General features: G+C 56.9%; 40 protein-coding genes and 1 other annotated feature. Of the genes, 24 read left to right on the top strand and 16 right to left on the bottom strand.

The features are described 5' to 3' along the window. Both ettA and deoR read right to left on the bottom strand, forming a co-directional pair. Positions 1 to 1,582, bottom strand: a 1,582-nt coding sequence (gene ettA, locus AC2LB6_RS08235) for an energy-dependent translational throttle protein EttA (RefSeq protein ID WP_490093128.1), incomplete at its 3' end; no start/stop codon positions are given. Positions 1,583 to 1,762: 180 nt separating this feature from the next. Further along, entirely contained in the window at positions 1,763 to 2,527 is a 765-nt protein-coding gene (gene deoR / locus AC2LB6_RS08230; protein ID WP_490093135.1) for a DNA-binding transcriptional repressor DeoR, read from the bottom strand. 379 nt (positions 2,528 to 2,906) lie between these two features. Between deoR and rbsK the strand changes: the two genes are divergently transcribed. From rbsK to AC2LB6_RS08215, 3 genes are read left to right on the top strand one after another with little or no spacing between them, the layout of a single operon-like run. Further along, on the top strand, positions 2,907 to 3,824 hold the full coding sequence (rbsK, locus tag AC2LB6_RS08225) for a ribokinase (protein ID WP_490093127.1): 918 nt from the start codon (positions 2,907 to 2,909) through the stop codon (positions 3,822 to 3,824). A 9-nt stretch (positions 3,825 to 3,833) separates the two neighbouring features. Next, the gene (gene fucP, locus AC2LB6_RS08220; protein WP_490093126.1) at positions 3,834 to 5,159 is read left to right on the top strand and encodes an L-fucose:H+ symporter permease; all 1,326 of its coding nucleotides are present in this window, start codon (positions 3,834 to 3,836) and stop codon (positions 5,157 to 5,159) included. Beyond that, on the top strand, positions 5,156 to 6,169 hold the full coding sequence (locus AC2LB6_RS08215) for an aldose 1-epimerase family protein (protein ID WP_490093125.1): 1,014 nt from the start codon (positions 5,156 to 5,158) through the stop codon (positions 6,167 to 6,169). The genes fucP and AC2LB6_RS08215 overlap by 4 nt, the downstream gene beginning before the upstream one ends. Positions 6,170 to 6,176: 7 nt before the next feature. Here AC2LB6_RS08215 and urtE read toward each other — a convergent pair whose 3' ends face one another. The 8 genes from urtE to atzF form a co-directional block, all read right to left on the bottom strand. Continuing rightward, positions 6,177 to 6,875, bottom strand: coding sequence for an urea ABC transporter ATP-binding subunit UrtE (gene urtE / locus AC2LB6_RS08210; RefSeq protein WP_003854882.1), 699 nt, complete (start codon positions 6,873 to 6,875; stop codon positions 6,177 to 6,179). Between the two features lies 1 nt (position 6,876). Then, positions 6,877 to 7,668: an urea ABC transporter ATP-binding protein UrtD gene (gene urtD, locus AC2LB6_RS08205; protein ID WP_490093124.1), complete on the bottom strand. Its 792-nt coding sequence runs from the start codon at positions 7,666 to 7,668 to the stop codon at positions 6,877 to 6,879. Beyond that, on the bottom strand, positions 7,665 to 8,738 hold the full coding sequence (urtC, locus tag AC2LB6_RS08200) for an urea ABC transporter permease subunit UrtC (protein ID WP_490093123.1): 1,074 nt from the start codon (positions 8,736 to 8,738) through the stop codon (positions 7,665 to 7,667). Before urtC ends, urtD begins: the two co-directional genes overlap by 4 nt. Next, complete coding sequence (gene urtB, locus AC2LB6_RS08195; protein ID WP_490093122.1) at positions 8,738 to 10,303, bottom strand: urea ABC transporter permease subunit UrtB; 1,566 nt, start codon at positions 10,301 to 10,303, stop codon at positions 8,738 to 8,740. The genes urtC and urtB overlap by 1 nt, the downstream gene beginning before the upstream one ends. Positions 10,304 to 10,402: 99 nt before the next feature. Beyond that, the gene (urtA, locus tag AC2LB6_RS08190) at positions 10,403 to 11,671 is read right to left on the bottom strand and encodes an urea ABC transporter substrate-binding protein (RefSeq protein WP_490093134.1); all 1,269 of its coding nucleotides are present in this window, start codon (positions 11,669 to 11,671) and stop codon (positions 10,403 to 10,405) included. Positions 11,672 to 11,698: 27 nt separating this feature from the next. Beyond that, a complete protein-coding gene (locus tag AC2LB6_RS08185) occupies positions 11,699 to 12,400 on the bottom strand; it encodes a GntR family transcriptional regulator (protein ID WP_490093121.1) in 702 nt (233 codons plus the stop codon). A gap of 9 nt (positions 12,401 to 12,409) precedes the next feature. Next, on the bottom strand, positions 12,410 to 16,027 hold the full coding sequence (gene uca / locus AC2LB6_RS08180) for an urea carboxylase (protein ID WP_490093120.1): 3,618 nt from the start codon (positions 16,025 to 16,027) through the stop codon (positions 12,410 to 12,412). Positions 16,028 to 16,029: 2 nt separating this feature from the next. After that, positions 16,030 to 17,826, bottom strand: a complete 1,797-nt coding sequence (atzF, locus tag AC2LB6_RS08175; protein ID WP_490093119.1) for an allophanate hydrolase — start codon at positions 17,824 to 17,826, stop codon at positions 16,030 to 16,032. 269 nt (positions 17,827 to 18,095) lie between these two features. Here atzF and sltY point away from each other — a divergent pair, with 269 nt between their 5' ends. Together sltY and trpR are read left to right on the top strand one after the other, a co-directional pair. After that, positions 18,096 to 20,015, top strand: a complete 1,920-nt coding sequence (gene sltY / locus AC2LB6_RS08170) for a murein transglycosylase (protein ID WP_490093118.1) — start codon at positions 18,096 to 18,098, stop codon at positions 20,013 to 20,015. Between the two features lie 45 nt (positions 20,016 to 20,060). Further along, complete coding sequence (gene trpR / locus AC2LB6_RS08165; RefSeq protein WP_090964153.1) at positions 20,061 to 20,381, top strand: trp operon repressor; 321 nt, start codon at positions 20,061 to 20,063, stop codon at positions 20,379 to 20,381. Here trpR and yjjX read toward each other — a convergent pair whose 3' ends face one another. Continuing rightward, a complete protein-coding gene (yjjX, locus tag AC2LB6_RS08160) occupies positions 20,382 to 20,900 on the bottom strand; it encodes an inosine/xanthosine triphosphatase (RefSeq protein WP_490093117.1) in 519 nt (172 codons plus the stop codon). Positions 20,901 to 21,029: 129 nt separating this feature from the next. Between yjjX and gpmB the strand changes: the two genes are divergently transcribed. Continuing rightward, the gene (gene gpmB, locus AC2LB6_RS08155) at positions 21,030 to 21,677 is read left to right on the top strand and encodes a 2,3-diphosphoglycerate-dependent phosphoglycerate mutase GpmB (RefSeq protein ID WP_490093116.1); all 648 of its coding nucleotides are present in this window, start codon (positions 21,030 to 21,032) and stop codon (positions 21,675 to 21,677) included. A gap of 40 nt (positions 21,678 to 21,717) precedes the next feature. On the opposite strand, the gene robA is transcribed toward gpmB, so the two are convergent. After that, complete coding sequence (gene robA, locus AC2LB6_RS08150; RefSeq protein WP_490093115.1) at positions 21,718 to 22,602, bottom strand: MDR efflux pump AcrAB transcriptional activator RobA; 885 nt, start codon at positions 22,600 to 22,602, stop codon at positions 21,718 to 21,720. A 194-nt stretch (positions 22,603 to 22,796) separates the two neighbouring features. Here robA and creA point away from each other — a divergent pair, with 194 nt between their 5' ends. Next, complete coding sequence (creA, locus tag AC2LB6_RS08145; protein WP_090964162.1) at positions 22,797 to 23,270, top strand: protein CreA; 474 nt, start codon at positions 22,797 to 22,799, stop codon at positions 23,268 to 23,270. A 72-nt stretch (positions 23,271 to 23,342) separates the two neighbouring features. Here creA and arcA read toward each other — a convergent pair whose 3' ends face one another. Next, positions 23,343 to 24,059, bottom strand: a complete 717-nt coding sequence (gene arcA, locus AC2LB6_RS08140) for a two-component system response regulator ArcA (protein WP_490093114.1) — start codon at positions 24,057 to 24,059, stop codon at positions 23,343 to 23,345. A gap of 608 nt (positions 24,060 to 24,667) precedes the next feature. On the opposite strand from arcA, the gene AC2LB6_RS08135 reads away from it, so the two are divergent. The 5 genes from AC2LB6_RS08135 to thrC all read left to right on the top strand — a co-directional run bounded on the left by AC2LB6_RS08135 (position 24,668) and on the right by thrC (position 30,393). Continuing rightward, positions 24,668 to 25,372, top strand: a complete 705-nt coding sequence (locus AC2LB6_RS08135; RefSeq protein ID WP_490093113.1) for a tRNA/rRNA methyltransferase — start codon at positions 24,668 to 24,670, stop codon at positions 25,370 to 25,372. Positions 25,373 to 25,560: 188 nt separating this feature from the next. Then, on the top strand, positions 25,561 to 25,629 hold the full coding sequence (thrL, locus tag AC2LB6_RS08130) for a thr operon leader peptide (protein WP_071591720.1): 69 nt from the start codon (positions 25,561 to 25,563) through the stop codon (positions 25,627 to 25,629). Beyond that, positions 25,568 to 25,685 (top strand) — a sequence feature (Thr leader region). It overlaps the preceding gene by 62 nt. 26 nt (positions 25,686 to 25,711) lie before the next feature. Beyond that, on the top strand, positions 25,712 to 28,174 hold the full coding sequence (gene thrA, locus AC2LB6_RS08125; protein ID WP_490093112.1) for a bifunctional aspartate kinase/homoserine dehydrogenase I: 2,463 nt from the start codon (positions 25,712 to 25,714) through the stop codon (positions 28,172 to 28,174). 2 nt (positions 28,175 to 28,176) lie between these two features. Then, a complete protein-coding gene (thrB, locus tag AC2LB6_RS08120; protein ID WP_490093111.1) occupies positions 28,177 to 29,106 on the top strand; it encodes a homoserine kinase in 930 nt (309 codons plus the stop codon). 3 nt (positions 29,107 to 29,109) lie between these two features. Further along, the gene (gene thrC / locus AC2LB6_RS08115; protein WP_490093110.1) at positions 29,110 to 30,393 is read left to right on the top strand and encodes a threonine synthase; all 1,284 of its coding nucleotides are present in this window, start codon (positions 29,110 to 29,112) and stop codon (positions 30,391 to 30,393) included. 69 nt (positions 30,394 to 30,462) lie between these two features. Here thrC and yaaA read toward each other — a convergent pair whose 3' ends face one another. Beyond that, positions 30,463 to 31,236 (bottom strand): peroxide stress protein YaaA, encoded by a 774-nt coding sequence (gene yaaA / locus AC2LB6_RS08110; RefSeq protein WP_490093109.1) that lies wholly within the window; start codon positions 31,234 to 31,236, stop codon positions 30,463 to 30,465. A 209-nt stretch (positions 31,237 to 31,445) separates the two neighbouring features. Here yaaA and tal point away from each other — a divergent pair, with 209 nt between their 5' ends. The 3 genes from tal to AC2LB6_RS08095 all read left to right on the top strand — a co-directional run bounded on the left by tal (position 31,446) and on the right by AC2LB6_RS08095 (position 34,526). After that, a complete protein-coding gene (gene tal, locus AC2LB6_RS08105; RefSeq protein WP_003854842.1) occupies positions 31,446 to 32,399 on the top strand; it encodes a transaldolase in 954 nt (317 codons plus the stop codon). A 125-nt stretch (positions 32,400 to 32,524) separates the two neighbouring features. Further along, positions 32,525 to 33,112, top strand: a complete 588-nt coding sequence (gene mog, locus AC2LB6_RS08100) for a molybdopterin adenylyltransferase (RefSeq protein WP_090964176.1) — start codon at positions 32,525 to 32,527, stop codon at positions 33,110 to 33,112. A gap of 106 nt (positions 33,113 to 33,218) precedes the next feature. Beyond that, a complete protein-coding gene (locus AC2LB6_RS08095) occupies positions 33,219 to 34,526 on the top strand; it encodes an MFS transporter (protein WP_490093108.1) in 1,308 nt (435 codons plus the stop codon). A 59-nt stretch (positions 34,527 to 34,585) separates the two neighbouring features. Here the strand turns inward: AC2LB6_RS08095 and satP are convergent, their stop codons facing one another. Further along, positions 34,586 to 35,155, bottom strand: coding sequence for an acetate uptake transporter (gene satP / locus AC2LB6_RS08090; RefSeq protein WP_490093107.1), 570 nt, complete (start codon positions 35,153 to 35,155; stop codon positions 34,586 to 34,588). 302 nt (positions 35,156 to 35,457) lie between these two features. Here satP and dnaK point away from each other — a divergent pair, with 302 nt between their 5' ends. The 4 genes from dnaK (at position 35,458) to nhaR (ending at position 40,871) form a co-directional block, all read left to right on the top strand. Then, positions 35,458 to 37,368 (top strand): molecular chaperone DnaK, encoded by a 1,911-nt coding sequence (dnaK, locus tag AC2LB6_RS08085; RefSeq protein ID WP_031593939.1) that lies wholly within the window; start codon positions 35,458 to 35,460, stop codon positions 37,366 to 37,368. Positions 37,369 to 37,472: 104 nt separating this feature from the next. Beyond that, complete coding sequence (gene dnaJ / locus AC2LB6_RS08080; protein WP_135910149.1) at positions 37,473 to 38,618, top strand: molecular chaperone DnaJ; 1,146 nt, start codon at positions 37,473 to 37,475, stop codon at positions 38,616 to 38,618. Between the two features lie 163 nt (positions 38,619 to 38,781). Next, positions 38,782 to 39,954 (top strand): Na+/H+ antiporter NhaA, encoded by a 1,173-nt coding sequence (gene nhaA, locus AC2LB6_RS08075; RefSeq protein ID WP_490093106.1) that lies wholly within the window; start codon positions 38,782 to 38,784, stop codon positions 39,952 to 39,954. A gap of 8 nt (positions 39,955 to 39,962) precedes the next feature. After that, complete coding sequence (nhaR, locus tag AC2LB6_RS08070; RefSeq protein WP_490093105.1) at positions 39,963 to 40,871, top strand: transcriptional activator NhaR; 909 nt, start codon at positions 39,963 to 39,965, stop codon at positions 40,869 to 40,871. A 36-nt stretch (positions 40,872 to 40,907) separates the two neighbouring features. Here nhaR and rpsT read toward each other — a convergent pair whose 3' ends face one another. Further along, the gene (gene rpsT, locus AC2LB6_RS08065; RefSeq protein WP_008925553.1) at positions 40,908 to 41,171 is read right to left on the bottom strand and encodes a 30S ribosomal protein S20; all 264 of its coding nucleotides are present in this window, start codon (positions 41,169 to 41,171) and stop codon (positions 40,908 to 40,910) included. Between the two features lie 306 nt (positions 41,172 to 41,477). On the opposite strand from rpsT, the gene ribF reads away from it, so the two are divergent. The 5 genes from ribF to ispH are packed head-to-tail and all read left to right on the top strand — an operon-like array spanning position 41,478 to position 47,167. Further along, positions 41,478 to 42,407 carry a bifunctional riboflavin kinase/FAD synthetase gene (gene ribF, locus AC2LB6_RS08060; RefSeq protein WP_490093104.1) on the top strand — a complete coding sequence of 310 codons (930 nt, stop codon included), beginning with the start codon at positions 41,478 to 41,480 and terminating at the stop codon, positions 42,405 to 42,407. Positions 42,408 to 42,436: 29 nt separating this feature from the next. Continuing rightward, positions 42,437 to 45,253, top strand: coding sequence for an isoleucine--tRNA ligase (ileS, locus tag AC2LB6_RS08055; protein WP_490093103.1), 2,817 nt, complete (start codon positions 42,437 to 42,439; stop codon positions 45,251 to 45,253). Further along, entirely contained in the window at positions 45,253 to 45,759 is a 507-nt protein-coding gene (lspA, locus tag AC2LB6_RS08050) for a signal peptidase II (RefSeq protein ID WP_490093102.1), read from the top strand. The genes ileS and lspA overlap by 1 nt, the downstream gene beginning before the upstream one ends. Before the next feature lie 3 nt (positions 45,760 to 45,762). Next, entirely contained in the window at positions 45,763 to 46,233 is a 471-nt protein-coding gene (gene fkpB, locus AC2LB6_RS08045) for an FKBP-type peptidyl-prolyl cis-trans isomerase (RefSeq protein WP_490093101.1), read from the top strand. After that, on the top strand, positions 46,214 to 47,167 hold the full coding sequence (ispH, locus tag AC2LB6_RS08040) for a 4-hydroxy-3-methylbut-2-enyl diphosphate reductase (protein ID WP_490093100.1): 954 nt from the start codon (positions 46,214 to 46,216) through the stop codon (positions 47,165 to 47,167). Before fkpB ends, ispH begins: the two co-directional genes overlap by 20 nt. The last annotated feature ends 27 nt before the right edge of the window (positions 47,168 to 47,194 follow it).

Raw genomic sequence — 47,194 nt, 5'->3', positions numbered from 1 at the left:
TAAAGTTACCTTCGAAGAATTCGATGTTGCCCTCATCCTGATAATCCAGAATGTGCGTGGCGATACGGTCCAGGAACCAGCGGTCATGCGAGATCACCATGGCACAACCCGGGAACTCCAGCAGGGCGTTTTCCAGCGCGCGCAGGGTTTCAATGTCCAGGTCGTTGGTTGGCTCATCGAGCAGCAGCATGTTGCCGCCAACCTGCAGCAGCTTCGCGAGGTGCAGACGACCACGCTCACCACCCGACAGTTCGCCTACGCGTTTGCCCTGATCGACGCCTTTAAAGTTAAAGCGGCCGACATAGGCGCGGCTTGGCATCTCGGTGTTACCGATGCGCATGATGTCCTGACCGCCGGAAACCTCTTCCCACACGGTTTTGGAATTGTCCATGCTGTCACGGAACTGATCCACGGACGCCAGCTTCACGGTTTCACCCAGTACAATTTCGCCGGAATCAGGTTGTTCCTGACCAGACATCATGCGGAACAGCGTCGATTTACCTGCGCCGTTCGGACCGATAATGCCGACAATCGCGCCTTTCGGTACTGAGAACGAGAGATCGTCAATCAGCACACGGTCGCCATAGGACTTACGCAGATTGCTGACTTCCAGCACTTTGTCACCCAGACGGGCGCCTGGCGGAATGAACAGTTCGTTGGTTTCGTTACGCTTCTGGTAGTCGGTGTTGTTCAGCTCTTCAAAGCGTGCCAGACGGGCTTTGCCTTTAGACTGCTGGCCTTTTGGCCCTTTGCGCACCCACTCCAGCTCTTTCTCAATCGACTTACGACGCGCGGCTTCAGAAGAGGCTTCCTGCGCCAGACGCGCATCTTTCTGCTCCAGCCAGGAGGAGTAGTTGCCTTCCCACGGAATACCTTCACCGCGGTCAAGTTCCAGAATCCAGCCTGCGACGTTATCCAGGAAGTAACGGTCGTGCGTAATCGCGACGACGGTGCCTTCGAAGTCATGCAGGAAGCGCTCCAGCCAGGCGACAGATTCGGCGTCCAGGTGGTTCGTGGGTTCGTCCAGCAGCAGCATGTCTGGTTTTTCCAGCAGCAGGCGGCACAGGGCGACGCGGCGACGTTCACCACCGGAAAGGGTCGCGATTTTCGCGTCCCAGTCTGGCAGGCGCAGCGCATCCGCAGCACGTTCCAGCTGGGTATTCAGGTTGTGACCATCGTGCGCCTGGATGATTTCTTCCAGACGGCCCTGCTCAGCGGCCAGCTTATCGAAGTCTGCATCCTCTTCGGCATAAAGCGCATAGACTTCGTCGAGACGTTTCAGTGCGCCAACCACTTCTGACAGCGCTTCTTCAACCGACTCGCGCACGGTGTGTTCAAGGTTAAGCTGCGGCTCCTGCGGCAGGTAGCCAATCTTGAGGCCTGGCTGCGGACGCGCTTCCCCTTCGATATCTTTATCGATGCCGGCCATGATGCGCAGCAGGGTAGATTTACCCGCGCCATTCAGACCGAGTACGCCGATTTTTGCGCCGGGGAAGAAGCTGAGGGAGATGTTTTTCAGGATATGTCGCTTCGGCGGAACCACTTTGCCGACGCGATGCATGCTATAGACGAATTGAGCCACGTTGGTTTGAGCCTCTGGGTCTGTTGGTCGTTGGAATGATGTCGAAGTTTAGCCTTTTTCACCGTTTAATCCCAGCCGGGGGGCGGCGAATAATGCCCTGGAGGAGGTGATGCCGGACAACGTGTGGGATAACTGGCTGATTTCCGCACTCAATCGCAGACAATACGTCAGAGGCAGGCCTCAGGGCAGGCGAAGCGGTATCGCCTGCTGCGCCAGCCAGTTCTGCAACGCCTGATCGGGCGCACTGTCACTCACCAGCAGATCAAAGCGCTGCAGCCCGGCGATGCGGGCCGGCAGCACTTTGCCATATTTACTGCTGTCAGCCACCAGCACGCACGATCGGGCGCGCAGCATAGCGTGATGTTTCATCATCAGCTCATTGGTGTTGTAGCAGGTCGCACCCTGATCTTTGTCGATGCCTGCGGCAGAGATAAAGGCCAGCGTCGGACAGAGATCGTCAAGGAGGGTATGCACGCCAATCGGCGTAAACAGCGCATTGTCGGCATGAAACTCACCGCCGCTGAGGATGACGTTACAGGCCGGTTTCTCTTTCAGGGCCAGAAAGGTATTCATGGCACAGCAGATGGCGGTAAACGACAGGGTGTCGGGAATCGCATCAACGATGTAGGGCAGGGTGGTGCCGCAATCAAAGAAAATCGTATCGTTCTCGTTGATCAGGCTGGCCGCCGTCTGCGCCAGGCGCTGCTTTCTGGCGGCATTCTGCCCATGCTGATCGCTGACAAAATAGTGGCCGGCATGGCTTTTCGGGTCGCTGACGATGTAGCCACCCAGCAGGACCACACTGGAACCCGGCTCGGTTAAATCGCGGCGAACCGTCATCTCTGAGACACCCAGCAGCTGGGCCGCATCTTTCAGATGCAGTTTGTCGGTGCGTTTTAGCGCCTGCGTCAGCTTGTGAATGCGTTCGTCGCGCCGGGTTTCCATGGTCATCTCTGTTTACCTATCCTGCAGTGCGGAGGAAAGACGCCAGAACCGGCGTCAATACGCTACAAACCTTACAGATTTTAATGAGTTGCGTCTCATCCGCCAGGCTGGCAGTCAATCTTACCCGCAATCTGTCAGGGCCGCAAACCTCCGCCGTGCGGTGATAACGGCCCATCCTCACAGGCGAGCACGTCTCTCAGCCGCCACGGTCCATGATGTTATCTTGTTATAATAGTAACACTTTCGATCTCCATCCATGCCAGTTTCCGCCTATTCGCACCGCTTCAGGATGTGGTTTTTGTCACATATTTAACCTTTAAGAAAGGTTATTGTTACTTTAATAACATTTGAACTGTGAAAAACATCCGGGAGTTCTGTCATGACAATTGCGGTCATCGGCTCAAACATGGTCGATCTGATTACCTATACCAACAGCCTGCCTAAAGCGGGTGAAACCCTGGAGGCGCCCGACTTTGCCATTGGCTGCGGTGGTAAAGGCGCTAACCAGGCGGTTGCGGCCGCGAAAATGGGTGGCAGCGTGATGATGGTGAGCAAGGTCGGCGACGATCTCTTTGCTCCCAATACCGTGGCTAACCTGCAGCAGCAGGGCGTGGACACGCGCTTTGTTACCACCGCACCGGGCACCTCCAGCGGCGTGGCACCGATTTTTGTCGATGACCAGTCGCAGAACCGCATTCTGATTATCAAAGGCGCCAACCAGCAGCTGAAACCGGCAGATATTGACGATGCGGCAGAGGCGCTGAAAGCCTGTGAGCTGATCATCCTGCAACTGGAGATTCCGCTGGAGACGGTCTATTACGCTATCGATTTTGCCTGCCAGCATCAGATCAAAGTGATCCTGAATCCGGCCCCGGCCGTTGCCTCGCTTGATATTGATTACGCCTGTAAATGCGACTTCTTTATGCCGAACGAAACCGAGCTGGAGATTCTCACCGGCCTGCCGATCAGCACCGATGAAGAGGTGAGCCTCGCCGGGCAGTCGCTGCTGAAGCGCGGTCTTAAAAATCTCATCATTACTCTGGGCAGCCGGGGATCGGTCTGGATGAGCGGCGACCAGGTGCATCGCGTGGCCGCGACACCGGTTCAGGCGGTCGATACCAGCGGCGCAGGTGATGCCTTTATCGGCTGTTTTGCGTATCTGCTGGTGAAAACCGGCGATGTGGCCGCAGCCATGACTCAGGCTTCTGCTTATGCCGCCTGTAGCGTCACCGGGCGCGGTACGCAGCGCGCTTATCCCGACGCAGAGGCGTTTCAGCGTTTTCTCAACCGTAACTGAGGTTCTGCTATGCAACAGAAAATTGTTCAGCAATCTGATGGCTATCTGAATAAAACGCCGCTGTTCCAGTTCATTCTGCTGTCGTGCCTCTTCCCACTGTGGGGCTGTGCGGCGAGTCTCAACGATATTCTGATCACCCAGTTTAAAAGCGTGTTCGCCCTGAGCGACTTTGCCAGTGCGCTGGTGCAGAGCGCCTTTTATGGCGGCTATTTTCTGATTGCGATCCCCGCCTCGCTGGTGATCCGCAAAACCAGTTACAAGATGGCGATTATGATCGGCCTGGCGCTCTACATTGCTGGCTGTATCGCCTTTTATCCCGCTTCGCACATGGCGACCTACACCATGTTCCTCGCGGCGATCTTTGCCATCGCCATCGGCCTGAGTTTCCTGGAAACTGCGGCCAACACCTACAGTTCGATGATTGGTCATCGTGACCATGCCACGCTGCGCCTCAACGTCAGCCAGACCTTCTACCCGATTGGTGCGCTGATGGGGATCGTGCTGGGTAAATATCTGGTGTTCCAGGATGGCGATAGCCTGGAGAGTCAGATGTCGACCATGACGGCAGAGCAGGCGCATGCCTTCCGCCTGACGATGCTGGAGCACACGCTGGAGCCTTACAAATATCTGGTGATGGTGCTGGTGGTCGTGATGCTGCTGTTTATGTTCACCCGCTATCCGCGCTGCAAACCTGAGAGTAATGAGAAATCCCGGCCGTCACTGGGCGAGACCTTCCGCTATCTGGCTGGCAACCGACACTTTAAACGCGGAATTGTAACCCAGTTCCTCTATGTCGGCATGCAGGTGGCGGTCTGGTCGTTTACCATTCGTCTGGCGCTGACGCTGGGAGCGACGAATGAACGTCACGCCTCGAACTTTATGATCTACAGCTTCGTCTGCTTCTTTATCGGCAAGTTCGTGGCGAACTTCCTGATGACCCGTTTCCGTGCCGAAAAGGTACTGATCGCCTATTCGGTGCTGGGTGTGATGACGCTGGCCTATGTGATGCTGGTGCCGAATTTTACCGCCGTCTACGCCGCCGTCTTTGTCAGCGTGCTATTTGGTCCCTGCTGGGCAACGATCTACGCCGGCACGCTGGCGACGGTCGATAATAAATACACTGAAGTGGCTGGCGCTTTTATCGTGATGGCGATTGTCGGCGCGGCCTTTGTCCCGGCGTTGCAAGGCCTGGTGTCTGACTCGCTGGGTTCAATGCAGCTGGCGTTTGGCGTCTCACTGCTCTGTTTCGCCTGGGTCGGATTCTACTTCTATGGCGAACTGCGTCATAAAAAACAGCCGGTTGTCGCTGGTCGTCTGGTGGAGGAATTACCATGAAAACCCGTTTACCCTTAGCGCGTGACCAGTTTCACGCCACGCCGTGGGTGCTGTTAGAGAGCGATGACTTCCGGGTTGAGCTGTTTCGCTATCCGGCGGGCATCGAGGCGGTGCGGATTCACAACCGGCGCGGCAGTGTGACCGTGCTGCCATTTCTCGGACAGATGATCTGGGACGTGCAGTTCGACGATCACAACCTGACCATGGGCCACAGTTTTAAACAGCCGCTGCCCGCAAATTCCATCATCGACACCTATGGCTGTTTTGCGTTTCATTCGGGACTGCTGGCGAACGGCTGCCCCGCGCCAGAGGATGTTCATCCGCTACACGGTGAGATGGCCTGCGCCCGTATGGATAGTGCCTGGCTGGTGCTGGACGATCAGACGCTGTCGCTGGAAGGGGAGTGTGAATATGTTAAAGGCTTCGGCCATCACTACCTTGCGGTACCCGCCGTTCGCATTCAGGCCGATCGGCCCCGGCTGACGATAGAGATGACGGTGACCAATCTGGCGGGAGCACCGATGCCGTTGCAGTATATGTGTCACCTCAACAGCGCGTGGATCGATCAGGGACGTTTCCGACAGTCGATCCCCGAAGGGGCATTTCAGTTGCGACGCTCGATTCCGGCGCACCTGCGACCGACGCCAGCCTGGCGGGATTACACGGATCAACTGGCGCACGATCCGCAGGCGTTACAGCAGCTCGATCAGCCACAGCTTTGCGATCCGGAGATCGTCTTCTTCGCGGACAATCTGCCGCAGTATGGCGATGACGTGCAGTTTGAGCTGCATTCACCGCTGGGGTATGCGCTGATGACGCGCTTCTCTACCGCGCAATTCCCACACGCGACCCGCTGGCTGCTGCACAACCATGACCAGCAGGTGGCGGCCTACATTCTGCCCGCCACCTGTCGGCCAGAGGGCTTTCTTGCCGCGCAGCAGGCCGGTACGCTGATCACTCTGACAAGCGGCGAACAGCGACACTTCTCTGTCGAAACCGGCTTGCTCTGAGCCGGGCCTAAATCGCGACCAGGCCGCGCACACCCTCTGCTTCCATGGTGTCGCCGCGGCCACGCTGCACGATCTCCCCACGCGACATCACCAGATAGCTGTCCGCCAGCTCCGCCGCGAAGTCATAAAACTGCTCAACCAGCAGGATCGCCATATCTCCCCGCTGCGCCAGCTGGCGGATCACCGCGCCGATCTCTTTGATCACCGAAGGCTGGATCCCTTCTGTCGGCTCATCGAGGATCAGCAGCTGTGGCCGGCAGGCCAGCGCCCGGCCGATCGCCAGCTGCTGCTGCTGACCGCCAGAGAGATCGCCGCCGCGGCGTGACTTCATCGCCAGCAGCACCGGGAAGAGCTGATAAATTTCCTCCGGCACTTCACGCGCCTGCGCAGCCGGAAAGCGCGACAGGCCCATCAACAGGTTCTCTTCCACCGTCAGACGTGGAAAAATTTCCCGCCCCTGTGGCACATAGGCAATGCCAGCCTGCACCCGCTGGTGCGGCTTGCGGCCATTCATGCGCTGCTGCTGCCACTGAATCTCTCCTGACTTTGCCGGGATCAAGCCCATCAGGCACTTCAGCAGCGTGGTTTTTCCCACGCCATTGCGTCCCAGCAGACAGGTGATTTCACCAATCTTCACCTCAAACGACAGGCCGCGCAGAATGTGACTGCCGCCATAATATTGATTCAGTTCAGTAACCTGTAACATCTCAGCGCCCCAGATAAACGTCGATAACCTGCTCGTTGGCCTGAACCTCGCGTAGCGAACCCTCGGCCAGTATCTGTCCCTGATGCAGCACGGTGACATGGTCGGCGATGGTCTCGACAAAGCCCATATCATGCTCCACTACCATCAGTGAATGTTTGCCCGCCAGGCTGCGGAACAGCTCGGCGGTATAGTCCGTCTCTGCGTCGGTCATGCCTGCCGCCGGTTCATCCAGCAGCAGCAGATGCGGCTCCTGCACCAGCAGCATGCCAATCTCCAGAAACTGCTTCTGGCCGTGCGATAACAGGCCTGCGCGACGCTGTCGTTCGCCGCCCAGTCGCAGCAGCTTCAGTACTTCATCAATCCGATCGCACTGTTCGCTGCTGAGACGGGCGCGCAGGCAGGCCCAGACCGATTTATCGGCTTTGAGCGCGATTTCCAGATTTTCGGACACGGTTAATGCCTCAAACACCGTGGGCTTCTGAAACTTACGGCCAATTCCAGCGCGGGCGATCTCTACCGGTGAAAGACGGATCAGATCGCTGTCCTGGTCGTAGATCACCCGGCCAGCGTCAGGACGCGTTTTGCCGGTGATCACATCCATCAGCGTGGTTTTGCCCGCGCCGTTGGGGCCGATCACGCAGCGCAGTTCACCGACGCCGATCTGCAGCGAAAGATCGGTCAGCGCTCGGAAGCCGTCAAACGACACGCTGATCTTCTCCAGTTGCAGCACCGGATCGCGCTGCTCCCGGTGGCGATCCGCCCGCTGGGGTTGGGTAAACAGGGCATCACTCATTTATTCCTCCGGCGCAGCAGGCCAATGACGCCGTGCGGCAGAAACAGCGTGACCAGGATGAACATCAGTCCCAGGAAAAAGAGCCAGTATTCGGGGAAGGCAACGGTGAAGAAGCTGCGTGCGCCGTTCACAATCGCCGCGCCCAGCAGCGGGCCAATCAGCGTGCCGCGTCCGCCCAGCGCCACCCAGATCGCCGCTTCAATCGAGTTAGCCGGTGACATCTCGCCCGGATTGATAATGCCCACCTGCGGCACATAGAGCGCCCCGGCCAGGCCGCATAGCACGGCGGAGAGCGTCCAGACAAACAGCTTGAAGCCGCGCGGGTCGTACCCACAGAACATCAGGCGGTTTTCGGCATCCCGCACCGCGGTCAGCACCCGACCAAACTTGCTGCGCGCCAGGGCGAAGCCGATCACCAGGCTCAGCAGCAACAGCAGTACCGTGGCGATAAACAGCCCGATACGGGTGCCGGTCGCGGTCACCGAAAAGCCGAGCAGGGTAGTAAAGCCGGTGAAGCCATTGTTGCCGCCAAACCCGGTTTCGTTGCGGAAGAACAGCAGCATCCCGGCATAGGTCAGCGCCTGGGTCATGATGGAGAAGTAGACGCCTTTGATCTTCGAGCGAAAGGCGAAGAAGCCAAACACCAGCGCCAGCAGGCCCGGCACCAGCATACTCAGGCAGAGCGCCCAGGCGAAATATTCGGTGCCGGTCCAGAACCAGGGCAGCTCACGCCAGGAGAGAAAGGACATAAAGGCGGGTAAACCCTCACCGGCGGCCTGGCGCATCAGGTACATGCCCATGGCGTAGCCGCCGAGAGCAAAGAACAGGCCATGGCCCAGCGACAGCAGTCCGGCGTAGCCCCACACCAGATCCAGCGCTACCGCGACCACCGCATAGCAGAGGATTTTGCCGACCAGCGTCAGGGTATAAGTGGAGATCGCCAGCGGATGTGTGGCGGGCAGCAGCGCCAGAAACGGCATCACCAGTAACGCCAGGGTGATCGCCAGGCCGATGCTGATCGTCAGGCGCGGTGCGGTGCGCGCCACACGAAGCGTAATGGGTTGCGTCATCAGTCAGTCACCCTTCCTTTTACCGCAAACAGTCCCTGCGGACGTTTCTGAATAAACAGCACAATAATCACCAGTATCAGGATCTTACCCAGCACCGCGCCAATCTGCGGCTCCAGCACTTTGTTCAGAATGCCCAGGCTGAATGCAGCAACGACGGTGCCCGCTAGCTGGCCGACACCTCCCAGCACCACCACCAGGAAAGAGTCGATGATGTAGCCCTGGCCCAGCTCGGGCCCGACGTTACCCAGTTGCGACAGCGCCACGCCGCCCAGCCCGGCAATCCCCGAGCCGAGGCCAAACGCCAGCATATCCACGCGCCCGGTTGGCACGCCGCAGCACTCCGCCATGGCGCGGTTCTGGGTCACGGCGCGCACATTCATGCCAAGGCGGGTCCGGTTGAGTAGCAGCCAGGTAAGCGCCAGCACAAACACCACAAACAGGATTACCGCGATGCGGTTCCACGGCAGCACCAGATTGGGCAATAGCTGTAAACCTCCGGAGAGCCACGACGGATTCGCCACCTCCAGGTTTTGCGCCCCGAACAGCACCCGCACCAGCTGGATCAGCATCAGGCTGATTCCCCATGTGGCAAGCAGCGTCTCCAGCGGACGGCCATAGAGATGGCGGATGATGGTGCGTTCCAGCGCCATGCCGATGGCGGCGGTGACCATAAAGGCGACTGGCAGCGCCAGCAGTGGATACCAGGCTAAATAGTCCGGTGCAAACTGCTGAAACTGGCTCTGTACCCACCAGGTGGCGTACGCGCCCAGCATCAGCATTTCACCGTGCGCCATGTTGATCACCCCCAGCAGACCATAGGTGATCGCCAGGCCCAGTGCGGCCAGCAGCAGGATGGAGCCCAGGGACAGGCCGCTAAACGCCTGCCCCAGCAGATCGCCCCACATCAGCCGCTTCTGAATCTGCTGCAGGCTCTCCGCCGCTGCCGCACGCACAGTGGCGTCCGGCTCATTCGCAGGCTGAGTCAGGCGTTGCAGGCTGGCCTGCGTATTGGGATCGCTGGACTCGCCCAGCAGTTTCACCGCCCGCAGGCGCACCATCGGCTCGCCATCCGCCAGTTGCAGATTCGCCAGCGCCAGCGCTAATGCGGCGTGAACGCGGCTATCCTGCTCGGCGGCCAGACGCTGTTCAAGCAGCGGCAACTGGTCGGCGGCACCCTCATTTTGCAGCTGCTGCGCCGCGCGCAGACGCAGGGTGGCATCACTGCTCACCAGCTGGTGGGCGGCCAGCGCGTTATTAACCAGCACGCGCAGGCGATTGTTCATAAAAAGCTTTTTCAGGTTACCCGTGGGTTTTGCCACCGTATCCAGCGGCTGCAGCGTCGAACCCTGCTGGCTGAACGGCTGTTTTTTCTTGTCGATGACCACGGTTTCGGCATTCAGTGCTTCCAGCAGCGGCAGCCGATGACTGTCCGGCGCGGCGGCCCACTGTTGCAGCAGCGTGGCCTGCTGGCTGCGGCTGGCGGCGGCAAAGTCTGCCGCCGATCCGGCGCTGGCAAACAGCGGCAGCAGCAGGAGCAGGCTGAAAAAGCAGCGACATAAATTCATAAAAGGAGCCTCGTTTGGGGAGGTCAGCACGGCAGCCTGAAGAGCGCTGCCGTGCTGCCGCTTCACAGCGGGTGACGCTGTGTCATCAGCAACGTGCGATTACTGCGCGGTCTTCACCGGGTGATCGGGCTTCTTGTCGTTACCAGCAATGTACGGGCTCCACGGCTGCGCACGAACTGGCTTATCTGTCTGCCACACCACGCTGAACTGGCCGTTCTCTTCCACTTCACCAATCATGACCGGTTTATGCAGATGATGGTTGGTCTGGTCCATGGTCAGGGTAAAGCCATCCGGCGCGTTGAAGGTCTGACCGGCCATCGCCGCTCGTACTTTGTCTGCGTCCGTCGTGCCCGCTTTTTCCACCGCCTGCGCCCACATATGGATGCCGACATAGGTCGCTTCCATCGGGTCGTTGGTGACAACGGTGGCGGCGTTCGGCAGGTTGTGTGCTTTGGCGTAAGCGCGGTAATCGGCGACGAATTTCGCGTTGGTCGGATTATCGATCGACTCGAAATAGTTCCAGGCCGCTAACTGACCCACCAGGGGTTTGGTGTCGATGCCGCGCAGCTCCTCTTCGCCCACCGAGAAGGCGACCACCGGAATGTCAGTGGCTTTGATGCCCTGGTTCGCCAGCTCTTTGTAGAACGGCACATTGGAGTCGCCGTTGATGGTCGAAACTACCGCGGTTTTACCGCCTGTCGCGAATTTTTTGATGTTGGAGACAATGGTCTGATAGTCGCTGTAACCAAACGGCGTGTAGACCTCTTCGATATCTTTATCCGCTACGCCTTTGCTGTGCAGGAAGGCACGCAGGATCTTGTTGGTGGTGCGCGGATAGACGTAGTCGGTGCCCAGCAGGAAGAAGCGTTTGGCGCTGCCGCCATCTTCGCTCATCAGGTATTCCACTGCCGGAATCGCCTGCTGGTTAGGCGCAGCGCCGGTGTAGAAGACGTTGGGTGACATCTCTTCCCCTTCATACTGCACCGGATAGAACAGCAGGCCGTTCAGCTCCTCAAACACCGGCAGCACGGATTTGCGTGACACCGAGGTCCAGCAGCCAAATACCACCGCCGCTTTATCCTGGGTCAGCAGCTGCCGCGCTTTCTCGGCAAACAGCGGCCAGTTAGAGGCGGGATCGACCACCACTGGCTCCAGCTTTTTCCCCAGCACACCCCCTTTGGCGTTGATCTCATCAATAGTCATCAGCGCCACATCTTTCAGCGGCGTTTCAGAAATCGCCATGGTGCCGGAGAGCGAATGCATGATCCCCACTTTAATGGTATCAGCCGCCTGCGCACTCCAGGCAAACCCCATACTGACAACGGTAGCGGAGAGGGCGAAAGCTTTGAGCAACGAACGTCTTTTCATCATTTAAACCCCTGAGTGGTTGTTATGTTATTCGGTGAGCTGGAGCCGGGCCTGCTGGAGGCGGTGCAGGGTGATCTTCCTGACCTCCGCCTTACTGACGGCGATGTGATCGGTCAGGATGTGTTGCGCCTCGCCGGTCTGCTGCTGAAAAATCGCCTGTAAAATCTGAGCATGTTCCTGATAGGTCGCACAGATACGGTCGTCGCGGGTGAAGTCGAGCCGACGGATAATGCGGATCTTCTCGGTGAGTTCGGCGTGAATGCGCGCCATCTCCGGGTTGCCCGCGGCCGCGACCAGCGTCATGTGAAACGCTTCGTCATGCTGCGACACCACCAGGCCCTCGGTGAGCGCCTCCGCTTCACACCAGAACTGGTTGAGTTCGTGTAACAGCGCGGCACACTGTGGCGCGGGCAGGGCGCAAAGGCGTTTTACCGCCTCGCACTCCAGCACGGTGCGCAGGTCATACAGCGATTCGAACCAGGCGAAATCGAAGTTTTTAATCTGCCAGCCGCTGCGGAACCACACGTCGACAAAGCCTTCGCGCTCCAGCCGGAACAGCGCCTGGCGTACCGGCGTGCGGCTGACCGCCATCCGTCCGGCGATTTCGCTTTCGCTGAAGCGATCGCCAGGCATCAGGCGAAAGGCGAAAATATCGGCCTTCAGCGCCTGATAGACCCGTTCAGCCAGCGCTTCCGGGCGCGCTTTTGGGGATTGGGGTTGGTTTGTCATCGGCGCTCCTTATTCCAGCCACAGCAGGGCATCGCCAGGACTGACCGGACGGCCCGCCTGACAGGCGATACGCGTCACCCGACCGGCCTGCGGCGCGACAATCGCCAGCTCCATCTTCATCGCCTCGACGATAATCAGCGTCTGTCCGGGGCTGACCTCGTCGCCCGGCTGTACCAGCACTTTCCAGATGTTGCCATTGAGATCGGCCTGCACCGCCAGCCCGCCTTCATCCTCGTCGGCGACGCTGTCAGGCACCTCATCCGCCGCTGGGGCGTTCTGTTCTTCCTGCGCCCAGAGCTGCACTTCCTGTTCAAAGGCGGTGGTCTGGCGCTCGCGAAACGCCGCAATATCAGCCGCGTGGTCGGCGAGGAACTGCTGGTGGGCGGCAAAATCAAACTGCGTTTCTTCAATACGCAGGCTGGCGCGGCCTTCGCGGAAATCTTCGCGCAGCTGGTTCAGCTCGGTTTCACTCACCGGATAGAAGCGCACCTGATCGAAGAAGCGCAGCAGCCACGGCGCATCAGCCGCGAACTGCGGATTTTTCAGGAAAGTGTTCCAGATGGGCAGCGTGCGGCCCACCAGCTGATAGCCGCCGGGCGAATCCATGCCGTAGATGCACATGTACATGCCGCCGATGCCGACGGTGCCTTCGGCAGTAAAGGTGCGGGCCGGACTGTATTTGGAACTCAGCAGGCGATGGCGCGGATCGATCGGTACGGCGCAGGGCGCGCCGAGATAGACATCGCCCAGCCCCAGCACCAGATAGCTGGCGTCGAACAGGGTGTCTCGTACCTCCTCGCGGCTGCTTAAGCCATTAATACGCTGGATAAAGTCCACGTTGTTCGGCAGCCAGGGCGCGCTGGTACGCACCGTCTCCTGGTAGCGGCTGACCGCACCCAGCGTGGCGCTGTCTTCAAACGCCATCGGCATCCACACCACGCGCGACGGGACTTTCAGCGTGCTGACATCGCCCAGCGTCGCCTCCAGCGCCAGCAGCAGCGACATCAGGGCGGACTGATGAATGATGCGGCTGTCGTAGCGCACCTGCAGTGAGCGCACGCCCGGCGACAGCTCCTCCACGCCTGGCTCCGCCTGCGCCGTCAGCGCATTCATCAGCAGGTGCACGCGCAGACGCAGCGCCAGATCCAACACGTTGTCGCCATACTCAATCAGCACATATTTGTCGCCCGCCTGGCGATAGACCACTTTTGGCGTGCTGCCGGTGGCCTCAATGGCGGCCAGAATTGTGGCGGAGCCGTGGGCGGTTTCGGCCAGCGATGGCATGGCAAAGGTTGGCGGATGTTCCGGTCGCAGGGTTTCGATCAGGTGCATCTGCGCTTTTTCACGCGCCAGCGCATCGTCGGCAGTAATCGGGTGGAAGCGGATGGTGTCGCCAGGTTTGACCTGGCCGACTTTCCACAGCTCGGCTTTGGCGATGGTCACCGGACAGACAAAGCCGCCGAGGCTCGGGCCGTCGTGCGTCAGGATCACCGGGAAGTCGCCGGTAAAATTGACCGCGCCGATGGCATATTCACAGTCGTGAACGTTGGAGGGATGCAGGCCCGCTTCGCCACCGTTGGCGCGGGTCCAGGTCGGTTTTGGACCCACCAGCCGCACGCCGAGGCGGTTGGAGTTGTAATGTACCTGCCAGTCGCTGGCAAAGAACGCGTCGATGGCGGCCTGGGTGAAGAAGTCCGGCGCGCCGTGCGGGCCATAAAGCACGCCGATGCGCCATTCGGTGCCGTAGTGGGGAATCAGCGCCGCATCGAGCGGCTGCGGGTCGCTGACCGGGGCCGGCGTGGTGCAGGCTACCCTTTCAGGCCGGGAGATCGCCAGCATATCGGCCACCCGCAGGGTGCGTCCGGCGTGACCGCCAAACTGTCCCAGTGAAAAAGTGCTGCGGCTGCCCAGGTATTCCGGCACGTCGAAGCCGTTGCGCACCGCCAGATAGCTGCGGCAGCCGTGCCGGGCGCGTCCCAGCGCCAGGGTCTGTCCCGCTTTCACCGTCAGCGGCTGCCATGTGCTGACCGGTTCGCCATCAAGCCGGGCGTCGCAGTCCGCACCGGTCAGCGCCAGAATAGCATCACAGTGGAAACGCAGCGTCGGCCCCTGCAAGGTGAACTCCAGGCCTGCGGCCGCCTCATGGTTACCGACGATGCGGTTAGCCAGCCGGAACGCGAAGTCATCCATCGGGCCGGAAGGCGGCACGCCGATATCCCAGTAGCCGAGGCGGCCCGGGTAGTCCTGAACCGAACTGAAAGTGCCGGGTTGCAGCACTTCCACCACGGAGGCGGCAGGGACGACGCTGTCAAGATAGCGCGTCCAGACGTTGCCGCTGCGAAAGGCATCACTGCTGGTAATCTGGCGCAGATAGTCGAGGTTAGTGGCAATGCCATGCAGCTGAGTCGCATCCAGCGCATGATGAAGTTTTTCCAGCGCCGCATCGCGGGTGCCGGCATGCACAATCAGCTTGGCGATCATCGGGTCGTAGAAGCTTGAGACCTCGCTGCCGGTCTCTATGCCGCTGTCGACACGTACACCGTCCGGGAAGCTAACACCCGTTAACCGGCCGGGGCTGGGCTGAAAGTTCTTCAGCGGATCTTCCGCGTAGAGCCGCACTTCAATGGCCGCACCCTGCGGAGCCTGCTGCAGACGTGACCAGTCCACCGCATCGCCCGCCGCCACCTGCAACATGCACTCCACCAGATCGAGTCCGGTGACGCATTCGGTGACCGGATGCTCCACCTGCAGACGGGTGTTCACTTCAAGAAAGTAAAAGGCCTGCTGGCTGACGTCGTAGATATACTCAACGGTGCCTGCGCTGCGGTAGTTGACCCGTTCGCCGAGCCGAACCGCCGAGGCGAGCAGGGCGTCACGCGTCGCCTGCAACAGGCCGGGCGCAGGCGTCTCTTCCACCACCTTCTGATTGCGGCGCTGCAGTGAGCAGTCGCGTTCGCCCAGCGCCACCACTTTGCCTTTGCCATCACCAAAAATCTGCACTTCAACGTGGCGGGCGCGATCGATACAGCGCTCCAGAAACACGCCTGCATCACTGAAGAACTGCTTGCCAAGACGGCGCACGCTCTCCCACGCGCTGGCGAGCGCACCGGCATCGGCGCAGCGCGTCAGGCCAATGCCGCCACCCCCCGCCGTGCTTTTCAGCATTACCGGATAGCCAATCTTATCGGCTGCCTGCAGCGCCTCTTCCAGCGAGGCAAGCAGTGGTGTGCCTGGCGTCATCGGGACACCCGCGCTGGCTGCCAGTTCACGGGCGCGGTGCTTAAGGCCGAACTCACCAATCTGCTGTGCGGTGGGGCCGACAAAGGCGATGCCCGCCGCGTCGCAGGCTTCTGCAAACGGCTGGCTTTCGGAAAGAAATCCGTAGCCGGGCCAGATCGCCTGCGCGCCGCTCTGCTGAGCCGCTGCCAGAATTTTGTCGATGCGCAGATAGCTGTCGCTGGCTTTCTCGCCGCCCAGCGCGATGGCGATATCCGCCTGCTTAACGTGTTGCGCGTTGCGGTCAGCGTCTGAATAGACCGCGACGCTTTTCACGCCGAGGCGCTTCAGGGTCCGAATGGCGCGACAGGCAATTTCGCCGCGGTTGGCAATCAGTACGGTAGTGAACATGATCAGTGACTCCCCTGTGATGCCAGCCAGTTGCGCCAGCCGCCCGTCTCAGTGATTTCCAGCGCGGTTTTCAGCGCTGAGCCTTCGCAGATAAAGCCTTTAACAACGCGGCCATCGGCCAGTGTCAGGCTGCCGATGCCCAGCGGGGCGGGAATCTCTGCCACAAACTCGCCGAAACGGGCCAGCGGGATATCCCACAGCTCCACGGTAATCGCCGCACCCTGTTCGTCACGCATCAGGCCCGGTTTTTTGATCGCGCCCTCCAGCAGGGCGAACAGGCGATAGTGTGGCGCGGTCTTCGTCTCTTCCACCCAGACGGCATTGCGTTCGGTGAGCTGGAAATTAAGCGGCATGCCGGTGAGATGCGCGCCCACTACCGCCAGCCGGACGTGGTCGGGTGAAGCGGGCAGCGTGGCGCGCCGGGTCGGGCATGGCTGGCCGGTCGCGCCCAGCGGCAGGGCGAGCTGCTGCTGCCAGCGAATGCCAAATTCCGCCAGCGCGCGATCGTGCCAGGCGGGTGCAATCAGCGTGATGCCTGCCGGGAGATCGTCGTTGCGGAACGGCGCGGGCAGCGCCAGGGCAGAGAGGTCGGCGAGATTCGTGAAGTTGGTATAGGTGCCGAACTGCGAGTTGAAGTGAATCGGCTCCTGCTTCATCTCCTCCAGGGTATGGATGGTGGGCGAGGTCGGCACCACCAGCGCATCAAACTTTGCCAGCGTCTCCTGAATCTGGCGCGTCAGCCCGGCGCGCAGATACTCGGCTTTATAGGCATCGACCGCGCTGTATTTCAGGCCGCTGGCGACGATCTCATGTACCACCGGGTCCATCTCCGCCGGGCGATCAAGCATTCCGCCTACCGCCGCGGTGCGTTCGGCGACCCAGGCGCCGTAATAGAGCTGTTCAGCCAGTTTTCGGAACGGGGTGAAGTCGATAGGGTGCAGCGTCACGCCACCCGCCTGCAACGCTTCCAGAGCCTGATCCCAGGCGGCTTCGGCGGCAGCATCATCAAAAAACTCCGGGTTCAAAGGTACAGCAAAATGGGGATGAACCGGCAGGCTGGCTGGAGCCGTGCGCGGATTGATGCGCGAATAGGCGTCACCGGCATCGTAGCCACCTATGATGCTGGCGACGCTAAACGCATCTTCTGCCGTCAGCGCAAACACCGAAATTGTGTCGTTGAGGCGACAGGCGGGCACTACGCCGCGTGCAGAGAACCAGCCCTTGGTCGGCTTCAGGCCGACAATATTATTAAAGCCCGCCGGAACGCGGCCCGAACCGGCGGTATCGGTGCCGAGTGAAAAGGCGACCAGCCCGCGCGCCAGCACTGACGCCGAGCCGGAGCTGGAGCCGCCACTGACGTAATCAGCGTCAAAGGTATTACTGACCGCGCCAAACGGTGAGCGGGTACCGACCAGGCCGGTCGCGAACTGATCGAGGTTGGTTTTGCCGATGACGACTGCGCCAGCGGCTTTCAGCCGGGCGACGGCAACCGCATCTTCGCTGGCGGTATAGGTAAAGGCGGGGCAGGCGGCACTGGTCGGCCAGCCTGCCACATCGATGTTGTCTTTAACGGCGAAAGGGACACCAAACAGCGGCAGCGAGCCGGGATCACGCTGGTAGTCCGCCAGCAGCGGTTCAATCTGAGCCGCTAACTGTTCCGGTGTCGTCAAATAGATCCAGGCATTATCACGGGTGTCGAGAGCCGCCAGGTGTGCGCTCAGCAGCGCGCTAATCTGTTGCGGAGCCTGCTGATAACGCTGCTGCCAGGCGGTAAGCGTCAGGCCGATGGTTGAAGTCATAGTAAGAATTCCATCTGGTATACAAGATGGAATTCAACAGAGCAAAGGCTGTGCCACTTTTTTAACGCGATGATTCAACAGTTTAATAGGTTCGGTGATAAGATTTTCTGATGATAATTTGCACAACCACAGCGCGTGCGCTGAGCGATGACGGTGCGTTTAATGTCTGTGTGCGTAAATTTTGTGAAGAACATGGCAAGAGTCCGGTGGCCTGGTTAGCATGAAGACTGTCTGGCAACTCGCCGGCCCCAGCAACAGAGGAGATTTACGTGGTGAAGTGGCGTAACTGGATGATAGGGATCTGCCTGGCCGGAACGGTCAGCAGCGCATGGGCCGATTCGCTTGATCAACAACGGCAACGTTATCAACAAATTAAACAGGCCTGGGACAGTAACCAGATGGCCACTGTGGATCAGCTGTTGCCTACGCTACAGGACTATCCGCTCTATCCTTATCTGCAATATCGCCTGCTGGCTCAGGATCTCGATCAGGAAACCACCCTGGCGGTGCAGAACTTTATTCGCCAGTATCCGACGTTGCCTCCAGCGCGATCGCTCAGCACCCGCTTTATCAATGTGCTGGCTTACCGACAGGACTGGCAGGGCGTGCTGAACTTCAGCCCGACCGAACCCAAGCCGGTGCAGGCGCGCTGCAACTGGTATTACGCCAAATGGGCCACCGGTCAGCAGCAGGCCGCGTTTGACGGCGCGAAGCAGATCTGGCTTCGCGGCACGGCGCTGCCTGCGGACTGCGATAAGCTCTTCTCGGTCTGGCAGGCGTCCGGTCAGATTTCGCCTATTACTATCCTGGAACGTATCCGGCTGGCGATGAAAGCCGGTAACGACAGTCTGGTGAGCTATCTGGCGAAGACGCTGCCTGCCGATTATCAGACCATGTCTGACGCGATACAGACCCTGCAGCAGGACCCGTTAACGGTCAGCTCGTTCGCCAGCGCAGTCGGGCCAACCGACTTTACCCGCCAGGCTACGATTTACGCCTTTACGCGTGTGGCGCGGCAGGACATGGAAAATGCCCGCAGCCTGATTCCGATTCTGGTCCGGGCGCAGAAGATGGGGCCGGAAGATGAGCAGGCGCTGAAGGAGATTGTAGTCTGGCGCATGATGGGCAGCGATCTCACGTCTGAACAGGCACGCTGGCGCGATGCGGTAGTGATGAACAGCGAGTCTACCGCGCTGGTGGAACGCCGGGTACGACTGGCACTCTCTCAGCATGACCGACGCGGCCTGAACACCTGGATCGCCCGTCTGCCGCTGGAAGCCAAAGAGAAAGATGAGTGGCAATACTGGCAGGCCGATCTGCTGTTTGAGAAAGATCGTAAAGAGGAAGCCGAAGAGATCCTGCGCAAGCTGATGAAGGAGCGCGGCTTCTATCCGATGGTGGCGGCCCAGCGGCTCGGCGTTGACTACCCGTTGCAGATTGATGAAGCACCGAAGCCTGACAGCGCCACCACCCAGGGACCGGAACTGGCCCGCGTCCGCGAGCTGATGTACTGGGGGCTGGATAACCTGGCACGAAGCGAATGGAGCAATCTGATCGGCAGCCGTACGCACACGCAGCAGCAGATGCTGGCGCGTTACGCCAATGAGCAGGACTGGTGGGATCTCAGCGTGCAGGCGACTATCACCGCCAAAATGTGGGACAGCCTGAAAGAGCGTTTCCCGCTGGCGTGGCAGAGCGTCTATGAGCGCAACACCGAGGTGAAGCAGATCCCGCCAAGCTATGCGATGGCTATTTCGCGTCAGGAGAGCGCCTGGAACCCGAAAGCGCGTTCGCCGGTCGGTGCCAGTGGTCTGATGCAGATTATGCCTGCCACGGCGGCGCATACCGTGAAGATGTACAACATTCCGGGCTACAGCAACACCAGCCAGCTGCTTGATCCGGAAACCAATATCCAGATCGGCACCCAGTATCTGGAATATGTCTATCAGCAGTTTAACCAGAACCGGATTTTCTCCTCTGCGGCCTACAATGCCGGTCCCGGCCGGGTGCGAAGCTGGCTGAAAACCAGTGCGGGCAATCTCGACGCGGTGGCGTTTATTGAGACCATTCCGTTCTCTGAAACGCGCGGCTACGTGAAGAGTGTGCTGGCGTATGACGCCTACTATCGTCACTTCATGGGCAAGCCTGACAAGATCCTGTCAGATGCTGAGTGGAATCGCCGTTACTAGCTGTGCTAAGCTTCCGTACTCTTTAGTGAGTACGGAAGCCTCTTCATGACCCATTCTGATTCCCCCTCTACCGATGCGCATCCGGCAGAAGATAGCTGGCAGCGGTTTGTCGTGCTGATGCAGCAGGCCTTTGCTGATGGCCATGCACTGCCCCTGATGCAACTGATGATGACGCCCGATGAACGGGAAGCGTTCGGCACCCGTCTGCGGATTATCGAAGAGTTAATGAATGGCGAGATGAGCCAGCGCGAGCTGAAAAATGAGCTCGGCGTCGGCATCGCGACGATTACCCGTGGGTCTAATAGCCTGAAAGAGGCGCCGCCGGAGCTAAAACGCTGGCTGGAAGCGCGTCTTAGACGCGCCTGATTACTGCTGATAGAGCGGATGGACGAACGGGCAGAGCGCCAGAATCAGTGCCTGATGATAGACACTGGAGCGGCTGAGCAGGCCGTTCGTGAACGCCCCGATTGCGCCACCCTTGTGTTTGATATTATCGATGCCGGTTAACCGCGCCATCTCTTCGCCGAGTTCGCGGCCTTCACGCAAACCTGCCAGCACCACCGGCGGCAGGGTAAAACTGGCCGATCGCGATTCGCCGCGCTGCTTCTGATTTTCCACCACCATCCAGGCAAACGCGCTGTCATCTTCGATGCCCGCCTCAATTGCCACCCAGAACGCCGCTTCAGGCCGGACCTGGCGGGCATTCATCACGCGCTGACGTGCACCAGTTCGCGTTTCGAGATGGGTTAACGGTTGTGCTGCAACGCCGCTATCGACCTGGACCCCTTCAATATGGCAGGATCCCTCGCCGAAAACGTCGTTGAAAGCCTGAGCAATCGCGTTAATCTTCGCTGGGTTGGTTGTGGCTGCGACAACATGGTACATAATTGATTGAACCCTCAGGTGATTAAGTGCCTGGCCCATCGCGCTGTCTGTGTCCGGAATGCCTGCAACAAGGACGCCTGATGGGACAGTGTCTAAAGCGATTTTTGTCGCAGTATAACGGAAACTAACATGTTACAGGTCTATCTTGTTCGTCACGGTGAAACGGTATGGAATGCGGAACGCCGCATTCAGGGTCAGTCCGACAGTCCGCTGACGGAAAAAGGTGAGCAACAAGCCTGGCAGGTGGGTGAGCGCGTGAAGCATCTGGGCATCACGCATATTATTGCCAGCGATCTGGGGCGCACACGCCGCACCGCCGAGATTATTGCGGATGCCTGTGGTTGCTCAGTGACGCTTGATGAGCGGTTGCGCGAGCTGAATATGGGTGTGCTGGAAAAGCGCCCGCTGGATGGCTTAACCGCTGAAGAAGAACAGTGGCGCGCTGCGCTGGTCAACGGTACCGAAGGCGGCCGTATCCCTGAAGGGGAGTCCATGACGGAGATGGCGACGCGCATGCACGCCGCGCTGAATGCCTGTCTCGATCTGCCTGCCGGAAGCCGTCCGCTGCTGGTCAGCCACGGTATGGCGCTGGGGTCGCTGGTCAGTACGATTCTCGGTCTGCCTGCCTATGCGGAACGTCGCCTGCGTCTGCGCAACTGTTCGATTTCACGGGTGGATTATCAGCAGAGCGCCTGGCTGGCAGAAGGCTGGATTGTGGAGACGGCGGGGGATATATCTCATCTGGATGCGCCTGCGCTCGACGAGCTGCAGCGCTGATTGCGTTAAGGCTGCCGTCGCGATGACGACAGCCTTAAACTTAGCTGGCTTCGGCCTGCTGGCGGCGAATCGGAATCAGATATTCGCAACGGATTTCAGTCGGTGGCTCACTGCGCTTTTTACCGCCATGGGTATAAAAGCGTTCGATATCCTGTCCCTCACGACGGGTCAGCCCCAGCGTCGGCATACAGGTGCCGTAGAGCAGCAGGATAAATTCCTGCAGATTGACGCGCGGACCGTTAAAGGTGAACTGTACATAGTCGCCCGCTTCCAGAATAACCTTCTGGCCAGAATGGAGGTTCACCGCGCTGTCAGCAGGCACCGCCGTAGTGTAGAGAATCTCCTGCTCATCATCTTTGTCCTGGCTGGCACGCACCTGATGCAGGCCATACAGTACCGGCGGAATCGTGTCCGTTTCCAGCAGGAACTGCTTCCAGAAGTGCATTCGCATTTCGTCGCGGTAGCTGGAAATCTGCTCCAGAATACAGGTGTAGTTCTGGGTTTGTCCCACCAGCACCGTTTCCGGCAGGGTAACGAAAGCCGGTTCCGGCTGCGTCTCATCGTCCAGGCGAATCGGGGGACGGATACCGAACGAGTTCCATTCGGAAGAGCGACGATACCAGGCCGGTGTCTGAGCAAACTGTTTCTTGAATGCGCGAGTAAAAGTCTGTTGCGAATCAAAACGATACTGAAGTGCGATGTCCAGGATCGGGCGGCTGGTCAGACGCAACGCCACGGCTGCCTTAGAAAGACGACGGGCACGGATATAGGCGCCGATTGCGTGTCCGGTCACGTCTTTGAACATCCTCTGTAAATGCCATTTAGAGTAACCGGCTTTCTGGGCAACGTTGTCCAGTGAAAGGGGTTGATCCAGATGGCTCTCCAGCCAGACAAGCAAATCGCGAATGATACCGGCTTGGTCCATAAAACATCCTCATACTCTGGTGGTACAGCTAAAAGCATTCGAAGAATATTAGCACTCATTGCTCAAAAGACGTGGGCCGTTTCTCGGGGATGGTTGTGCTAAATCAGTACGGGCTAAACCCCGTTTTGGTTTGGTCATTGATTCGATTAACAGTACATTACATTCTCATCTATTCAATTTGCAATGGTAACTCCATGACAATATCCCGACTAATGATCGCTGCGCTGACCACGCTGACCTTTTCCAGCCCGCTGTTTGCCGAACAGATTGGCTCTGTTGATACGGTGTTCAAGATATTCGGGCCTGACCACAAGATTGTCGTTGAAGCTTTCGATGACCCGGACGTTAAAAATGTAACCTGTTATATCAGCAGGGCAAAAACCGGGGGTATTAAAGGCGGACTGGGTCTGGCAGAAGATACCTCTGATGCCGCGATTTCCTGTCAGCAGGTGGGTCCGGTCGAACTGAGTGATAAAATTGCGCAGGGCAAAGCGGAGGGTGAAGTAGTATTCCGCCAGCGCACCTCTTTAATCTTCAAAAAGCTGCAGGTTGTACGCTTCTTCGACAAAAAGCGCAACGCTCTGGTTTACCTGACCTACTCCGATAAAGTGGTCGATGGTTCACCAAAAAATGCGCTCAGCGCCGTGCCGATTATGCCGTGGCACTGATAATGCCATTGTACTGAGCACAAAAAAAACGCCCGCAGGGGCGTTTTTTTATTGGCTGCACCTGGACACCGTTTACTCGTGCAGGTCGCCGCAGAAGCGATAACCTTCACCATGAATGGTGGCGATGATCTCTGGCGTGTCCGGCGTGGATTCGAAATGCTTACGGATACGACGGATGGTGACATCGACGGTGCGATCGTGTGGCTTGAGTTCGCGGCCGGTCATTTTCTTCAGCAGATCGGCACGAGTCTGAATTTTGCCAGGGTTTTCGCAGAAGTGCAGCATCGCGCGGAACTCACTGCGTGGCAGTTTGTAATGCTCGCCGTTGGGATTGATCAGTGAGCGGCTATTAATATCCAGCTCCCAGCCATTGAATTTGTAGCTTTCTACCTGACGACGCTCTTCGCCTGGCATCGCCAGATTCATGGTGCGCGACAGCAGGTTACGGGCACGAATGGTCAGCTCACGCGGATTAAACGGTTTGGTGATGTAGTCATCGGCGCCAATTTCCAGACCAAGAATTTTATCGACTTCGTTGTCACGGCCGGTCAGGAACATCAAGGCGACATTGGCCTGCTCACGCAGTTCACGGGCCAGCAACAGGCCGTTTTTACCGGGCAGGTTGATGTCCATGATGACCAGGTTAACGTCATTGTCGGTCAGCACCTGATGCATTTCAGCACCATCCGTCGCCTCATACACCACATAACCTTCCGCCTCAAAAATACTCTTGAGGGTATTACGCGTGACCAGTTCGTCTTCAACGATAAGAATGTGCGGGGTCTGCATGTTTAGCTACCTAAATTTGCCAACAAATTGAAAACAGGGCGTACAGCGGTATGGCGTTCTCCATCATCGAGAGCAGTGGGCCGCGCAGAACCGTTGTACGAAATCATATTTTGATAAGCCATCTATCAACGTCAACAACAGTATTAGCTCAGCCAGTCAGGATGAAAATTGCATGCCCCGGGCGTTAATGATTATGGCGCATATCCTAACTGTATTAACAGCAACCTAACAGCACCAACTACAACCGATAAGCATAAAAACAACGCTTCGTTGACTTATATCAAATGCAATTGTAGCACGTTAACACTTTTGTGAAAAACTTCTCGCAGATTGCCTGTTTAGCTCACAAAAAGCATCATTTCCGTTACATTTTTACTGCGGGATGGCCAAAATGAAACCCACCAGAAATCACATTGCATCTAATTGAATTTAAATGAATTAATAATGTTTTCTTTAATAAGGGTGGTTTCAGTGATAAAAAAGTTCAGGCCATGAGTTTTATCCGGTTTTAACATCGCTAACTCACGATTTTCTTATTAGCTTCTGGCGCCTGAATCATTAACAGCCATGTTAATATGGCGTTATGTAAATGGACCAACGGAATAAATATGCTTTTTCCCCTGATTCTCGTCTCGCCCGCGCGGCCAGAAAATATCGGCGCTGCGGCGCGTGCCATGAAAACCATGGGATTCAGCCAGCTTCGCATTGTGGCCAGCGACGCCTGGCAGGATCCCGCTGCACGTCGGGTGGCCCATGGTGCTGGCGAAATCCTCGATAACGTTCAGACCTTTGCCACGCTGTCCGACGCGTTAGCGGATATCGATTTCTCGGTCGCGACTACCGCACGCAGCCGGGCAAAGTTTCGCTACTACGCCACACCGGAGCAGGTTGAAACGCAACTGCTGGAGAAGCGCCAGTGGGTCAATAGTATGGCGCTGGTGTTTGGACGTGAAGATAGCGGGCTGACAAATGAGGAGCTGGAGCAGGTCGACCTGCTGACCGGCATTCCGATGGCAAATGACTATCCCTCGCTGAATCTCGGTCAGGCGGTGATGGTTTACTGCTACCAGCTGTCGAAGCTGAATCAGGTTGAAGCACCGGTTGCGTCTGCTGCCGATGGGCAGCAGTTGCAGGCGCTGCGTCAGCGTTTTCATCAGCTGCTGGCGCAACTCGACGTCAGTGATGATGAGAAGCTCTCAGACTGGATCGATCAGCGGGTGGGTCTGCTGGAACAGCGCGACAGTGCGATGCTGCATCGTCTGCTGCACGATATAGAAAAAAAACTCACAGATAAATCCTCGGCAAAAAGATGATTTTACAGCAACAGATCGCAGGGAATTTCCGCATCGCAAACGATCGAACAGCGTTTCACGGTTTCACCGGTGGCTGTGCGCAGTGGTTGAAATCTGTCCACCGGACAAATCGGGTTGACTTAACGTGCGCTTTGCTTTACTTCTGGAAGCAAGACGGACGGACAAAAACAGACAGAAAATAAATCTAAATGCGTAAAATCAGCCTGAACACCACAATTATTACCACCACCATTACCACAGGTAACGGTGCGGGCTGACGCATACAGGAAAAACAGAAAAAAGCCCGCACCTAACCAGTGCGGGCTTTTTTTTCGGCTTAAATTCAGGAGAGTTTATATCATGCGAGTGCTGAAATTCGGCGGGACCTCGGTAGCGAATGCGGAGCGTTTTCTTCGCGTCGCTGACATTCTGGAAAGTAATGCGCAACAAGGACAGGTTGCAACCGTGCTCTCTGCACCAGCAAAGATCACTAACCATCTGGTGGCGATGATTGAAAAAACCATCAGTGGTCAGGATGCTCTGCCGAATATCAGCGACGCCGAGCGCATCTTCAGCGAGCTGCTGCAGGGACTGGCTGACGCACAGCCTGGCTTTGAGTTCGATCGACTGAAAACCCGCGTTGACCTGGAGTTTGCGCAGCTGAAGCAGCTCCTGCACGGCATCAGCCTGCTTGGACAGTGCCCGGACAGCGTTAATGCGGCGATTATCTGTCGTGGTGAGAAGCTCTCGATTGCGATCATGGAAGCGCTGCTGCAGGCGCGCGGCCATGAAGTCAGCGTGATCGACCCGGTGGAGAAGTTGCTGGCGATTGGCCACTATCTCGAATCCACGGTTGATATCGCCGAATCGACCCGTCGCATCGAAGCGAGCCAGATCCCACCGCAGAACATGATCCTGATGGCTGGCTTTACTGCCGGTAACGAGCGTGGCGAACTGGTGGTGCTGGGCCGTAACGGTTCAGACTATTCAGCCGCCGTGCTGGCCGCCTGTCTGCGCGCCGACTGCTGTGAAATCTGGACCGATGTGGATGGCGTCTATACCTGCGATCCACGTCAGGTGCCGGATGCGCGTCTGCTGAAGTCGATGTCCTATCAGGAGGCGATGGAGCTCTCCTATTTTGGTGCCAAAGTGCTGCATCCCCGCACTATTGCGCCGATTGCCCAGTTCCAGATCCCTTGCCTGATCAAAAATACCGCCAATCCACAGGCACCCGGCACCCTGATTGGTGCCGAAGGCGAGCAGGATGAAAGTCCGGTAAAAGGCATCACCAACCTGAATAACATGGCGATGGTCAACGTCTCCGGTCCCGGCATGAAAGGGATGGTCGGGATGGCGGCCAGAGTCTTTGCGGCGATGTCACGCACCGGCATCTCAGTCGTGCTGATCACCCAATCCTCTTCCGAATACAGCATCAGTTTCTGTGTGCCGCAGAGCGAGCTGGCGCGGGCGCGTCATGTGCTGGAAGAAGAATTCTACCTGGAGCTGAAAGATGGCCTGCTGGACCCACTGGATATCATTGAAAACCTGGCGGTGATCTCGGTGGTGGGCGATGGCATGCGCACTCTGCGCGGCATCTCAGCCAGGTTCTTCTCGGCACTGGCTCGCGCCAATATCAATATCGTGGCGATTGCGCAGGGCTCCTCCGAGCGCTCTATCTCGGTCGTCGTGAACAATGACGAGGTGATCACTGGCGTGCGCGTGGTGCATCAGATGCTTTTCGCCACCGATCAGGTGATCGAAGTGTTTGTGGTTGGTGTCGGCGGTGTCGGCGGTGCGCTACTGGATCAGTTACATCGCCAGCAGGCGTGGCTGAAGAAAAAGCATATCGACCTGCGTGTGTGCGGCATCGCTAACTCGCATGCGCTGTTAACCCACGTCCACGGCATTGATTTAAGCAACTGGCAGTCGGCATTAGCCGAAGCGAAAGAGCCGTTTAATCTGGGCCGTCTGACCCGTCTGGTGAAAGAGTACCATCTGCTCAATCCGGTAATTGTAGATTGTACTTCCAGCCAGGCAGTCGCCGATCAGTATGCGGATTTCCTCAGCGAAGGCTTCCACGTGGTAACGCCAAACAAAAAGGCTAACACCTCCTCCTGGAATTACTATCAGCAGATGCGCGCCGCCGCTGCCAAATCGCGTCGTAAATTTCTTTATGATACCAACGTCGGTGCCGGACTGCCGGTCATCGAAAACCTGCAGAACCTGATGAACGCGGGTGATGAACTGCTGCGCTTCTCCGGTATCCTTTCTGGCTCGCTGTCGTTCATCTTCGGCAAGCTGGACGAAGGAATGTCGCTGTCGCAGGCAACTCACATGGCGCGAGAGATGGGCTTCACCGAGCCCGATCCGCGTGACGATCTGGCCGGCACCGATGTGGCGCGTAAGCTGCTGATCCTGGCACGTGAAGCGGGTCATCAGCTGGAGCTGAGTGATATTGAGATCGAGCCGCTGCTGCCCGCCAGCCTGGCTGAAATCCAGGATGTTGAGCAGTTTATGCAGCGTCTGCCCGAGCTGGATAACGCCTTTGCCGACCGCGTTGCACAAGCGCAGAATGAGGGCAAAGTTCTCCGCTACGTTGGCGTGATTGAAGAGGGTGGCGTCTGCAAAGTGAAGATCGACGCTGTTGACGGCAATGATCCGCTCTATAAAGTGAAAAACGGTGAGAACGCCCTGGCGTTTTACAGCCGCTATTATCAACCGATTCCGCTGGTGCTGCGCGGATACGGTGCAGGAAATGATGTCACAGCGGCCGGTGTCTTTGCCGATCTGCTGCGTACGCTGTCATGGAAGTTGGGAGTTTAATCATGGTAAAAATTTACGCACCAGCCTCGATTGGTAACGTCAGCGTCGGCTTCGATGTGCTGGGCGCGGCGGTGTCGCCAGTAGATGGCTCCCTGCTGGGTGACTGCGTCTCCGTGGAAGCGGCAGAGCAGTTTTCACTGACCAACGCCGGACGTTTTGTCAGTAAGCTGCCCGCCGATCCCAAAGAGAATATCGTTTATCAGTGCTGGCAGCTTTTCTGCGAGGCGGTGGGCAAAGAGATCCCGGTGGCGATGACCCTGGAGAAGAATATGCCCATTGGCTCCGGGCTGGGTTCCAGCGCCTGCTCGGTAGTGGCTGGGTTAATGGCGATGAACGAGTTTTGCGGCAAGCCACTCAGCGACAGCACGTTACTGACGTTGATGGGCGAGCTGGAAGGGCGGATATCCGGTAGCGTGCATTATGATAATGTCGCTCCCTGCTTCCTCGGTGGCATTCAGCTGATGCTGCAGGAAAATGACATCATCAGCCAGGCGGTGCCGGGCTTTGACGACTGGCTGTGGGTGATGGCCTATCCGGGCATTAAAGTTTCCACCGCAGAAGCGCGCGCCATTTTACCGGCGCAGTATCGCAAAGAGGACTGCATCAAGCATGGCCGTTTGCTGGCCGGCTTCATTCACGCCTGCCATACGCGTCAGCCGCAGCTGGCAGCTAAACTTATGCAGGATGTAATTGCCGAACCTTACCGGACCCGGCTACTGCCAGGCTTCGCTGAGGCGCGGCAGGCCGCTAAAGATATTGGCGCACTGGCGTGCGGTATCTCAGGCTCTGGTCCGACACTTTTCGCCGTTTGCAATCAGATGGAAACGGCACGGCGGATGGCTGACTGGCTGAGCCAGCACTATCTGCAGAATGATGAAGGCTTCGTCCATATCTGCCGTCTCGACACGGCTGGCGCACGACAATTGGGATAACGCATGAAACTCTACAATCTGAAGGATCACAACGAGCAGGTCAGCTTCGCCCAGGCGGTGAAACAGGGTCTGGGATCACAGCAGGGTCTGTTCTTTCCGCTGGAACTGCCAGAGTTTGAACTGACCGACATCGACGCGATGCTGGAGATGGATTTTGTCAGCCGCAGCAGCAAAATTCTCTCGGCTTTCATTGGTGACGAGATTCCGGCCCAGCAGTTGCATGAGCGTGTTAAAGCCGCTTTTGCCTTCCCGGCCCCGGTGAAAGCCGTTAGCGAAGATATCGCCTGTCTGGAGCTGTTCCACGGGCCGACGCTGGCGTTTAAAGATTTCGGCGGCCGTTTTATGGCGCAGATGCTGTCGTATGTCGCAGGCTCAGATGAGCAGATCACTATTCTGACCGCGACCTCCGGTGACACCGGTGCAGCCGTGGCGCACGCTTTCTACGGCATGAAGAACGTACGCGTGGTGATCCTCTATCCGCAGGGCAAAATCAGTCCGCTGCAGGAGAAACTCTTCTGTACCCTGGGCGGCAACATCGAAACTATCGCTATCGACGGCGATTTCGATGCCTGCCAGTCGCTGGTCAAACAGGCATTTGATGATGAAGAACTGAAACGGACGATTGGCCTGAACTCGGCTAACTCCATCAACATCAGCCGCCTGCTGGCGCAGATCTGCTACTACTTTGAAGCGGTCGCGCAACTGCCACAGGAAAAACGCAATCAGCTGGTGGTCTCTGTGCCGAGCGGAAACTTTGGTGATTTGACCGCCGGTCTGCTGGCGAAATCACTGGGCTTGCCGATCAAACGCTTTATCGCCGCTACCAACGCCAACGATACCGTGCCGCGCTTCCTCGGCAACGGCGAGTGGCAGCCAAACCTGACTGTCTCTACGCTGTCGAATGCGATGGATGTCAGCCAGCCTAACAACTGGCCACGGGTGGAAGAGCTGTTCCGCCGTAAAACCTGGCGCTTAACCGATCTGGCCTGTGGCGCAGTCACTGATGAGACCACGCGCGCCGCAATGCGTGAACTGGCAGAGCTGGGCTACGTTTCCGAGCCACATGCCGCCATCGCCTGGCGTCTGCTGCGAGATCAGCTGCAGGAAGGGGAATATGGTGTGTTCCTCGGGACCGCTCATCCGGCGAAATTCCGCGAAAGCGTGGAAGCGATCCTTGAGCAGACTCTGACGCTGCCGCCGGAATTAGCAGAGCGCGCCGATCTGCCGCTGCTGTCGCACCAGATGAAGGGTGATTTCGCCTCGCTGAGGGCGTTCCTGCTGAAGTAGTGCTGTGAAAAGCTTCCCGGTTACGGGAAGCCTGCTTGTGATGTGAAAAGCAGAGTGCGCGCGGGGGAGTTACTGCTCCGCGCGCTTAAAGACGAGTTCGCTCTCGCTGCTGCTTGCCCCGTCAAAACGATAGCCATCCACATCAAACGCCTTAAGCTGTTCCGGCTTTGTCAGGCGCTGCTGAATCACATAGCGACTCATTAATCCACGCGCCTTTTTGGCGTAGAAGCTAATCACTTTATAGCTGCCGTTCTTCTCATCAAGGAACACCGGCTTAATCATCTGTACCTGCAACTTCTTCGGCTTAACCGCCCTGAAATATTCGTCCGAGGCGAGATTAATCAACACCTCATCACCCTGTTCCGCCAGCGCGGCATTCAGCGTTTCAGTAATCAGATCGCCCCAGAAGGTGTAGAGATCTTTGCCCGCCGGATTCGCCAGGCGAATGCCCATCTCCAGCCGGTAAGGCTGCATGAGATCGAGCGGACGCAGCACGCCATACAAGCCTGACAACATGCGCAGATGCTGCTGAGCAAAATCAAAATCCTGATCGCTGAAGGTTTCGGCCTGCAGACCGGTGTAGACATCACCTTTAAACGCCAGGATAGCCTGACGGGCATTCTGAGGTGAGAAATCGGGGTGCCAGCTGTTAAAGCGATCGGCATTGAGGTGCGCCAGTTTGTCGCTGATGCCCATTAACGAGGCGATGCTGGCCGGTGACAGATCGCGCGCAATCTCAATCAGCTGTTGTGACTTTTCTAACAGCGCAGGCTGGGTGAAACGCGTTGTCGCCAGCGGGCTTTCATAATCCAGCGTCTTGGCGGGAGAGATCACCATCAACATAGTTGCTTCCTCGGTTAATGCCTGGTTTAACAGGGCATTGGCGGCTTATCAGGCTACGCAGTGTACCAAAAAAGACGGAAAGAATGACGAATCACTCCTATTTGTTCGCGCTATCGTAAACGGCATTCCCTGACCTTGCGCCACCGTTGCCGCGTGATATTATCGCAACAGCCTTTTTTCACACTGACAGTTAACTAAGAGAAAAGAACATGACGGACAAACTTACCTCCCTGCGTCAGCTCACTACCGTAGTCGCCGACACGGGTGATATCGCAGCCATGAAGCTGTATCAGCCACAAGACGCCACCACCAACCCTTCTCTGATTCTCAACGCCGCACAAATCCCTGAATACCGTAAACTGATCGATGAAGCGATTAGCTGGGCGCGTGAGCAGAGCAGCAACAAAGAAGAGCAGCTGCAGCTGGTTTCTGACAAGCTGGCCGTTAACATTGGTCTGGAAATTCTGAAACTGATCCCAGGCCGCATCTCGACTGAAGTCGATGCGCGTCTCTCTTACGACACTGAAGGCAGCATTGCTAAAGCCCGCAGCCTGATCAAACTCTACAATGATGCCGGTATCAGTAATGACCGCATCCTGATCAAACTGGCCTCTACCTGGCAGGGCATCCGTGCTGCAGAGCAGCTGGAAAAAGAGGGTATCAACTGTAACCTGACCCTGCTGTTCTCCTTTGCTCAGGCGCGTGCCTGTGCCGAAGCAGGCGTGTTCCTGATCTCTCCGTTTGTTGGCCGTATCCTCGACTGGTATAAAGCCAACACCGATAAGAAAGAGTATGCCGCGCACGAAGATCCAGGCGTGGTTTCTGTTTCTGAAATCTACAACTACTACAAGCAGCACGGCTATGAAACCGTGGTGATGGGCGCGAGCTTCCGTAACGTCGGCGAAATCATCGAGCTGGCTGGCTGTGACCGTCTGACCATTTCTCCTGCGCTGCTGAAAGAGCTGGCAGAAAGCGAAGGCACCCTTGAGCGTAAACTGAGCTACAGCGGCGAAGTTAAAGCGCGTCCGGCCCGCATGACCGAGTCTGAGTTCCTGTGGCAGCACAACCAGGATCCCATGGCCGTTGCCAAGCTGGCAGAAGGTATCCGCAATTTTGCCGTTGATCAGGGCAAACTTGAGAAGATGCTGGCAGAACTGCTGTAATAGGCTGACCGTGGCGGCGCAGGCTGCCACGGTTTTCCCTTTTCCGACCCTTTCACTTTATATTATCCTCTCTGCTATTCCCCTTTTACTCCACCGCACCGCGGTAAATCACAGCGAAGCTAATCATGAATACATTACGCATTGGCCTGATCTCGGTCTCCGATCGCGCCGCGAACGGCATCTATCAGGATGAGGGTATTCCCGCGCTGGAGAGCTGGCTGAGTCGCGCAATAAGCAGCCCGTTTGAGATTGAGTCCCGTCTGGTGCCCGACGAGCAGCCGATGATTGAGCACGCGATCTGCGAGCTGGTCGATGAACGTTTTTGCCATCTGGTGTTAACGACGGGCGGCACCGGTCCGGCCCGACGCGATGTCACACCCGATGCCACCTTAGCCGTTGCCGATCGGGAAATGCCCGGCTTTGGCGAGCAGATGCGTCAGATCAGCCTGCAGTTCGTGCCGACCGCCATTCTGTCGCGCCAGGTCGGGGTGATCCGCAAACAGTCGCTGATCCTCAATCTGCCCGGTCAGCCGAAGTCGATCAAAGAGACGCTGGAAGGGCTGAAGGATGAGCAGGGCAACGTAAAAGTTCACGGTATCTTTGCCTCTGTACCTTATTGTTTACAGTTGCTGGAAGGGCCCTACGTCGAAACGCATCGCGAGGTGGTAGCAGCATTTCGGCCTAAAAGCGCGATACGTGAGATAAATAACTAAATATTCCCCATTTCAGGCATAAGCTATAGCCTTGCTGGTGTGGCAAAAGATTGACGGTATAGTAAGGCTATCTTTACAACTTTGTCTCTTTTGCCTCTGGAATATTATGAATCCGACTCATACACAGCGTCTGACCGGTAAGGATTACAAAACCCTGGCGCTGGCCGCGCTGGGCGGCGCGCTGGAATTTTACGACTTCATCATCTTTGTCTTCTTCGCCACCGTAATTGGCGAACTCTTCTTCCCCTCAGATATCCCGGAATGGCTGCGTCAGCTACAGACGTTTGCCATTTTTGCCGCAGGCTATCTGGCACGCCCGCTGGGCGGTATCGTGATGGCGCATTTTGGCGACAAGCTCGGCCGTAAAAAGATGTTCAGCCTGAGCATTCTGCTGATGGCGCTGCCGACCCTGATGATGGGCGCTCTGCCCACCTGGCAGACGATTGGCATTGCAGCGCCACTGCTGATGCTGCTGATGCGGATGTTACAGGGCGCGGCGATCGGAGGCGAAGTGCCGGGTGCCTGGGTGTTTGTCGCTGAGCACGTGCCTTATAAACGTATCGGCATCGCCTGTGGCACGCTGACGGCCGGGCTGACTATCGGCATTTTACTTGGGTCGCTGGTGGCGACGCTGATCAATACCTCGATGTCGCAGCAGGCCATTCATGACGGCGGCTGGCGTATTCCGTTCTTCCTTGGCGGCGTGTTTGGGCTGATTGCGATGTTCCTGCGCCGCTGGCTGCATGAAACACCGGTCTTCATTGAGATGCAGCAGCGTAAAGCGCTGGCTGAAACTCTACCGCTGAAGACCGTGCTGGCGGAGCATAAAAAGGCGATTGTGATCTCCATGCTGCTGACCTGGCTGCTCTCCGCCTGCATTGTCGTCGTAATCCTGATGTCGCCGGTCTGGTTGCAGAAGCAGCAGGGCATCGCGCCCGCACTGACCCTGCAGGCCAACAGCATCGCCACCGTGATGCTCTGCATCGGCTGCATTATTGCCGGACTCGCTGCGGATCGCTTTGGTGCCAGTCGTACCCTGTGTGTCGGCAGCCTGCTGCTGGCGATCTGTAGCTGGCAGTTTTATCACTTGAGTGCCCTCTATCCGCAGCAGCTCTTCCTGCTCTATGGTGTGGCGGGGCTCAGCGTCGGTATCGTCGGTGTGGTGCCGTTTGTTATGGTGCGCGCCTTTCCGGCAGAGGTGCGTTTTACCGGACTCTCGTTCTCCTATAATCTTTCCTACGCGATCTTTGGCGGATTGACACCGATCTTTGTGTCGCTGCTAATGAATGTCTCAGTGATGGCACCGTGCTGGTATGTGATGGCGCTGGCGCTGGTGGGATTGTTGACAGGGATCTGGCTGCGGCGTGATGTCAGCCACGAGCCGGGACTGAATCAGGGGATTAAGTCGTTGTAAGTTGTAAGAGGATGGCGCGGAGCCAGGCTCCGCGTCTTCGTTTATGGGTAAAAGTATGCTTAAAGCGCTTTTGCGCCAATCGGCAGAAGGGTACGACCAAAGGTTTCGTTCAGCACTTCACCCATCGCCAGATAACAGGCGCTGGCACCACAGAGGATCCCGACCCAGCCCGCAGACACGACCAGTGCAGGCAGGTGCATAAGATGAGCCACGGCCAGTAGCAGAAACAGCAGCGTGAGCGAGCCGAAGACAAACTGCAGCATCCGCGCACCTTTCAGCGTGCCTATGAACATAAACAGCGTGAAGATACCCCACAGTGCCAGCCAGGCACCCAGGAAGCGTTCGTCAGGCGCTTTCGCCAGACCCATTTCCGGTAACAACAGGATCGCCACAAAGCTCAACCAGAACATGCCGTAAGAGGTAAAGGCGGTCAGTCCAAACGTGTTGTTCTTTTTAAACTCCAGCAGACCGGCCAGTACTTGTGCGATCCCACCATAAAAAATTCCCATCGCTAAAATCGCCACGTCCATGGCAAACAGACCTGTGTTGTGCAGGTTCAGCAGAATGGTTGTCATGCCAAATCCCATTAAGCCCAGCGGGGCAGGGTTAGCCAGCGTTAAATTTGCCATAGTTCCTCGGCATTAAAATGATCGTTGATGGAATAAACGGATTCCCTCTTGTTCTCTGAGTGAAACAAGGCGACGCATCATATTCAGCGTTGTGACAGCGTTCTTTGATCCCGGCAGGGCCAAAGTTAAAAAATTTTTTTTGGTTTAGCCCTTGATGCGCATCGAAGCGGCCCCATTTACTTGTCATCGAGCGTTGTGAACGTTGGAAAAAAAGCATGTGCTGGCAGTTGAATGCAAACAACCCGCCCACATAAAAGGTTCACAACCCAAATTGGCAACGAATTTAAGTGGGAGATGTTTAGATGGGTAAGATTATTGGTATTGACCTGGGTACAACCAACTCTTGTGTTGCGATCATGGATGGCACTAAAGCACGCGTGCTGGAAAATGCCGAGGGCGATCGCACCACGCCTTCAATTATTGCGTATACACAGGATGGCGAAATTCTGGTCGGTCAACCGGCTAAACGTCAGGCAGTGACCAACCCGCAGAATACCCTGTTCGCAATTAAGCGTCTGATCGGTCGTCGCTTCCAGGACGAAGAAGTACAGCGTGATATTAAAATCATGCCGTACAAAATCACCGGCGCTGATAACGGCGACGCATGGCTGGAAGTAAAAGGTCAGAGAATGGCACCACCGCAGATCTCTGCTGAAGTGCTGAAGAAAATGAAAAAGACCGCCGAAGATTACCTCGGCGAGCCAGTGACTGAAGCGGTTATTACCGTACCGGCCTACTTCAACGATGCGCAGCGTCAGGCGACCAAAGATGCCGGCCGTATCGCAGGTCTGGAAGTCAAACGTATCATTAACGAACCGACTGCTGCTGCACTGGCATACGGTCTGGATAAAGGCCAGGGCAACCGCACCATCGCGGTTTATGACCTGGGTGGTGGTACCTTCGATATCTCAATCATTGAGATCGACGAAGTAGACGGCGAAAAAACCTTTGAAGTTCTGGCGACCAACGGTGATACCCACCTGGGTGGTGAAGACTTCGATAGCCGCCTGATTAACTATCTGGTTGCTGAATTCAAGAAAGACCAGGGTATCGATCTGCACAACGATCCACTGGCGATGCAGCGTCTGAAAGAAGCGGCAGAGAAAGCGAAAATCGAACTTTCTTCTGCACAGCAGACCGACGTTAACCTGCCATACATCACGGCAGATGCGACCGGTCCTAAGCACCTGAACATCAAAGTGACGCGTTCTAAACTGGAGTCACTGGTTGAAGATCTGGTTGCTCGCTCAATCGCGCCTCTGAAAGTTGCGCTGCAGGATGCCGGTCTGTCTGTTTCAGACATCAACGACGTTATCCTGGTCGGTGGTCAGACTCGTATGCCACTGGTTCAGGCCAAAGTAACTGAGTTCTTCGGTAAAGAGCCACGTAAAGACGTGAACCCGGACGAAGCGGTTGCTGTCGGTGCTGCGGTTCAGGGTGGTGTACTGGGTGGCGACGTGAAAGACGTGCTGCTGTTGGACGTTACCCCGCTGTCACTGGGTATCGAAACCATGGGTGGCGTGATGACTTCGCTGATCAGCAAGAACACCACCATCCCAACCAAGCACAGCCAGGTCTTCTCGACTGCTGAAGATAACCAGTCAGCCGTGACCATTCACGTGCTGCAGGGTGAACGTAAGCGCGCCAATGACAACAAGTCACTGGGCCAGTTCAACCTCGACGGTATCCAGAACGCGCCACGCGGTCTGCCGCAGATCGAAGTGACCTTCGACATCGATGCGGATGGTATCCTGCACGTGTCAGCGAAAGACAAGAACAGCGGTAAAGAGCAGAAAATCACCATCAAAGCCTCTTCAGGTCTGAGCGATGAAGAGATCCAGAAAATGGTGCGTGATGCGGAAGCGAACGCTGAATCTGACCGCAAGTTCGAAGAGCTGGTACAGACGCGTAACCAGGGTGATCAGATTGCCCACAGCACGCGTAAGCAGCTGGATGAAGCAGGCGACAAACTGTCAGCTGATGATAAAGCGCCAATCGAAGCCGCTCTGGCCGCGCTGGAAACTGCGCTGAGAGGCGAAGACAAAGCTGAAATCGACGCCAAAATGCAGGCGCTGATGGAAGTGTCCGGCAAACTGATGGAAGCAGCACAGCAGTCTCAGGCGGGTGCAGCGGATGCCGGTGACGCGTCAGCGAAGAAAGATGACGACGTTGTCGATGCTGAATTCGAAGAAGTGAAAGACAACAAGAAATAATTGCCCCTGACCGGGCGCGACGGTTGGCCTGACAGCCGTTGAAACCAGCACGGGCGTAGGAGATCTCTCCACGCCCGTGCGATCATGTTAAGGGCTAAATAAACATGGCGAAGAGTGATTACTACGAGATTTTAGGCGTCGCCAAATCCGCGGACGAGCGTGAAATCAAAAAGGCTTACAAACGCCTGGCAATGAAATTTCACCCGGACCGTAATCCCGGTGACAAAGAAGCCGAAGCCAAATTTAAAGAGGTCAAGGAAGCGTACGAAATCCTGACCGATGCGCAGAAGCGTGCGGCTTACGATCAGTATGGTCATGCAGCCTTTGAACAGGGCGGCATGGGTGGCGGTGGATTCGGCGGCGGCGGCTTTGGTGGCGGCGGTGCAGACTTCAGCGATATCTTTGGCGACGTATTCGGTGACATCTTTGGTGGTGGACGCCGTCAGCGCGCATCCCGTGGCGCCGATTTACGCTACAACATGGAGCTGTCGCTGGAAGAAGCGGTACGCGGCGTGACCAAAGAGATCCGCATTCCAACGCTGGAAGAGTGTGACGTCTGCCACGGCAGCGGCGCGAAAGCGGGAACGCAGCCACAAACCTGTTCAACCTGTCACGGTGCAGGCCAGGTGCAGATGCGCCAGGGCTTCTTCACTGTCCAGCAGGCCTGTCCGACCTGTCATGGTCGTGGCTCGGTAATTAAAGATCCGTGCAACGCCTGTCATGGTCATGGCCGCGTTGAGAAGTCGAAAACGCTGTCTGTGAAAATCCCTGCTGGGGTCGACACCGGCGATCGCATTCGTCTGAGTGGCGAAGGTGAAGCGGGCGAGCAGGGCGCACCAGCCGGCGATCTCTACGTTCAGGTATCGGTGAAGAAACACCCGATCTTCGAGCGTGAAGAGAACAACCTCTACTGTGAAGTGCCGATCAACTTTGCGATGGCGGCGCTGGGCGGTGAGATTGAAGTACCGACACTGGATGGTCGCGTGAAGCTGAAAGTGCCGTCAGAAACCCAGACCGGCAAACTGTTCCGCATGCGCGGACGTGGCGTCAAATCTGTACGTGGCGGCGCGGTCGGCGACCTGTTATGTCGCGTCGTGGTGGAAACACCGGTCAGCCTGAATGAGAAACAGAAAGCGCTGTTGCGTGAACTGGAAGAAAGTTTTGGCGGCCCAAGCGGTGAGCATAACAGTCCGCGCTCTAAGAGCTTTTTCGATGGCGTGAAAAAATTCTTTGATGACTTAACCCGTTAAGTTCATCTTCTTAAAAGCCAGCGCACAGCCGCTGGCTTTTTTTTGCCTGCGATTCTCGTTTCGTTATTTCCGAGCTATCACTGCTAAATAAACTGTTTTTTTCGAGCTGTCATTGCCGTTATTCTTAGGCACTTTGATTGATCTCTGGAAAAGGACAACGCGTGTGAACATCAGACTAAAAAAAATCCTTGAAAGCGACGCCTCCGGCGGCGTGGTGCTGATTATCGCTGCCGCGCTGGCGATGCTGCTTGCCAATAATGCGGCAACGCAACAGGACTATCGCGATCTGCTGGCGATTCCGGTGGGGTTTCGCTTTGGCGCGCTCGATATCAGTAAAGACCTGCTGTTGTGGATTAACGATGCGCTGATGGCACTGTTCTTCCTGATGGTAGGACTGGAGGTCAAACGCGAGCTGGTGATGGGGGCGTTAGCTAAACGTGAACAGGCAATATTTCCGTTAATTGCGGCGCTGGGTGGCATGATCGCCCCGGCGATTATCTTCCTGCTGTTTAACGGTGCCGACCTGAGCACCCGCAGCGGATGGGCGATCCCTACCGCCACCGATATCGCTTTCGCGCTAGGCATTCTGGCGTTGCTGGGCAGCCGTGTGCCGCCCGCTCTGAAGATTTTCCTGATGGCACTGGCAATCATCGACGATCTCGGGGCCATCGTGATTATCGCGCTGTTCTACACTCACCACCTTTCGATGGCGTCACTGGCTGTTGCCGCCGCTGCCATAGCCGTGCTGGCGCTGATGAACCTGCTCAATGTGCGAAACACCGGTCTCTATCTGCTGGTGGGGCTGGTGCTGTGGGTGGCAGTGCTGAAGTCGGGTGTTCATGCGACGCTGGCGGGTGTGGTGATTGGCTTCCTGATCCCACTGGCGAAGAAAGAGGGGCACTCTCCGGCGATTCACCTTGAGCATGCGCTCCATCCCTGGGTGCGCTGGGTCATCCTGCCGCTGTTTGCCTTTGCCAATGCCGGTGTTTCGCTGGAAGGTGTCTCGTTCGGCAGCCTGTTTTCGCTGCTGCCGCTGGGCATTATCGCCGGGCTGCTGATCGGTAAGCCATTGGGTATCACACTCTTCTGCTGGCTGGCAGTGAAAACCGGCTTAGCCAGACTGCCGGAAAAGACCCATATCAAAGATATCGCTGCGGTGGGCGTGCTGTGCGGTATCGGCTTCACCATGTCGATATTTATCGCCTCGCTGGCCTATGGCGACATCAGCGCTGAACTGATGACACTGGCCAAGCTGGGGATTCTGTCAGGCTCGATTCTCTCGGCAGTGCTGGGCTATGTGATCCTTGGCTGGCGTCTGAAACAACGTCCGGCGTAGAACATCCGATGGCGCACATTAATTACAATCATCTCTACTACTTCTGGCACGCCTGCCGCGAAGGTTCGATTGCTGGCGCCGCAGAAGCCCTCTCACTGACGCCACAGACCATTACAGGGCAGATTAAGGCGCTTGAGGAGCGCCTGCAGGGCAAGCTGTTCCGGCGTCAGGGAAGGGGGCTGGTGCCGACTGAACTGGGGCAGATGGTGTTCCGCTACGCTGATCGCATGTTTATGCTGGGTCAGGAGATGCTGGATATCGTTAACTACCGCAAAGAGTCCCATCTGCTGCTGGATGTCGGCGTGGCAGATGCGCTCTCTAAGCAGCTGGTCAGCAAAGTGCTGGAGACGGCGGTGGTCGCAGAGGAGAAGATTCATCTGCGCTGTTTTGAATCGACCCACGAGATGCTGCTGGAGCAGCTCAGTCAGCATAAGCTGGATATGATTATCTCTGACTGCTCCATCGATCCCACCCAACAGGAAGGGCTGTTTTCGGTGAAGCTGGGGGAGTGCCCGATCAGTTTCTGGTCTACTCAGCCACTCACCGAACACGCATTTCCGGCCTGTCTGGAGACGCGTCCACTACTGATTCCTGGACGCCGCTCAATGCTGGGACGGAAAATCCTCAACTGGATCACTACCCAGGGATTACAGGTAGAGATTCTCGGTGAGTTTGATGATGCAGCGCTGATGAAGGCGTTTGGTGCGCGGCAGAAGGCGATTTTTGTCGCGCCAGCACTGGAGATTAGTCAGCAGGAGGGAATTTATGAAGTCGGGCAGCTTGACGCGGTGTCAGAGGAATATCACATCCTCTTCGCGGAGCGGATGATTCAGCATCCGGCGGTGCAGCGTCTCTGTCACGCAGACTTCAGCGGACTCTTTCCCGGCCAGAGTACAGACGAAAAAAAACCGGCGTAAGCCGGCTTTTTCAACAAAGTGATTAACAACAGGCGATTAAGCCAGTTTGTTGATCTGTGCAGTCAGGTTCGATTTATAACGTGCAGCTTTGTTTTTGTGGATCAGACCTTTAGCGGCCTGACGATCCACGAGTGGTTGCATTTCATTGAATGCGTTCTGCGCAGCAGCTTTGTCGCCTGAAGCGATCGCCGCGTATACTTTCTTAACGAAGGTACGCATCATTGAGCGGCGGCTAGCGTTATGCTTGCGGCGTTTCTCAGATGTTACGGCGCGTTTCTTAGCTGATTTGATATTAGCCAAGGTCCAACTCCCAAATGTGTTCTATAGAGACAAATCAAAGGCCGAGGACTATGCCCTTCTAACCTGATTTTGTCAATGGATTTGTGCAAATAAGCGTCGCCCTAAGAGCGGCACTCGGTTACGTATTTGATGGCGCAAGATTCTACCAGCTTCCCCTCGCTGAATACAGTATTTCGCGACAAAATTCTTAACATGCGCATCTGTAACAGGAAATGCAGCGCCTAAAGCATGAAAGGCGTGCTGACGGGTTAACCTGAGTCGCTTTCAAGGGTATAATCCGCCGATTTCCACCGGTTTGGGCCAGCCATGAAGTTTATCCGCGGTATTCATAATCTTAACGAGCAGCATCGCGGCTGCGTTCTTACCATTGGTAATTTCGATGGCGTGCACCGTGGTCATCAGGCGCTAATGTCGCGTCTGTGTGAAGAGGGACGTAAGCGTAATCTGCCGGTCGTGGTCATGGTGTTTGAGCCACAGCCGCTGGAGCTGTTTGCCGGTGATAAAGCCCCGGCTCGCCTGACGCGCCTGCGCGAAAAGCTGCGCTACATGGCGGAAGCCGGCGTTGATAAAGTGCTGTGCGTGCGGTTCGACCGTCGCTTTGCGGCCTTGTCCGCCCAGCGTTTTATCAGTGATTTGTTAGTCGACAAGCTGGACGTAAAGTACCTTGCCGTGGGCGATGATTTCCGCTTCGGCGCTGGTCGCCAGGGGGATTTCCTGTTATTACAGAAAGCCGGTGTGGAGTATGGCTTTGAGGTCGTCAGCACCGAAACCTTCTGTGATGGCGGTAAGCGAATCAGCAGCACCGCCGTGCGTCAGGCACTGGCTGCGGATGATTTAGCGCTGGCGCAGTCGCTGTTAGGTCATCCTTTCACTATTTCCGGCCGCGTCGTACACGGTGATGCACTGGGACGCACGCTAGGTTTCCCCACTGCGAACCTTCCTTTACGCCGTAGCGTTACGCCGGTGAAAGGGGTTTATGCGGTGGAAGTGCAGGGTCTGACGCCCGAGCCACTGCCTGGTGTCGCCAATATCGGCACCCGCCCGACCGTAAAAGGTTTACGCCAGCAGCTTGAAGTTCACCTGCTCGACATCAATATAGATCTCTATGGTCGTCACATTGATGTGGTGCTGAAACAGAAAATACGAAACGAGCAGCGCTTTGCCTCACTGGAGGCGTTGAAAGAACAAATTGCGAACGATGTGGTAACGGCCCGGCAGTTCTTTGGGCTGCTTTAACCTGAGCGAAAAACGGAATCGAGAATCTGATGAGTGACTATAAATCTACCCTGAATTTGCCGGAAACGGGATTCCCGATGCGTGGCGATCTGGCCAAGCGCGAACCGGGAATGTTGCAACGCTGGTATGCCGACAATCTGTACGGCGTCATCCGCGAAGCCAAAAAAGGGAAAAAAACCTTTATCCTGCATGATGGCCCTCCGTATGCGAACGGCAGCATTCATATTGGTCACTCCGTTAACAAGATTCTGAAAGACATTATCGTTAAGTCGAAAGGCATGGCGGGTTATGACTCCCCGTATGTGCCAGGCTGGGACTGTCATGGTCTGCCAATCGAACACAAAGTTGAGCAGATGATCGGCAAGCCAGGCGAGAAAGTCACCGCCGCTGAATTCCGCGCAGCATGCCGCAAATACGCCGCTGAACAGGTTGAAGGCCAGAAGGCAGACTTTATCCGTCTGGGCGTGCTGGGCGACTGGGATCGTCCTTACCTGACCATGGATTTCGGAACCGAAGCCAACATCATTCGTGCGCTGGGTAAAATCATCGGCAACGGCCACCTGCACAAAGGCGCGAAGCCGGTGCACTGGTGCCTGGATTGCCGTTCTGCCCTGGCAGAAGCGGAAGTAGAGTATTACGACAAAACGTCTCCGTCGATTGATGTGATGTTTAACGCCGTCGATACCGACGCGGTGCGTGGGGCGTTTGGCGTATCCCAGGTCAATGGCCCGATCTCACTGGTGATCTGGACGACGACGCCGTGGACGCTGCCGGCTAACCGCGCCATCTCGTTAAACGCTGAATTTGAGTATCAGTTACTGCAGATCGATGGTCGCGCGCTGATCCTGGCGAAAGAGCTGGTAGAAAGTGTGATGAAGCGCGCCGGTGTCAGCGAATGGCAGGTACTGGGCGAATGCAAAGGCGCTGCGCTGGAGCTGCAGAAATTTCAGCATCCATTCCTGGCGCTTGAGTCGCTGGTGGTGCTGGGCGATCACGTCACCCTGGAAGCGGGTACCGGTGCAGTTCACACCGCGCCAGGCCACGGCCCGGATGACTATGTTATCGGTCAGAAATATGGCATCGAAACGGCTAATCCGGTCGGACCGGATGGCACCTATCTGCCAGGCACTTATCCGACGCTGGATGGGGTCAACGTCTTTAAAGCCAACGACATGATCGTTGAACTGCTGAAAGAGAAGGGCGCGCTGCTGCACGTTGAGAAACTGCTGCACAGCTACCCGCACTGCTGGCGTCATAAAACGCCGATCATCTTCCGCGCCACGCCGCAATGGTTCATCAGCATGGATCAGAAAGGATTGCGTGCGCAGTCACTGAAAGAGATCAAAGGCGTGCAGTGGATCCCGGACTGGGGCCAGGCGCGTATCGAATCCATGGTGGCGAACCGTCCTGACTGGTGCATCTCTCGTCAGCGTACCTGGGGCGTACCGATGGCACTCTTCGTTCACAAAGAGAGCGAAGAGCTGCACCCGGACACGCTGGCGCTGATGGAGAAAGTGGCACAGCGTGTTGAGCAGGAGGGCATCCAGGCCTGGTGGGATCTCGACCCACGTGAACTGATGGGTGACGACGCCGATCATTACGTCAAAGTGCCGGATACGCTGGATGTCTGGTTTGACTCCGGTTCAACCAGCTATTCCGTGGTTGATGCGCGTCCGGAATTTGGCGGACATGCTCCTGATCTCTATCTGGAAGGATCCGATCAGCATCGCGGCTGGTTTATGTCCTCGCTGATGATCTCCACGGCGATGAAGGGCAAAGCGCCTTATCGTCAGGTACTGACGCACGGTTTCACCGTGGACGGTCAGGGCCGTAAAATGTCGAAATCAATCGGCAACACGGTCGCGCCGCAGGATGTGATGAACAAACTGGGCGCCGATATTCTGCGTCTGTGGGTGGCCTCTACCGACTACTCAGGTGAAATGGCGGTCTCCGATGAGATCCTCAAGCGCTCTGCCGATGCTTATCGTCGTATCCGTAACACCGCACGTTTCCTGCTGGCTAACCTTAGCGGCTTCAACCCGGCCACCGATTTGGTGAAACCGGAAGAGATGGTCGTCGTCGATCGCTGGGCAGTAGGTCGCGCACAGGCCGCACAGGCCGATATCGTTGCTTCTTATGAGAACTACGATTTCCATGAAGTGATTCAGCGTCTGATGCAGTTCTGCTCGATTGAGATGGGCAGCTTCTATCTCGACATCATTAAGGATCGTCAGTACACCGCGAAAGGCGATGGCCTGGCACGTCGCAGCTGCCAGACCGCGCTGTGGCATATCGTCGAAGCGCTGGTGCGCTGGATGGCACCGATCATGTCCTTTACAGCGGATGAGATCTGGGGCTACCTGCCAGGCGAACGTGCGCAATATGTCTTCACCGAGGAGTGGTATCAGGGTCTGTTTGGCCTGGCGGAAGATGAAGCGCTGAATGACGCCTACTGGGCTGAGCTGCTGAAAGTGCGTGGCGAAGTGAACAAGGTGATTGAGCAGGCGCGTGCGGATAAACGTATCGGTGGCGCACTGGAAGCGACGGTCACGCTGTATGCCGATCCGGAGCTGGCCGCTAAACTGCAGGCGCTGGGCAATGAGCTGCGCTTTGTGCTGTTGACCTCTGGCGCACAGGTAGCGGATTACGCACTGGCGAACGATGAAGCGCAGCAGAGTGAACTGCTGAAAGGTCTGAAAATCGCGTTGCACAAGGCTGAAGGCGAGAAATGTCAGCGCTGCTGGCATTACACTACCGACGTCGGACAGAATCCTGAGCATGCTGAGGTTTGTGGTCGTTGTTACACTAACGTAGCCGGTGACGGCGAACAGCGTGAATTTGCCTGATGCGTAAACCTATTTTATCAACCGGATTGCGCTGGCTGTGGCTGGTGCTGGTGGTGATTGTTGTCGACTTCGCCAGCAAGCAGTGGGTGATGAACAACATGATGCTGCATGAAACTCAGCCGCTGATGCCTTACCTGAACCTGTTCTACGCGCACAACTATGGCGCGGCGTTCAGTTTCCTGGCGGATAAAGGCGGCTGGCAGCGCTGGTTCTTTGCCGGTATCGCGCTGGCTATTGTGATCTCACTGATAGTGATGATGTATCGCAATCATGTCAGTCAGAAGATGGCTAACATCGCCTATGCTCTGATCATTGGCGGCGCGATCGGCAATCTGTTTGATCGCTCATACCATGGCTTTGTGGTCGATTTTATCGATTTTTATGTCGGTAACTGGCACTTCGCTACATTTAATATCGCTGACTGCGGCATCTGTATTGGTGCCGCACTGGTGGTGCTGGAGGGCTTTTTCAGCCCGAACGGCAAACAGGCTAAACAGAAAGGGTAAGTGATGACTGAGTCCGTACAGCGCGAAAGCGCGGTGTTGGTGCATTTTACGCTGAAGCTGGAAGATGGCTCGACGGCGGAATCGACCCGTGCAAACGGCAAGCCCGCGCTGTTCCGTCTCGGTGATGGCAGCCTCTCTGCGGCACTTGAACAGGCACTGGTGGGGCTGAAAGCGGGTGAAACCAAACAGTTCACCCTCGAGCCGGAAGATGCCTTTGGCGGCGTCAGCCCAGACCTGATCCAGTATTTCTCGCGTCGGGACTTTATTGATGCAGGTGAACCGGAAGTGGGTGCCATCATGCTGTTCAGCGGCATGGGCGGCAGTGAAATGCCAGGCGTGATCCGTGAAGTCTCCGGTGACTCGATCACCGTGGATTTCAACCATCCGCTGGCAGGTCGTCGTATTCAGTTTGATGTAGAGGTGCTGGAAATCGATCCAGCGCTGGAGGCGAACGATGCAAATCCTGTTAGCTAATCCGCGCGGTTTCTGCGCTGGCGTTGATCGCGCCATCAGTATTGTTGAGCGCGCGCTGGAGATGTATGGCGCGCCAATCTACGTCCGTCACGAAGTGGTGCATAACCGTTACGTGGTGAACAGCCTGCGTGAACGCGGTGCCATCTTCATTGAAGAGATCAGCGAAGTGCCGGATAACGCGATTCTGATCTTCTCCGCGCACGGTGTTTCACAGGCGGTGCGGGCCGAAGCCAAAGCGCGCAATCTGACCATGTTGTTCGACGCCACCTGTCCGCTGGTGACCAAGGTCCATATGGAAGTGGCGCGCGCCAGCCGTAAAGGCGTGGAAGCGATTCTAATCGGTCATGCGGGTCATCCGGAAGTTGAAGGCACCATGGGGCAGTACAACAACCCTAATGGCGGCATGTACCTGGTGGAGTCACCGGAAGATGTCTTCAGACTGACCGTCAAAGATGAAAGCAATCTGAGCTTCATGACGCAGACCACGCTGTCGGTGGATGACACCTCTGACATCATTGATGCCCTGCGTCAGCGTTTCCCGGCGATCATCGGACCGCGTAAAGATGATATCTGCTATGCCACCACCAACCGTCAGGAAGCCGTTCGTACTTTGGCGAAAGATGCGGAAGTGGTGCTGGTGGTCGGTTCGAAGAACTCCTCGAACTCTAACCGTCTGGCCGAGCTGGCACAGCGTGCCGGTAAACTGGCAAAGCTGATCGATTCTGCGGATGATATTCAGGAAGAGTGGGTAAAAGGCGTGGCCTGCATCGGCGTTACCGCAGGTGCCTCAGCCCCCGATATTCTGGTGCAGCAGGTGATACAGCGTTTGCGTGAGCTGGGCGGCGAAGCGGCGATTGAGCTGATTGGCCGTGAAGAAAATATTGTCTTCGAAGTGCCTAAAGAGCTGCGCGTCGAAGTACGCAACGTGCAGTAACTCTTAGATATAACTGATAAAAAGGCC

This window comes from Pantoea sp. RCC30.1 (assembly GCF_058148845.1).
Note: the sequence above shows the minus strand (reverse complement) of the source record. Positions and strands in the feature narration are given on the sequence as shown.

Coding starts and splice junctions, on each gene's coding strand:
- urtC (WP_490093123.1), bottom strand. CDS start 8,738: ATGACGCAACCCATTACGCTTCGTGTGGCGCGCACCGCACCGCGCCTG.
- AC2LB6_RS08185 (WP_490093121.1), bottom strand. CDS start 12,400: ATGACAAACCAACCCCAATCCCCAAAAGCGCGCCCGGAAGCGCTGGCT.
- satP (WP_490093107.1), bottom strand. CDS start 35,155: ATGGCAAATTTAACGCTGGCTAACCCTGCCCCGCTGGGCTTAATGGGA.
- uca (WP_490093120.1), bottom strand. CDS start 16,027: ATGTTCACTACCGTACTGATTGCCAACCGCGGCGAAATTGCCTGTCGC.
- fkpB (WP_490093101.1), top strand. CDS start 45,763: ATGACTGAGTCCGTACAGCGCGAAAGCGCGGTGTTGGTGCATTTTACG.
- urtE (WP_003854882.1), bottom strand. CDS start 6,875: ATGTTACAGGTTACTGAACTGAATCAATATTATGGCGGCAGTCACATT.
- ribF (WP_490093104.1), top strand. CDS start 41,478: ATGAAGTTTATCCGCGGTATTCATAATCTTAACGAGCAGCATCGCGGC.
- thrA (WP_490093112.1), top strand. CDS start 25,712: ATGCGAGTGCTGAAATTCGGCGGGACCTCGGTAGCGAATGCGGAGCGT.
- thrB (WP_490093111.1), top strand. CDS start 28,177: ATGGTAAAAATTTACGCACCAGCCTCGATTGGTAACGTCAGCGTCGGC.
- AC2LB6_RS08095 (WP_490093108.1), top strand. CDS start 33,219: ATGAATCCGACTCATACACAGCGTCTGACCGGTAAGGATTACAAAACC.
- nhaR (WP_490093105.1), top strand. CDS start 39,963: ATGGCGCACATTAATTACAATCATCTCTACTACTTCTGGCACGCCTGC.
- AC2LB6_RS08215 (WP_490093125.1), top strand. CDS start 5,156: ATGAAAACCCGTTTACCCTTAGCGCGTGACCAGTTTCACGCCACGCCG.
- mog (WP_090964176.1), top strand. CDS start 32,525: ATGAATACATTACGCATTGGCCTGATCTCGGTCTCCGATCGCGCCGCG.
- fucP (WP_490093126.1), top strand. CDS start 3,834: ATGCAACAGAAAATTGTTCAGCAATCTGATGGCTATCTGAATAAAACG.
- dnaJ (WP_135910149.1), top strand. CDS start 37,473: ATGGCGAAGAGTGATTACTACGAGATTTTAGGCGTCGCCAAATCCGCG.
- arcA (WP_490093114.1), bottom strand. CDS start 24,059: ATGCAGACCCCGCACATTCTTATCGTTGAAGACGAACTGGTCACGCGT.
- creA (WP_090964162.1), top strand. CDS start 22,797: ATGACAATATCCCGACTAATGATCGCTGCGCTGACCACGCTGACCTTT.
- rbsK (WP_490093127.1), top strand. CDS start 2,907: ATGACAATTGCGGTCATCGGCTCAAACATGGTCGATCTGATTACCTAT.
- thrC (WP_490093110.1), top strand. CDS start 29,110: ATGAAACTCTACAATCTGAAGGATCACAACGAGCAGGTCAGCTTCGCC.
- yaaA (WP_490093109.1), bottom strand. CDS start 31,236: ATGTTGATGGTGATCTCTCCCGCCAAGACGCTGGATTATGAAAGCCCG.
- urtA (WP_490093134.1), bottom strand. CDS start 11,671: ATGAAAAGACGTTCGTTGCTCAAAGCTTTCGCCCTCTCCGCTACCGTT.
- atzF (WP_490093119.1), bottom strand. CDS start 17,826: ATGACTTCAACCATCGGCCTGACGCTTACCGCCTGGCAGCAGCGTTAT.
- trpR (WP_090964153.1), top strand. CDS start 20,061: ATGACCCATTCTGATTCCCCCTCTACCGATGCGCATCCGGCAGAAGAT.
- lspA (WP_490093102.1), top strand. CDS start 45,253: ATGCGTAAACCTATTTTATCAACCGGATTGCGCTGGCTGTGGCTGGTG.
- tal (WP_003854842.1), top strand. CDS start 31,446: ATGACGGACAAACTTACCTCCCTGCGTCAGCTCACTACCGTAGTCGCC.
- deoR (WP_490093135.1), bottom strand. CDS start 2,527: ATGGAAACCCGGCGCGACGAACGCATTCACAAGCTGACGCAGGCGCTA.
- yjjX (WP_490093117.1), bottom strand. CDS start 20,900: ATGTACCATGTTGTCGCAGCCACAACCAACCCAGCGAAGATTAACGCG.
- dnaK (WP_031593939.1), top strand. CDS start 35,458: ATGGGTAAGATTATTGGTATTGACCTGGGTACAACCAACTCTTGTGTT.
- ileS (WP_490093103.1), top strand. CDS start 42,437: ATGAGTGACTATAAATCTACCCTGAATTTGCCGGAAACGGGATTCCCG.
- urtD (WP_490093124.1), bottom strand. CDS start 7,668: ATGAGTGATGCCCTGTTTACCCAACCCCAGCGGGCGGATCGCCACCGG.
- AC2LB6_RS08135 (WP_490093113.1), top strand. CDS start 24,668: ATGCTTTTTCCCCTGATTCTCGTCTCGCCCGCGCGGCCAGAAAATATC.
- gpmB (WP_490093116.1), top strand. CDS start 21,030: ATGTTACAGGTCTATCTTGTTCGTCACGGTGAAACGGTATGGAATGCG.
- robA (WP_490093115.1), bottom strand. CDS start 22,602: ATGGACCAAGCCGGTATCATTCGCGATTTGCTTGTCTGGCTGGAGAGC.
- urtB (WP_490093122.1), bottom strand. CDS start 10,303: ATGAATTTATGTCGCTGCTTTTTCAGCCTGCTCCTGCTGCTGCCGCTG.
- ispH (WP_490093100.1), top strand. CDS start 46,214: ATGCAAATCCTGTTAGCTAATCCGCGCGGTTTCTGCGCTGGCGTTGAT.